The 57,248-nt window shown below is 72.6% G+C and carries 56 protein-coding genes and 2 pseudogenes (1 of these 58 running past the window's edge); 49 read left to right on the top strand and 9 right to left on the bottom strand.

Features of this window, described 5'->3' with window-relative positions; all coding sequences use genetic code 11:
- The 23 genes and pseudogenes from ftsL to C7C45_RS13885 form a co-directional block, all read left to right on the top strand.
- Positions 1-356 carry the 3' portion of a cell division protein FtsL gene (gene ftsL / locus C7C45_RS13995; protein ID WP_110564086.1) on the top strand. It extends 250 nt beyond the left edge of the window, so the window shows 356 of its 606 coding nt (coding positions 251-606); its start codon lies beyond the left edge, outside the window; it ends in the stop codon at positions 354-356.
- Positions 357-359: 3 nt separating this feature from the next.
- Complete coding sequence (locus C7C45_RS13990) at positions 360-2,558, top strand: penicillin-binding transpeptidase domain-containing protein (RefSeq protein WP_110564085.1); 2,199 nt, start codon at positions 360-362, stop codon at positions 2,556-2,558.
- Positions 2,559-2,649: 91 nt separating this feature from the next.
- Positions 2,650-4,173, top strand: coding sequence for a UDP-N-acetylmuramoyl-L-alanyl-D-glutamate--2,6-diaminopimelate ligase (locus C7C45_RS13985; RefSeq protein WP_110564084.1), 1,524 nt, complete (start codon positions 2,650-2,652; stop codon positions 4,171-4,173).
- The gene (locus C7C45_RS13980) at positions 4,170-5,567 is read left to right on the top strand and encodes a UDP-N-acetylmuramoyl-tripeptide--D-alanyl-D-alanine ligase (RefSeq protein WP_110564083.1); all 1,398 of its coding nucleotides are present in this window, start codon (positions 4,170-4,172) and stop codon (positions 5,565-5,567) included. Before C7C45_RS13985 ends, C7C45_RS13980 begins: the two co-directional genes overlap by 4 nt.
- Positions 5,564-6,688, top strand: coding sequence for a phospho-N-acetylmuramoyl-pentapeptide-transferase (gene mraY, locus C7C45_RS13975; RefSeq protein WP_110564082.1), 1,125 nt, complete (start codon positions 5,564-5,566; stop codon positions 6,686-6,688). The genes C7C45_RS13980 and mraY overlap by 4 nt, the downstream gene beginning before the upstream one ends.
- A 328-nt stretch (positions 6,689-7,016) precedes the next feature.
- Entirely contained in the window at positions 7,017-8,444 is a 1,428-nt protein-coding gene (locus tag C7C45_RS13970) for an FtsW/RodA/SpoVE family cell cycle protein (RefSeq protein WP_110564189.1), read from the top strand.
- A complete protein-coding gene (murG, locus tag C7C45_RS13965) occupies positions 8,444-9,550 on the top strand; it encodes an undecaprenyldiphospho-muramoylpentapeptide beta-N-acetylglucosaminyltransferase (protein WP_110564081.1) in 1,107 nt (368 codons plus the stop codon). The genes C7C45_RS13970 and murG overlap by 1 nt, the downstream gene beginning before the upstream one ends.
- A complete protein-coding gene (murC, locus tag C7C45_RS13960; RefSeq protein ID WP_110564080.1) occupies positions 9,547-11,112 on the top strand; it encodes a UDP-N-acetylmuramate--L-alanine ligase in 1,566 nt (521 codons plus the stop codon). Before murG ends, murC begins: the two co-directional genes overlap by 4 nt.
- Positions 11,109-11,927 carry a cell division protein FtsQ/DivIB gene (locus C7C45_RS13955; RefSeq protein ID WP_110564079.1) on the top strand — a complete coding sequence of 273 codons (819 nt, stop codon included), beginning with the start codon at positions 11,109-11,111 and terminating at the stop codon, positions 11,925-11,927. The genes murC and C7C45_RS13955 overlap by 4 nt, the downstream gene beginning before the upstream one ends.
- A gap of 245 nt (positions 11,928-12,172) precedes the next feature.
- Positions 12,173-13,288: a cell division protein FtsZ gene (ftsZ, locus tag C7C45_RS13950; RefSeq protein WP_110564078.1), complete on the top strand. Its 1,116-nt coding sequence runs from the start codon at positions 12,173-12,175 to the stop codon at positions 13,286-13,288.
- Positions 13,289-13,297: 9 nt separating this feature from the next.
- Positions 13,298-14,041, top strand: a complete 744-nt coding sequence (locus C7C45_RS13945; protein ID WP_110564077.1) for a YggS family pyridoxal phosphate-dependent enzyme — start codon at positions 13,298-13,300, stop codon at positions 14,039-14,041.
- Positions 14,042-14,232: 191 nt separating this feature from the next.
- Positions 14,233-14,925 (top strand): cell division protein SepF, encoded by a 693-nt coding sequence (locus C7C45_RS13940; protein WP_110564076.1) that lies wholly within the window; start codon positions 14,233-14,235, stop codon positions 14,923-14,925.
- Between the two features lie 30 nt (positions 14,926-14,955).
- A complete protein-coding gene (locus tag C7C45_RS13935; RefSeq protein ID WP_030334503.1) occupies positions 14,956-15,261 on the top strand; it encodes a YggT family protein in 306 nt (101 codons plus the stop codon).
- A gap of 44 nt (positions 15,262-15,305) precedes the next feature.
- Positions 15,306-16,109 (top strand): DivIVA domain-containing protein, encoded by an 804-nt coding sequence (locus C7C45_RS13930; protein WP_110564188.1) that lies wholly within the window; start codon positions 15,306-15,308, stop codon positions 16,107-16,109.
- A 116-nt stretch (positions 16,110-16,225) separates the two neighbouring features.
- A pseudogene (locus tag C7C45_RS35845) lies at positions 16,226-16,558 on the top strand (hypothetical protein); the annotation flags it as partial.
- A 481-nt stretch (positions 16,559-17,039) separates the two neighbouring features.
- Positions 17,040-17,339, top strand: coding sequence for a DUF167 domain-containing protein (locus tag C7C45_RS13920; RefSeq protein ID WP_110564074.1), 300 nt, complete (start codon positions 17,040-17,042; stop codon positions 17,337-17,339).
- Between the two features lie 45 nt (positions 17,340-17,384).
- Positions 17,385-18,884, top strand: coding sequence for a potassium/proton antiporter (locus tag C7C45_RS13915; RefSeq protein ID WP_110564073.1), 1,500 nt, complete (start codon positions 17,385-17,387; stop codon positions 18,882-18,884).
- Positions 18,885-19,113: 229 nt separating this feature from the next.
- Positions 19,114-19,533, top strand: a complete 420-nt coding sequence (locus C7C45_RS13910; protein WP_110564072.1) for a TraR/DksA family transcriptional regulator — start codon at positions 19,114-19,116, stop codon at positions 19,531-19,533.
- 65 nt (positions 19,534-19,598) lie between these two features.
- A complete protein-coding gene (lspA, locus tag C7C45_RS13905; protein WP_110564071.1) occupies positions 19,599-20,213 on the top strand; it encodes a signal peptidase II in 615 nt (204 codons plus the stop codon).
- Positions 20,210-21,154 (top strand): RluA family pseudouridine synthase, encoded by a 945-nt coding sequence (locus C7C45_RS13900; RefSeq protein WP_110564070.1) that lies wholly within the window; start codon positions 20,210-20,212, stop codon positions 21,152-21,154. The genes lspA and C7C45_RS13900 overlap by 4 nt, the downstream gene beginning before the upstream one ends.
- A gap of 42 nt (positions 21,155-21,196) precedes the next feature.
- Positions 21,197-22,225 (top strand): hypothetical protein, encoded by a 1,029-nt coding sequence (locus tag C7C45_RS13895; RefSeq protein ID WP_110564069.1) that lies wholly within the window; start codon positions 21,197-21,199, stop codon positions 22,223-22,225.
- Between the two features lie 74 nt (positions 22,226-22,299).
- The gene (locus C7C45_RS13890) at positions 22,300-24,084 is read left to right on the top strand and encodes a MinD/ParA family ATP-binding protein (RefSeq protein ID WP_244200377.1); all 1,785 of its coding nucleotides are present in this window, start codon (positions 22,300-22,302) and stop codon (positions 24,082-24,084) included.
- Positions 24,085-24,140: 56 nt separating this feature from the next.
- A complete protein-coding gene (locus C7C45_RS13885) occupies positions 24,141-25,022 on the top strand; it encodes a DUF2567 domain-containing protein (protein ID WP_110564067.1) in 882 nt (293 codons plus the stop codon).
- Here C7C45_RS13885 and C7C45_RS13880 read toward each other — a convergent pair.
- Complete coding sequence (locus C7C45_RS13880) at positions 24,937-25,641, bottom strand: LON peptidase substrate-binding domain-containing protein (RefSeq protein WP_110564066.1); 705 nt, start codon at positions 25,639-25,641, stop codon at positions 24,937-24,939. The genes C7C45_RS13885 and C7C45_RS13880 overlap by 86 nt on opposite strands.
- A gap of 106 nt (positions 25,642-25,747) precedes the next feature.
- On the opposite strand from C7C45_RS13880, the gene hisD reads away from it, so the two are divergent.
- From hisD to hisF, 12 genes are all read left to right on the top strand, one after another.
- Positions 25,748-27,070 (top strand): histidinol dehydrogenase, encoded by a 1,323-nt coding sequence (gene hisD, locus C7C45_RS13875; protein WP_110564065.1) that lies wholly within the window; start codon positions 25,748-25,750, stop codon positions 27,068-27,070.
- A 76-nt stretch (positions 27,071-27,146) separates the two neighbouring features.
- Positions 27,147-28,220, top strand: a complete 1,074-nt coding sequence (locus tag C7C45_RS13870; RefSeq protein WP_110564064.1) for a histidinol-phosphate transaminase — start codon at positions 27,147-27,149, stop codon at positions 28,218-28,220.
- Positions 28,217-28,828, top strand: coding sequence for an imidazoleglycerol-phosphate dehydratase HisB (hisB, locus tag C7C45_RS13865; RefSeq protein ID WP_110564063.1), 612 nt, complete (start codon positions 28,217-28,219; stop codon positions 28,826-28,828). Before C7C45_RS13870 ends, hisB begins: the two co-directional genes overlap by 4 nt.
- A gap of 58 nt (positions 28,829-28,886) precedes the next feature.
- The gene (locus tag C7C45_RS34060; protein WP_167454720.1) at positions 28,887-29,060 is read left to right on the top strand and encodes a hypothetical protein; all 174 of its coding nucleotides are present in this window, start codon (positions 28,887-28,889) and stop codon (positions 29,058-29,060) included.
- A gap of 55 nt (positions 29,061-29,115) precedes the next feature.
- Entirely contained in the window at positions 29,116-29,748 is a 633-nt protein-coding gene (hisH, locus tag C7C45_RS13860) for an imidazole glycerol phosphate synthase subunit HisH (RefSeq protein ID WP_110564062.1), read from the top strand.
- Between the two features lie 36 nt (positions 29,749-29,784).
- The gene (locus C7C45_RS13855) at positions 29,785-30,108 is read left to right on the top strand and encodes a hypothetical protein (protein WP_110564061.1); all 324 of its coding nucleotides are present in this window, start codon (positions 29,785-29,787) and stop codon (positions 30,106-30,108) included.
- Between the two features lie 14 nt (positions 30,109-30,122).
- Positions 30,123-30,848, top strand: a complete 726-nt coding sequence (gene priA, locus C7C45_RS13850) for a bifunctional 1-(5-phosphoribosyl)-5-((5-phosphoribosylamino)methylideneamino)imidazole-4-carboxamide isomerase/phosphoribosylanthranilate isomerase PriA (protein WP_110564060.1) — start codon at positions 30,123-30,125, stop codon at positions 30,846-30,848.
- Positions 30,845-31,234, top strand: a complete 390-nt coding sequence (locus tag C7C45_RS13845; RefSeq protein ID WP_110564059.1) for a Rid family hydrolase — start codon at positions 30,845-30,847, stop codon at positions 31,232-31,234. The genes priA and C7C45_RS13845 overlap by 4 nt, the downstream gene beginning before the upstream one ends.
- Before the next feature lie 84 nt (positions 31,235-31,318).
- On the top strand, positions 31,319-31,765 hold the full coding sequence (locus C7C45_RS13840; protein ID WP_110564187.1) for a MarR family winged helix-turn-helix transcriptional regulator: 447 nt from the start codon (positions 31,319-31,321) through the stop codon (positions 31,763-31,765).
- 5 nt (positions 31,766-31,770) lie between these two features.
- A complete protein-coding gene (locus C7C45_RS13835; protein WP_110564186.1) occupies positions 31,771-32,202 on the top strand; it encodes an organic hydroperoxide resistance protein in 432 nt (143 codons plus the stop codon).
- A 50-nt stretch (positions 32,203-32,252) separates the two neighbouring features.
- Positions 32,253-33,251 (top strand): NADP-dependent oxidoreductase, encoded by a 999-nt coding sequence (locus C7C45_RS13830; protein WP_110564058.1) that lies wholly within the window; start codon positions 32,253-32,255, stop codon positions 33,249-33,251.
- A gap of 98 nt (positions 33,252-33,349) precedes the next feature.
- Positions 33,350-34,117 carry an imidazole glycerol phosphate synthase subunit HisF gene (gene hisF, locus C7C45_RS13825; protein WP_110564057.1) on the top strand — a complete coding sequence of 256 codons (768 nt, stop codon included), beginning with the start codon at positions 33,350-33,352 and terminating at the stop codon, positions 34,115-34,117.
- A 5-nt stretch (positions 34,118-34,122) separates the two neighbouring features.
- On the opposite strand, the gene C7C45_RS13820 is transcribed toward hisF, so the two are convergent.
- Together C7C45_RS13820 and yczE are read right to left on the bottom strand one after the other, a co-directional pair.
- Entirely contained in the window at positions 34,123-34,584 is a 462-nt protein-coding gene (locus C7C45_RS13820; protein ID WP_110564056.1) for a hypothetical protein, read from the bottom strand.
- A 129-nt stretch (positions 34,585-34,713) separates the two neighbouring features.
- Entirely contained in the window at positions 34,714-35,412 is a 699-nt protein-coding gene (gene yczE / locus C7C45_RS13815; RefSeq protein WP_110564055.1) for a membrane protein YczE, read from the bottom strand.
- 59 nt (positions 35,413-35,471) lie between these two features.
- On the opposite strand from yczE, the gene yczR reads away from it, so the two are divergent.
- Complete coding sequence (gene yczR / locus C7C45_RS13810) at positions 35,472-36,929, top strand: MocR-like transcription factor YczR (protein ID WP_110564054.1); 1,458 nt, start codon at positions 35,472-35,474, stop codon at positions 36,927-36,929.
- 95 nt (positions 36,930-37,024) lie between these two features.
- A complete protein-coding gene (locus tag C7C45_RS13805; protein ID WP_208641164.1) occupies positions 37,025-38,314 on the top strand; it encodes a low temperature requirement protein A in 1,290 nt (429 codons plus the stop codon).
- Between the two features lie 84 nt (positions 38,315-38,398).
- Here the strand turns inward: C7C45_RS13805 and C7C45_RS13800 are convergent, their stop codons facing one another.
- From C7C45_RS13800 to C7C45_RS13790, 3 genes are all read right to left on the bottom strand, one after another.
- Positions 38,399-40,225 (bottom strand): AMP-dependent synthetase/ligase, encoded by a 1,827-nt coding sequence (locus C7C45_RS13800; RefSeq protein ID WP_110564052.1) that lies wholly within the window; start codon positions 40,223-40,225, stop codon positions 38,399-38,401.
- Between the two features lie 138 nt (positions 40,226-40,363).
- Positions 40,364-41,314 carry a terpene synthase family protein gene (locus C7C45_RS13795; protein WP_110564051.1) on the bottom strand — a complete coding sequence of 317 codons (951 nt, stop codon included), beginning with the start codon at positions 41,312-41,314 and terminating at the stop codon, positions 40,364-40,366.
- A gap of 125 nt (positions 41,315-41,439) precedes the next feature.
- Positions 41,440-42,069 carry a TIGR03085 family metal-binding protein gene (locus tag C7C45_RS13790; RefSeq protein WP_110564185.1) on the bottom strand — a complete coding sequence of 210 codons (630 nt, stop codon included), beginning with the start codon at positions 42,067-42,069 and terminating at the stop codon, positions 41,440-41,442.
- Between the two features lie 173 nt (positions 42,070-42,242).
- Here C7C45_RS13790 and C7C45_RS13785 point away from each other — a divergent pair, with 173 nt between their 5' ends.
- The 3 genes from C7C45_RS13785 (at position 42,243) to C7C45_RS13775 (ending at position 46,850) form a co-directional block, all read left to right on the top strand.
- Positions 42,243-44,129 (top strand): ABC transporter ATP-binding protein, encoded by a 1,887-nt coding sequence (locus tag C7C45_RS13785; RefSeq protein ID WP_110564050.1) that lies wholly within the window; start codon positions 42,243-42,245, stop codon positions 44,127-44,129.
- A gap of 76 nt (positions 44,130-44,205) precedes the next feature.
- On the top strand, positions 44,206-46,002 hold the full coding sequence (locus C7C45_RS13780; protein ID WP_244200376.1) for an ABC transporter ATP-binding protein: 1,797 nt from the start codon (positions 44,206-44,208) through the stop codon (positions 46,000-46,002).
- A 98-nt stretch (positions 46,003-46,100) separates the two neighbouring features.
- Positions 46,101-46,850 (top strand): DUF2470 domain-containing protein, encoded by a 750-nt coding sequence (locus C7C45_RS13775; protein WP_110564048.1) that lies wholly within the window; start codon positions 46,101-46,103, stop codon positions 46,848-46,850.
- A 136-nt stretch (positions 46,851-46,986) separates the two neighbouring features.
- On the opposite strand, the gene C7C45_RS13770 is transcribed toward C7C45_RS13775, so the two are convergent.
- Entirely contained in the window at positions 46,987-47,742 is a 756-nt protein-coding gene (locus C7C45_RS13770; RefSeq protein ID WP_110564047.1) for an ABC transporter permease, read from the bottom strand.
- Positions 47,739-48,482, bottom strand: a complete 744-nt coding sequence (locus C7C45_RS13765) for an ABC transporter ATP-binding protein (protein WP_110564046.1) — start codon at positions 48,480-48,482, stop codon at positions 47,739-47,741. Before C7C45_RS13765 ends, C7C45_RS13770 begins: the two co-directional genes overlap by 4 nt.
- 111 nt (positions 48,483-48,593) lie before the next feature.
- Between C7C45_RS13765 and C7C45_RS13760 the strand changes: the two genes are divergently transcribed.
- The 6 genes and pseudogenes from C7C45_RS13760 to C7C45_RS13740 all read left to right on the top strand — a co-directional run bounded on the left by C7C45_RS13760 (position 48,594) and on the right by C7C45_RS13740 (position 53,486).
- On the top strand, positions 48,594-48,980 hold the full coding sequence (locus tag C7C45_RS13760; RefSeq protein ID WP_110564045.1) for a MerR family transcriptional regulator: 387 nt from the start codon (positions 48,594-48,596) through the stop codon (positions 48,978-48,980).
- A complete protein-coding gene (locus tag C7C45_RS13755) occupies positions 48,980-49,984 on the top strand; it encodes an aldo/keto reductase (protein ID WP_110564044.1) in 1,005 nt (334 codons plus the stop codon). Before C7C45_RS13760 ends, C7C45_RS13755 begins: the two co-directional genes overlap by 1 nt.
- A 69-nt stretch (positions 49,985-50,053) precedes the next feature.
- A pseudogene (locus C7C45_RS35695) lies at positions 50,054-50,734 on the top strand (phosphoribosyl-AMP cyclohydrolase); the annotation flags it as partial.
- A gap of 186 nt (positions 50,735-50,920) precedes the next feature.
- Complete coding sequence (gene hisI / locus C7C45_RS34985; protein ID WP_110564184.1) at positions 50,921-51,355, top strand: phosphoribosyl-AMP cyclohydrolase; 435 nt, start codon at positions 50,921-50,923, stop codon at positions 51,353-51,355.
- Positions 51,352-52,905, top strand: coding sequence for an anthranilate synthase component I (locus tag C7C45_RS13745; protein ID WP_110564043.1), 1,554 nt, complete (start codon positions 51,352-51,354; stop codon positions 52,903-52,905). Before hisI ends, C7C45_RS13745 begins: the two co-directional genes overlap by 4 nt.
- A complete protein-coding gene (locus tag C7C45_RS13740) occupies positions 52,887-53,486 on the top strand; it encodes a Trp biosynthesis-associated membrane protein (RefSeq protein ID WP_110564042.1) in 600 nt (199 codons plus the stop codon). The genes C7C45_RS13745 and C7C45_RS13740 overlap by 19 nt, the downstream gene beginning before the upstream one ends.
- A gap of 28 nt (positions 53,487-53,514) precedes the next feature.
- On the opposite strand, the gene C7C45_RS13735 is transcribed toward C7C45_RS13740, so the two are convergent.
- Entirely contained in the window at positions 53,515-53,784 is a 270-nt protein-coding gene (locus C7C45_RS13735) for a hypothetical protein (protein ID WP_110564183.1), read from the bottom strand.
- Positions 53,785-54,271: 487 nt separating this feature from the next.
- Here C7C45_RS13735 and trpC point away from each other — a divergent pair, with 487 nt between their 5' ends.
- The 3 genes from trpC to trpA are packed head-to-tail and all read left to right on the top strand — an operon-like array spanning position 54,272 to position 57,157.
- Positions 54,272-55,075 carry an indole-3-glycerol phosphate synthase TrpC gene (trpC, locus tag C7C45_RS13730; protein ID WP_172862221.1) on the top strand — a complete coding sequence of 268 codons (804 nt, stop codon included), beginning with the start codon at positions 54,272-54,274 and terminating at the stop codon, positions 55,073-55,075.
- A 38-nt stretch (positions 55,076-55,113) separates the two neighbouring features.
- The gene (gene trpB, locus C7C45_RS13725; RefSeq protein ID WP_110564040.1) at positions 55,114-56,352 is read left to right on the top strand and encodes a tryptophan synthase subunit beta; all 1,239 of its coding nucleotides are present in this window, start codon (positions 55,114-55,116) and stop codon (positions 56,350-56,352) included.
- A 1-nt stretch (position 56,353) separates the two neighbouring features.
- Complete coding sequence (gene trpA, locus C7C45_RS13720) at positions 56,354-57,157, top strand: tryptophan synthase subunit alpha (RefSeq protein WP_110564039.1); 804 nt, start codon at positions 56,354-56,356, stop codon at positions 57,155-57,157.
- Positions 57,158-57,248 lie beyond the last annotated feature (91 nt).

Raw genomic sequence — 57,248 nt, 5'->3', positions numbered from 1 at the left:
TGGCGCCGCCGCCGCCGGTGTCGGTGCCGCGCGCGCCGTTCGCGGCGCTGATCGTGGTGCTGGTGGTCGGTGGGGTGCTGGGCATCCTGGCGATCAACACCAAGATCAATGAGAACGCGTTCCGGCAGGAGCGGCTGCAGCAGCAGCAGGCCCGGCTGGACCTGGAGAAGCAGCAGTTGGACAAGCAGATCGCCGAGTACGAGGCGCCGGGCAACCTGACCGCCGAGGCGCGGCGGCTGGGTCTGGTGGACGCCGGCGAGCCGGGCTACGTCCGGCTGCCGGACGGCAAGACCATCGGGGTGCCGCAGCCGGCGAGCGGCCAGCCGTCGGTGACCAGCCAAGGTGCGGGAGGCTGACCGGTGGCACCAAGGTCGGACGAGCCGCGCCGGGACCCGAAAGGGGCCCGGCGCGGTTCTTCGCGTGAGGTAGGCCCCACCGATGGCGAGCCGCGCACCGGCGAGCCGGGCATCGGGGGCATCTCCGGCGCTCGGGCGTACACGCCGAGGGGCCGGACCGTCCGTGAGGAGCGTGGCACCCCGCCCCGCAGCGTGGGCGCCGAGCAGCGACGTACGCCGCGCAGCACCCGGTCCGGCGATCCGTTCCGGCCGGCGTTGCAGGTGCTCGACGGCGGTCGGGCCGCCGCCCGGTCCGGCCGGCGCGACGCCCCGGCCGCCGGACGGGGCGGCGTGGTGCGCACCGTCGCGCCGCGTACCCCCCGTGGCCCGGGTCACGAGGAGCCGCCGCCGCGCCGCCGGACCACGCCGCGGCGTGCCGACCGCCCGGCGGCCCGCCGGCCGTCCCGCAAGCCGCCGCGCCCGCCGAAGCTGGCCGACTCGCGGCTGCGGCTGCGGCTGGGCACCGCGCTCGCCCTGACACTGTTCGCCACCATCGGAATCCGGCTGATCTTCCTCCAGGCGGTCGACACCCCGGCGTACGCCGGCGGCGGCACCGCCGCCCGCACCCGCACGGTCGAGCTGCCCGCGCCACGGGGGGCGATCTACGACAGCACCGGCGCCCCGTTGGTCCGCAGCGTCGAGGCGCGCTACGTGTTCGCCGACCCCACCGAGGTCGAGGACCAGGCCAGCACCGCCAAGGCGCTCTCACCGCTGCTCGCCATCCCGGCGTCGAAGCTCGCCGAGCTGCTCAAGCCCCGCAAGCTGGAGGACGGCAAGGAGTCCCGATTCGTGTACCTGGCCCGGGGGGTGGAGATCTCGGCCGCCAAGCAGGTGCAGGCGCTGGAGCTGCCCGGGATCGGGGTGCACCGCGACGAACGCCGCGACGTGCCCGGCGGTGACCTGGCGGCCAACCTGATCGGCTTCACCAGCCAGGACATGGTCGGGCTGGAAGGGCTGGAGGCCCGCTACGACGACGTGCTCGCCGGACAGGACGGCAAGCGGGTGTACGAGGCCGGCCGTCGTGACCTCGACGCGGCGATTCCGGGTGGCTACAGCCGGACCACGCCCGCCAAACCGGGCAGCTCGCTGTGCCTCACCATCGATCGTGACCTGCAGTTCCGGACGCAGCAGATCCTCAGCGAGGGCATGGCCAAGCTGCGCGGCGGCACCGGCGCGGCCGTGATCATGGAGATCCCCTCCGGCGCGGTCCTGGCCCAGGCCAGCAATCCCACCTACAGCGCGGCGAAGCCGACGGACAGCACCCCGGTCGCCCGGGAGGACGCGGCGACCAGCTTCGTCGTCGACCCCGGCTCGGTGCACAAGGCGATCACCTACGGCGCGGCCCTGCAGGAGGGGGTGATCACCCCGGACACCACGCTGCCCATCGCCAACAGCATCAAGATGGGTGACACCTGGTTCTCCGACACGCATCAGGCCAACGGCAAACGGATGAGCATCCCCGGGATGCTCGCCTACTCGTCGAACGTCGGCACCATCACGATCGCCGAGAAGCTCGGCAAGGACCGGTTGATCGACTACCAGAAGCGGTTCGGGCTGGGCAAGCCGACCGGCGAGGGGATGCCGGGGGAGGCCAGCGGGCGACTGCTGCCGGCCGACGAGTGGAGCGAATCGTCGCACGGGTCGGTGCCGATCGGGCACAGCGTCGACGCCACGCCGCTGCAGATGGCCGCCGCGTACGCCACCATCGCCAACAACGGCACGTACGTGCAGCCGCACCTCATCAAGGAGGTGATCGGCCCGGACGGCAAACGCACGCCCGCGCCGGCTCCGATCACCCGGTCGGTGCTCAGCCCGCAGAACGCGGCAGCCCTGCGCACCATGCTGGAGGCGGTCACCACGGTCGACCACGCGACCGGCGTGACCGCCGCGGTCCCGGGCTACCGGGTCGCCGGCAAGACCGGCACCGGCTCGCGGGTGGTCAACGGCAAGATAGACACCGACAAGGTGTCCTCCTTCATCGGCATGGCTCCCGCCGAGAACCCCCGGTACGTGATCGCGGTCTTCGCGTACGCGCCCGGCGGTGGGGGCGCGGTGGTCGCCAACACGGCGTTCCGCGACATGATGCAGTTCACTCTGCGTCACTATCGCGTGCCGCCGTCCACCGGCGGTTCCGCACCCAAGTTCGTGGTCTATCCGCGCTGAGCAGCGACGGCGGGACATCATCGGTGAGTGCCGACGAACTACCGGGGCGGCTGTACGGCCGGAACCGGACGACCGGGTAGGGTCTGACGCCGTGCCCGGCAATCCACGTCCACGTACCGTGACCGGAGTCCGGCTCGGTGATCTCGCCGTCCGACTCGCCGTCGACCTCCCGGCGGACGCCGCCACGGTGGTCGTCACCGGGGCCACCCACGCCAGCCGGGAGGTCCACCCCGGCGACCTCTACGCGGCGCTGCCCGGTGCCCGTCGGCACGGCGCGGAGTTCGCCGCCGACGCCGCCGAGGCGGGCGCCGTGGCCCTGCTGACCGACCCGGCGGGCGCGCAGCTCGCAGCGGGGAGCGGCCTGCCCGTCCTGGTGGTGCCCGACCCGCGTGCCGTGCTCGGCGAGCTGGCCTCGGCCGTCTACGGCGACCCGACCGAAGGTCTCACCGTGATCGGGGTGACCGGCACCGCCGGCAAGACCTCCACGGCGTACCTGGTCGAGTCCGGGTTGCGGGCCGCCGGGCACACCACCGGCCTGATCGGCACGGTGGAGACACGGCTCGGTGATCTGGTGATCGACAGCGTGCGTACCACCCCCGAGGCGACCGACCTGCACGCCATGTTGGCCACCGCCCGCGAGCGTGGCGTCACCGCCGTGGTCATGGAGGTCTCCAGCCACGCCCTGGCGATGGGCCGGGTGGGCGGTGTGCGGTTCGCCGTCGGGGGTTACACCAACTTCGGCTCCGACCACCTGGACTTCCACGCCGACCGCGACGACTATTTCGCCGCGAAGGCCCAGCTCTTCGACGGGCGCTGCGCGGTCGAGGTGCTCAACGACGACGACCCGGCGTTGAAGCCGCTGCACAAGCCGGCGACGGTCACCTACTCGGCCGCCGGCGACCAGGGCGCGACCTGGTGGGCCGACGGCGTGGGTGGCGAGGGGTACGCCCAGCGGTTCACCGCGCACGGCCCGAACGGTGTGGTGCTGTCCGCCGGGGTGGCGCTGCCCGGCCGGCACAACGTGGCCAACGCGCTGCTGGCCATCGCCGCGCTGGTCGGCGCCGGGGTCGACCCGGCGATCGCGGCCGACGGCGTGGCCGCCTGCGGTGGCGTCCCCGGCCGGCTGGAACTTGTCGACTCGGTCGGGCCGGTGCGCGGAGTCGTCGACTACGCGCACAAGTCGGACGCGATCGTGGCCGCGCTGGCCGCGCTGCGCGAGCTGAGCGTCGGCCGGTTGATCTGTGTGATCGGTGCCGGCGGAGACCGGGACCGGGGTAAGCGCCCGGTGATGGGCGCGGCCGCTGCGGAGGGAGCCGACGTGGTGCTGGTGACCGACGACAACCCGCGTACCGAGGACCCGGCGGAGATCCGCGCCGAGGTGCTCGCCGGGGCGTACGGGGCCGCGACGGCAGCCCGGATCATCGAGGTGGCGGGCCGGCGTGCCGCGATCGACGAGGCGGTGCGGCTGGCCGAGCCGGGCGACGTGATCGCGCTGCTCGGCAAGGGGCACGAGCGGGGCCAGGAGGTGGCGGGCGAGGTGTTTCCGTTCGACGACAACGTCGAGCTGGCCGACGCGCTGCGGGCCCGCTTCTCCGACCCGGCGGGTCAGCGGTGATCGCGCTGAGCCTGGCCGAGGTGGCCACGGCGGTCGACGGGCGGTTGGTGGGCGCCGACCCGGCCGCCACCGTCACCGGCTCGGTGGAGTTCGACTCGCGCAAGGTGGGGCCGGGTTCGCTCTTCGTGGCCTTCCCGGGGGAGAAGGTCGACGGGCACGACTACGCGGCGACGGCGATCCAGGCCGGGGCGGTGGCGGTGCTCGGCACCCGCGAGGTGCCCGGGGTGCCGATGGTGCTCGTCGACGACGCCCTGACCGCGATGGGTCGGCTGGCCCGCGCGGCGGTGGACCGGCTGCCCGGGCTGACCGTGATCGGCATCACCGGCTCGTCCGGCAAGACCACCACGAAGGACCTGATCGGGCAGCTCACCACCCGGCTCGGGGCGACGGTGGCGCCGCCCGGCTCGTTCAACAACGAGTTGGGGCACCCGTACACCGCTCTGCAGGCCGGGCCGGACACCCGTTACCTGGTGATGGAGAAGGGCTCGCGTGGGATCGGGCACGTCCGGTACCTCTGCGAGCTGGTGCCGCCCCGGATCTCCGTGGTGCTCAACGTCGGCACGTCCCACATCGGCGAGTTCGGCTCGCAGGACAACATCGCCCTGGCCAAGGGCGAGCTGGTCGAGGCCCTGCCGTCGGACGGGCTGGCGGTGCTGAACGCCGACGACCCACGGGTGGACGCGATGGCGAGCCGCACCGAGGCCCGGGTGGTCCGGTACGGCGAGGCCCCGGACGCCGACGTGCGGGCCGAGGACGTCACGCTGGACGAGCGGGGGCACCCGTCGTACACCCTGGTCACCCCGGAGGGGCGCGCGTCGGTGCGGCTCGCGCTGACCGGCCGGCACCAGGTCGGGAACACGCTCGCCGCGGCGGCGGTGGCCCGGGAGCTGGGGATGCCGCTGGCCGAGTTGGCCACGGCCCTCGGCGAGCTGGGGCTGGTGTCGATCCGTCGGATGGACGTCTTCGACCGTCCGGACGGGGTGACCGTCATCGACGACTCGTACAACGCCAATCCGGCCTCGATGGCGGTAGCGGTGCGGGCGCTGGCGAGCATCGGTCAGGGACGGCGTACCGTCGCGGTGCTCGGATACATGGCCGAGCTGGGCCCGTTCGAGTACGACGGCCACGCCGAAGTCGGCCAACTCGCGGCCGAGCTGGGCGTCGACCGGCTGCTCGTGGTGGGTGAGCCGGCCGCGCCGATCCACGAAGGCGCGACAGCGGTAGCGAACTGGGGAGGAGAGTCGGTGCTGCTCACCGATCAGGCGGCGGCCGTCGAGGTGCTGCGGAGCGAACTACGACCGGGTGACGTCGTCCTGGTCAAGGGCTCCCGGTATCGGACCTGGGAGGTGGCCGACGCCCTGCGCGTCGACGCCGACGGGGAGTCCACCCGATGAGGGCGGTCATCGTCGCCGTCGGGGTGGCCTTCATCGTGTCGCTGTTCTGCACCCCGATCGCGATCAAGGTGTTCACCCGGCTCAAGGCCGGTCAGCCGATCCGGACCGACGGCCCGGCCATGCACCAGGGCAAGAAGGGCACGCCGACGATGGGCGGCGTGGTCTTCATCCTGGCCACGGTGATCGCGTACGTGGCCGGACACCTCGCGCTGACCACCCTTCCGGACCTGCAGATCGCCCAGGTCGAGCCGACCATCACCGCGCTGGTGCTGCTGGGACTGATGGTCTTCTCCGGCGCGGTCGGCTTCCTCGACGACTTCCTCAAGGTGCGCAAGCGCAACAGCGCCGGTCTGAACAAGCGCGGCAAGCTGCTCGGTCAGATCCTGGTCGGCGCGGTCTTCGGCGTGGTCGCCCTGTACTTCCCGAGCACGATGACCGACGCGACGGGCAGGGCGACCAACACCGAGACGGTGGGCAGCACCACGCTGAGCTTCATCCGGGACATCGACGCCCTGGAGGTCAGCAAGGTCGGCGCGGTGATCATCTTCATCTTCGTGGTGATGGCTGCGACGAACGGGGTCAACCTCACCGACGGCCTGGACGGTCTGGCCACCGGCGCCTCGGTGATGGTGCTCGCCGCGTACGCGCTGATCGCGTTCTGGCAGTACCGGCACTGGTGCGCCGACCCGAGCTACACGCAGCCGTACTGCTATTCCGTCCGGGATCCGTTGGAGATCGCGCTGATAGCCGGTGCGGCGGCCGGGGCCTGTGTGGGCTTCCTCTGGTGGAACACGTCCCCGGCGCGGATCTTCATGGGCGACACCGGGGCGCTGGGGCTGGGCGGCCTGATCGCCGGCATGGCGATGTCCACCCGCACCATCCTGCTGCTGCCGATCATCGGTGGGCTCTTCGTGATCATCACGATGTCCGTGGTGATCCAGATCATCTCCTTCAAGACCACCGGTAAACGGGTGTTCCGAATGTCGCCCCTGCAGCACCACTTCGAGTTGGCCGGCTGGAGCGAGGTCAACATCGTGGTGCGCTTCTGGATCATCGCCGGCATCGGCGTGGCCATCGCGCTGGGCCTGTTCTACAGCGAGTTCCTCGCCAACATGACCTGACCCCCACTCTCCCGCGATCTTGCACTTTCGGCTGCCGGAATGTTCTGCGGCGCGGCTTCTGTCCGGGCAGTCAGTGCAAGATCGCGGGAGGGTGGAGGCTCGACACGCCCGGGGTGGCGTTGTGGGCGCGCCGGGCGCGGCTAGCGGTGATGATGTCGGGGTGGGGGAGGATCCAGGCACCGACGACAGGACAGCCGGTCGACCGCGACGGTCACCGGGCGCGGCGCGTACCGCGGAGGCCAGCGCGCCACCGGACGACGTGCGCGGCCCGGAGCCCGGCGCGGCACCGCGGGAGGCCGAACCGGCGCCCACCGTGCCGCTGCGCGGGATGGACGCGGCCAGCGGGCTCGCCGCGCTGCGCGGCCTCCTGGACCGGCCGCTGGCCTCCTACTACCTGCTGCTGTCCTGCGCCGGCCTGCTGCTGCTGATCGGGCTGACCATGGTCTTCTCGGCCACCAGCGTGAAGGACTACGCCGAGGACGGCAACGCCTCGGCCTCGGTGACCAAGCAGGCCATCTTCGCGGTGATCGGCATCGTGGTGTTCTGGGCCTGTCAGCGGCTGCCCGCCAGCACCTACCGATCGCTGGGCCGGCCGCTGCTGTTCACCTCGATCGCGCTCCTGCTGGTGCTCAACCTGCTGCTCGCCTACGCCCGGCTGACCGACCAGGATTCCGCCCGGATCGGCCCGATCGAGGCACGACTGCTCTGGCTGTTCATCGGCGGCATCCAGGTGCAGCCCTCCGAGCTGGCCAAGTTCGCGCTGGTGCTGTGGGGCGCGCACGTGATCGCCCGCAAGGGCGCCGCGCTGGGCTGGTGGCGGGAGCTGGCCACCCCGCTCTTTCCGGTGATGGGCCTGCTCTTCGTCCTGGTCGGTTACAACGACGTGGGCACCATGCTCTGTCTGCTGGCCCTGGTGGTCGGCCTGCTCTGGGCCGCCGGTGTACGGATGCGGGTCTTCGGCGCCCTGACGGTGGTCGGACTGCTCGGCGTCGGCCTGCTCATCGCGGTGGCCTCGCTGGGTGCCGGTTCCGGCGAGAAGGGCGCGGACAACTACCGCCTGGCGCGACTGACGCTCTTTCTCAACGCGCCGCCGCCGGACAAGTGCGGGGACCCGTGCTACCAGGTCTACCAGGGTCGGCTGGCCATCGAGCACGGCGGCTGGTTCGGTGTCGGGCTGGGCAAGGGCAGCCTGAAATGGGACTGGCTGCCCGAGGCGCACAACGACTTCATCTTCGCGATCATCGCCGAGGAGTTGGGCGTGATCGGGTGTGTCGTCATCCTCAGCCTGTTCGCCGTGCTCGCGTACACCGGGTTGCGGATCGCCCGGCGGGTCGACGACCCGTTCCGTCGGCTCGCCGCCGCCGCCGTGACCACCTGGCTGGTCAGCCAGGCCGTGATCAACATCGGTGGGGTGGTCGGGCTGCTGCCGATCACCGGCCTGCCGCTGCCGTTCATCTCCGACGGTGGAAGTGCCCTGGTGGTGACGTTGGCCGGGATCGGGATGCTGGCATCCTTCGCCCGTGCCGAACCCGATGCGGCCAGAGCACTGCATGCCCGTCCGCCGGCCCGGTGGGTCCGACTACTCTGGGCCCCGTTGCCGCCGCTTCCCGGCCGGCGCCGCCGACCGGCGACGCCGCCCGCCGGCCGAGGGTCCGTGCCCCGGTCCCGCGAGCGGCGCCACGACGACCAGGCCGCGCCGCGCGGGGTCCGACAGGACCGGAGCCGCGGGGGTACGGCGAGCGAGAGGAGACGCTGATGGGTCCGCTGCGTTCGGTGGTGCTCGCGGGAGGTGGCACCGGGGGGCACGTCTACCCGTTGCTCGCCTTCGCTGACTGCCTTCGCCGACACGACCCGGGCGTCCGGATCACCTGCCTCGGCACACCACGCGGTATGGAGAACGACCTGATCCCGCCGCACGGCTACGAGCTGCGGCAGATCCCGGCGTACCAGCTGCCCCGGTCGGTCAACATGAACCTGGTCCGTACCCCCGGCCGGATGTGGACCGCGGCGCGCGCCGCGGGCAAGGTGATCGACGAGGTGAAGGCCGATGTGGTCGTCGGCTTCGGCGGGTACGTCTCGGTGCCGGCCTACCTCGCCGCGTGGCGCCGGGAGCTGCCCATGGTGATCCACGAGGTGAACGTGCCGCCGGGCGTGGCCAACCGGCTGGGCATGAAGTTCACCAAGAACATCGCCGTCGGTTTTCCGCACCAGCCGAGCCAGGCCGAGTCGCTGCGCGACGCCACCATCGTCGGGGTGCCGCTGCGCCGCACCATCGCCGGACTGGACCGGTACGCGCTGCGCAACGCCGCCCGCGCCCACTTCGGGCTCCGCCCCGACCTGCCGGTGCTCTTCGTCTCCGGCGGTTCGTCGGGCGCCCGCTCGATCAACCTGGCGGTCTCCGGGGCGGCCAAGGAGTTGGCCCGCAACGGTGTGCAGGTGCTGCACGTGATGGGCGCCCGCAACGAGCCGGTGCCGATCCCCACCGACCTGCCGGTGCCGTACGTGACGCTGCCGTACCTGTCCGAGATGGAGCTGGGCTACGCCGCCGCCGACCTGATGCTGGCCCGGGGCGGGGCGATGACGGTCGCCGAGGTGGCCGCGATCGGGCTGCCCACGATCTACGTGCCGTACCCGCACAGCAACCAGGAGCAGAGGCGCAACGCGCTGCCCGTGGTCGAGGCCGGGGGCGGGCTGCTCGTCGACGACGCGGAGATCACTCCGGACTGGTTGGAGCGCACCGTCATTCCGCTCATCCGGGACCCGCAGCGGTTGTACGCGATGGGCGCCGCCGCGGCGGCGTACGGGCGGCGCGACGGTGACGAGGCGCTGCGTTCCTTCGTCATCGCGGCGGTGGCCCGATGACCGCGCAGTTCACCCCGGCGGGCACGCTCACCGCCGAGGACCTGGGCGCCGTCCACCTGATCGGAGTGGGTGGGGTGGGCATGCTCGGTGTGGCCCGGCTGCTGCTCACCCGCGGCATCCGGGTCTCCGGCAGCGACCTGCGTGAGTGGCCGTCGCTGGCGGGCCTGCGGGCGCTCGGCGGCACCATCCACCTCAGCCACGAGGTGACCAACCTCGACGGGGTGGACACCGTCGTCTACTCGTCGGCCATTCCACAGGATCACCTGGAGTTGGTCGAGGCCCGTCGGCGCGGGCTGCGGGTGCTGCACCGCTCGGAGGCGCTCGCCGCGGCGATGACCGGCCGCCGGGCGGTGGCGGTCGCCGGCACGCACGGCAAGACCACCACCACCTCGATGGTGACGATGGTGCTCCAACAGGCCGGTGTGGACCCGTCCTTCGTGATCGGCGGAGAGATCTCCGAGGTCGGTTCGGGCGCCCACCACGGCACCGGCGAGCACTTCGTGGTCGAGGCGGACGAGAGCGACCGCTCGTTCCTCATCTACCGCCCGTACGTCTCGATCATCACGAACGTCGAGGCGGACCACCTGAACACCTACGGCGACTACGCGACGCTGGAGGCGGCGTTCGTCGAGTTCGCCCGCCTCACCGACCCGGACGGGTTCATCATCACCTGCGCCGACGACCCGGGCGGTCGGCGGTTGGCCGAGAGCCTGCGGGCCGAGGGGCGGCGGGTGTACACCTACGGCGAGGCGGCCGACGCGGACCTGCGGTTGACCGAGATCGTCTCCTCCGCACGTGGGGTGCGCTACCTGGCCGCGATCGACGGCCGCTCGTTGGGCGAGTTCCGGCTGCCGGTGCCGGGGCGGCACATGGGGCTGAACAGCGCCGCCGCGGTGCTGGCCGCGTACCTGCTGGAGCTGCCGCTGGAGGCGGCGGAGGCCGCGCTGGCGGTCTTTCCGGGCGTGCGACGGCGCTTCGAGCGCAAGGGCGTCGCGGACGGCGTGCTGGTCTACGACGAGTACGCCTACCACCCGACCTCGATGACGTTGGCGATGCAGACGCTGCGCGAGGTGGCCGGGGATGGGCGGCTGATCGTCGTCTTCCAGCCGTACCGGCTGTACCGCACCCGCGACAACCAGACGGAGATCGCCGCGGCATTGGCCCTCGCCGACGAGTTGGTGCTGTTGGAGGTCTTCGGGCCGGGCGAGTTGCGCCAGCCCGGCGAGGGGTCGGCCGCGCTGATCGCGGCGGTGGCACTGCCCGCCGACCAGAAGGTCTTCGTCGACTCGTGGGAGGCGGCACCGGTCGAGGTGGCCCGCCGGGCCCGCGCGGGCGACGTGGTGGTCACCATGGGCGCCCCGCCGATCTCGCTGATGGGCGACGAACTGCTGGCCGCCCTGGGTGAGCGGACCGCCGGCCCCGTACCGACCGCGACCGTCGACCCGGTGGCCACCGCCCCGGCGATCGGTGAGCCGGTGGCGGGTGGGGCCACGGCCGGCGGCGACGGAGCGGCCCTCGGTGGCACCGCCGCACCCGGCGGCACGGCGTCCACGGCCGGATGAGTCCCGGCCCGGCCCGAGGGCGGACCAGCGCCGCCGACGGTGGCGCACCACGTCGCGGTCCGGTTCGGCGTTGGCAGTTGGTCCGGGCGGGCAGCGACGCGGTACCGCCGTCGACCCGCCGGTTCATGGCTCGTGCCCGGCAGCGTCGCATGCGTGCGGCGCTGCCCTGGGCGGTGGCCGCGGGTGTGCTCGCGCTGGCCGGGTTGGTCGCCTGGACGCTGCTCGGCACCGGGCTGTTCGGGGTGCGGGAGGTGCGTGTGGAGGGTGCCGGCCTGGTCACCCCGGTGCAGGTGCACGACGCGGTCGGGGTGCCGGACGGGGTGCCGCTGGCCCGGGTGGACCTGGCCGCCGCCGCCCGGCGGGTCGGTGCGCTGCCGGCGGTGGAGCGGGCCACGGTGTCCCGGGACTGGCCCGGCGCGCTGGTGGTGCGGGTGACCGAGCGGACCCCGGTGGCGGCGGTGCCGCAGGGGGAAGCGTTCGCCCTGATCGACCGGAACGGGGTGGCGTTCCGGACGGTGGACCGACGCCCCGCCGAGCTGCCGCAGGTGACGGTGGCTCACCCGGCCACCAACGACCCGGGCACCCGGGCCGCGCTGGAGGTCCTCGTGGCGCTGACCCCGGAGCTGCGTGCGCAGCTCGTGGACGTGAGTGTGGAGGGGTTGGCCCGGATCAGCCTGCGGTTGCGGGGGGACCGGACGGTGGTCTGGGGCGACGCGACCCGGGGGCCGGACAAGGCCCGGGTGGCCACCGCGCTGCTGGACGAGGACGCCGCCCGGATCGACGTGAGCGCGCCGGACGTGGTGACCTTTCGCTGACCGGGGAGCGCACGCGAAGGTGACTCGTCGCGCTCGGGTCGGCGACACGCCGGTGGGGTCCTTGGCTCATCGCGCGGTGGCGCTTACGTTGCCCCGAAGAGGATCAGTGGTTGACATAACTGTAAGCCTCTAGTAGAGGGTGAGGGTTCACCTCTGAGCCTCGCTGGTGACAGCTGTCGTCGGCCGCTGGTCTGGCCACGCCGTACCCGGTCGGCCGAAGCCAATCTCGAAGGAAAGGACCGGAGATGACACCTCCGCACAACTACCTGGCGGTCATCAAGGTCGTCGGCATCGGGGGCGGCGGCGTCAACGCCGTCAACCGGATGATCGAGGTTGGGCTCAAGGGCGTCGAGTTCATCGCGATCAACACCGATGCCCAGGCGCTGCTGATGAGTGACGCCGACGTCAAGCTCGACGTCGGCCGTGAGCTGACCCGCGGCCTGGGTGCCGGCGCCAACCCCGACGTCGGCAAGAACGCCGCCGAGGACCACCGCGACGAGATCGAGGAGGTGCTCAAGGGCGCCGACATGGTCTTCGTGACGTGCGGTGAGGGCGGCGGCACCGGCACCGGTGGCGCACCGGTGGTGGCCAACATCGCCCGCAAGCTCGGCGCGCTGACCATCGGCGTGGTGACCCGGCCGTTCTCCTTCGAGGGCAAGCGCCGCCAGGTGCAGGCCGAGACGGGGATAGACGAACTCCGCAACCAGTGCGACACGCTGATCGTGATCCCGAACGACCGGCTGCTGGCCCTGGGCGACCGCAACATCAGCATGATGGACGCGTTCCGCACGGCCGACCAGGTGCTGCTCTCCGGTGTGCAGGGCATCACCGACCTGATCACCACCCCGGGTCTGATCAACCTGGACTTCGCCGACGTCAAGAGCGTGATGAGCGGCGCCGGCAGCGCGTTGATGGGCATCGGCAGCGCCCGCGGGGAGAACCGCGCGGTCGAGGCGGCCGAGGCGGCCATCTCCAGCCCGCTGCTGGAGCAGAGCATGGACGGCGCGCGTGGCGTGCTGCTCTCCATCGCCGGCGGGTCCGACCTGGGCCTGTTCGAGATCAACGACGCGGCCCAACTGGTCACCGACGCGGCCCACCCGGATGCCAACATCATCTTCGGCGCGGTCATCGACGACGCGCTCGGTGACGAGGTGCGGGTGACGGTCATCGCGGCGGGCTTCGACGGCGGCACTCCGGCGTACAAGGCGGCTGAGCCGACCCGCAAGACCAACACCAACCAGCCGGCGCCGCAGAGCACGCCGGTGCCGGCACCGGCCACCAACCCGGCGCCGGCCCAGTCGCCGCGTCGCGTGCTCTTCGACGACGTGGACGTCCCCGATTTCCTCAAGAACGGGTCCTGAGCACCGCCGATGACCGACAGTTCAGCCACGGCACGACCGGACCGGCGTGCCGAACTCGCGGCCGGCCTGGCCCACATCCGGACCCGGATCGCCGACGCCTGCGCGGAGGTCGGCCGGGACCGCGCCGAGGTCACGATGATCGCGGTGACGAAGACCTACCCGGCCAGCGACGTGTTGGCGCTGGCCGGGCTCGGGGTGACCGACATGGGGGAGAACCGCGACCAGGAGGCAGCCGGTAAGGCCGCCGAGGTCGCTGCGGCCGGGGTGCGTCCCCGTTGGCACTTCATCGGTCAGTTGCAGCGCAACAAGGCCCGCTCGGTGGTGCGCTACGCGGACGCGGTGCACTCCGTCGACAGTGTCCGGCTGGCCCGGGCGTTGGCCTCCGCGACCGCCGACCGGGAGTCACCACTGGACGCCATGGTCCAGGTGAGCCTGGACGGCGACGCGGCCCGGGGCGGAGCGCTGCCCGGTTCGGCCGATCCGGGCGCCGGGCTGGAACCGGTGGCCGAGGCCGTGGCCGAGGCGCCAGGGCTGCGTCTGACCGGTCTGATGGCGGTGGCTCCGCTGGGTTGGGAGCCGGACCGGGCCTTCGCCCGACTCGCGGAGGTTGCCGGTGCGTTTCGGGCGATCCATCCGGGAGCTACCGGGCTGTCCGCGGGAATGAGCGGAGATTTCGAAATCGCGATCCGATACGGCGCGACACATGTCCGCGTCGGCAGCGCGTTGCTCGGAATGCGTCCCACGCTGCGGTAGCCTGACCGCGAGACATGCAAATTACATCAGTGTTGTTTCAGGGGCGGCATCTCCTAGTCGGGGGTCGTGGCACGCGACGCGAATCGCGTGCCGGGGGGATTGCCGTTCCGGTCCGATGGGCATGGTTGTCCACTCGCGACGGGCGACATGGCACGGGGGCGCGTGCCGCACGGCGGACGGAAGGGCGCGGGATGGGTGCACTGCGCAAGGCGGGGGTCTGGCTCGGTCTGGTCGAAGAGGACGACGAGCGGGCCTACGACGACGGTGGCTACGACAAGGGTGGCTACCGCGACTCGCGTTACCGGCAGAGCCGGTACGCCGAGGAGTTCGCCGACGAAGATGAGGACGACACCGAGGAGCCGCCGGCTCCCCGGCCGCGCGCCAGTGAGCGGGGTCGACTCTCCGAGCGGACGAGCGGGCGGCTGGGCGAGTCCGAGCGTGGTGACGGCGAGCGTCCGGAGCGGGCCGAGCGGTCCAGCGTGCGATCGATCACCCGGTCGTCGGCTGGTGAGACCTCCGGCGCGCTGACCTACCACACCCGTGACAACCTGGCCCTCGCGCCGCAGGTCACGTCGCGTGAGCGGGCGCTGCCCGAGGAGGAGCAGCGTTACCAGATCACCACGCTGCACCCGACCACCTACCGGGAGGCGCGCACCATCGGCGAGCACTTCCGCGACGGCGTCCCAGTGATCATCAATCTCACCGAAATGGATGAGGCCGATGCCCGCCGTCTGGTGGACTTCGCCGCCGGTCTGGCGTTCGGCCTGCGCGGTACGATCGAGCGCGTGACCAATCGGGTGTTCCTGCTCTCACCGGCCAATGTCCAGGTCACCGCTGAGGACAAGGCCAAGATCGCTGAGGGCGGCTTTTTCAGTTTGAGTTGACCCCGCCCGACCCGAGGGACGTCGCTGACCGTGTTGTCGATCTTACTGCAAGTGTTGTACCTGATCCTTTATGTCTTCCTGCTTCTGCTTCTGTCCCGGTTCGTGTTGAGCGCCGTCCTGCAGTACGGCCGGCGCTGGCAACCGGGGCGTGGCGCATCGGCAGGATTGGAATCCGTGTGGAGCGTCACTGATCCCCCTCTCAACGCGTTGAGGCGTGTGATCCCTCCGCTGCGAATTGGTACCGTGAGCATCGACCTGGCCTCCCTTGTGCTCCTGGTTATCCTGTTCGTGCTGATGGAGTTCGTGTTAGGGCCGTCGATCAGGGCATCTGCCTGATGACCGACGCGCTTTCGCGGCCGCAACTGACCCGAGGAGTTTCGATGCCGCTGACCCCGGCCGACGTCCACAACGTCGCCTTCAAAAAGCCGCCGATCGGCAAGCGGGGGTATGACGAGGAGGAGGTCGACGCCTTCCTGGACGAGGTCGAGCGCGAGCTCGCCCGTCTCATCGAGGAGAACAACGAGCTGCGCGCCCAGGTGGAGCGCGGCGGCCGTGGCGGCGCCCCCGCAGGCCCCGGCGGCGACGCCCGACTCGCGGCGGAGCTCAACGACGTCAAGGCCCAACTGGACCGGGTGCAGCGCGACAAGTCGGCGGCCGAGCAGGCTGCCCGCGCGATGCAGGCCGAGCTGGAGCAGGTCCGCGCGACCGGCGGTCCCGCGGTCACCGGTGACGGCGAGCAGCAGGCCCTGCGCGTGCTGATGATGGCCCAGCGCACCGCCGACGACCACGTGTCCGACGCCCGCCGCGAGGCCGACCAGCTGCTGTCCGAGGCCCGCGGTAAGGCCGAGGAGGTGACCCGCGAGGCTCGCGCGAAGGCCGACGCCCTCGAGCGGGACGCCCGCCAGCGGCACCAGGAGGCCATGGGCGGCCTGGACGCCAAGCGCACGGCTCTGCAGAAGCACATCGAGGAGCTCAAGCAGTTCGAGCGCGAGTACCGCACCCGGCTCAAGGCGTACCTGGAGAGCCAGCTGCGTGACCTCGACGGTCGCGGCCAGGGCCTCGAGGCCGAGATGACCCGCTCCGAGGCGAGCCGGGTCGCCGGCGGCAACGGGCTCGCCGCTGCGGGCCTCGCCGGTTCGTACGGCGGCGGCGGGCGTTCCGGCGCCCTCGAATCCGGACGCTGAGCACCGGCCGGCGATCGCTGTCCGCCAATGGTGACGGTCGCCGGCCCAGCCTGGACGGTACGACGCGGCGGGGGTGAGCCGTGATAGTCGCAAGTCTGTTGCTCATCCTCGTCGCGGTGGTGCTACTGGTGCTCGGCCTGGCCGGTGGCTCCAGTTTCATGCTGATCATCTCCATCGCGGCCAGTCTGCTGGCCGCCGTGGCGTTGGTGGTGGGCGCCCGCCAGGCAGCCACCAACCGCGCTACGGCGGGTCCCGGCCGGACCGGCCGGCGGCACCCCGACGCGCCCCGCGTGGCCAACCAGGCCCCGCCGGATGTCGCGTACGGGCCGCCGCTGGTCGAGCCGGAAGTGCCGGTCCAGCACGTGCCCACGACGGTTGGCACCGGCGGCACCGGGTGGCGGCAACCACCCGTGTCGCCGGTCGACCGTGCGGCACCCGTCGACGATCCGCCCGTGTTCGACCCGGGCGTCGACGATCCGCCCGTCTTCGACCCGGGCGTCGACGAGTCGCCGCCGTTCGATCCGCGGGTCGATGATGCGCCGCCGTTCGACCAGGGGGCGCCTTTCGTGACTCCGGCCGACGACGCGTCCTCTCCCGTCAGCCCGGCTTCTCCCGTCAGCCCGGCTTCGCCGCCTGCGGCGTCGACCGACGACGCCCCGCACCGGGGTGCCCCGCCAATCGACGAGCCGGCCGAGCAGTTGGTCACCCCCGCCGAGGCGGCCCGGGTGGCGCGACTCCCCGCTGCCGTCCAGGTGGTGGACGGTCGTCCTCGCTACCACCTCGCCAACTGCCCGCATCTCGTTGGCCGGGTGCCCGAGGAGTTGCCGGTCGCCGAGGCCGCCGAGCTCGGTTTCACTCCGTGCGCGCACTGTGCGCCAGCCACCGCCCTGCTCGCCGACGCCCGGCCGATCTGAAGCGGCACCGGCGCCCATGCAGGACACGCTCACCGTGGCGGTGCGGGTGAAACCCGGCGCGTCCCGGGACCGGGTGGGTGGCCGCTTCGACGGTCCGCATGGGCCCGCCCTCGTGATCGCGGTGCACGACCCGGCCGTCGACGGCCGGGCGACCGAGGCCGCTCGCCGTGCCCTCGCGGCTGCCCTGGGCGTCCGTCCGGCGGCGGTGTCGCTGCGCACCGGCGCGGCCAGCCGGGACAAGCTCTTCCTCGTCGATCGGCCCAGCCCGGAGCTGTCCGAGCTGCTGCGCCGACTGCGCGACGGATCCGCCGGGTGAGGAACGCCCAGGCCAGGCGACCGTGACGCCCGGGTTGGAGCAACCGTGACGCCCGGATTGGATATCGCGCTGCTGCTCGGTGCGGCCGTGCTGCTGGTCGCCGTCGGCGCGGTGCGGCTCTCCACCCGGCTCGGGGTGCCCAGCCTCCTCGTCTACCTGGCGCTGGGCGTGGCGATCGGCGAGGCCGGGCTCGGTATCCGCTTCGACGACGTCGAGTTGACCCGGACCCTCGGCTTCTGCGCGCTGATCGTGATCATCGCGGAGGGTGGCCTGACCGCCCGGTGGACCACGCTGCGCCCGGTGCTCGGGCTGGCCTCCGCGCTCTCCACGGTCGGCGTGGTGGTGAGCATCGTGGTGGTCGGTGTCGCCGTGCACCTGTTGCTGGGGCTGGACTGGCGGTTGGCGCTGCTCTACGGCGCGGTGCTCTCGTCCACCGACGCGGCGGCCGTCTTCGCCACCCTGCGCCGGCTGCGGCTGCCGCCCCGGCTGGTGGCGACGCTGGAGGCCGAGTCGGGCATGAACGACGCCCCGGTGGTGCTGCTGGTGGTGCTGCTGTCCCACCAGGGCTGGTCGCATCCGTGGTGGTACGAGGTCGCGCTGGTCTGTTACGAGTTGGGCGTCGGTGCGGCGGTGGGCGTGGCTGCGGGGGTCGCCGGCACCTGGGCGCTCCGCCGGGCCGCGTTGCCCTCGGCCGGGCTCTACCCGATCGCCGCGGTGGGCATCACCGTTCTCGCCTACGCCGCGGGGGCGTCGCTGCACGCCTCGGGGTTCCTCGCCGTCTACGTGGCCGGGGTACTGCTGGGCAACGCCCGGTTGTCACACCGGCAGGCGATCCTCGGCTTCGCGGACGGACTGGCCTGGCTCGCCCAGATCGGGCTGTTCGTGCTGCTCGGGTTGCTGGTCTCGCCGGGCCGGCTGGACGCGGCGGTGCTGCCCGCGGTGGTCGCGGGGCTGGCTCTGGTGCTGCTGGCCCGGCCGCTGTCGGTGGCCGTCTCGGCGCTGCCGTTCCGGGTCGGCCTCCGCGAACAGGCGTTCCTGTCCTGGGCCGGGCTGCGTGGGGCGGTGCCGATCGTGCTGGCCACCATTCCGCTCTCCGAACGGGTGCCCGGCGCAGAGCGCCTCTTCGATGTGGTCTTCGTGCTGGTGGTGATCTTCACGCTGGTGCAGACCAGCACGCTGGGGCCGTTCGCCCGCCGGTTGCGGGTGACCGCGCCGGCCGAGGCCACCGAGATCCATGTGGAGACCGCGCCGCTGGAGCGGATGCGGGCGGACCTGCTCCAGTTGGAGGTGCCGCCGGGCTCGCGGTTGGCGGGGGTGCACGTCGACGAGTTGCGGCTTCCACTGGGCGCGTCGGTAACCCTGGTGCTGCGCGACGGGGTGGGTTTCGTGCCCGGACCGAACACCCGGCTGAAGACCGGAGACAGTCTGCTGATCGTGGCGACCGCCGGGGTGCGGGACGCCGCTGAACGGCGGCTGCGGGCGGTCAGCCGGCGAGGTCGGCTGGCCCGATGGTTTGGTGAGTACGGGGATGAGGCAGTCAGTTGATCTGCTAGCGTTCCTTTTGCCCCAGTTAGGCAGGGCTAGGGGCGGTTGAGCGGTGCGACGGTGCGGCACGTTGTCGGACGCCTGTACGTTCCGTATTCTTGCCAACCTCCGGAGTGCGCGGCCATCGACGCCGTGCGCCCCTTTTCGTACTTATGGGGGGACGCCCTGGTTGGCGCCCCCCTGACCAGGTGCCGCGGACCACGCGGCTCCCCGGCCGAGGGAGCGACCTATGGCGAAGCCAGCCGACACCAGGACCGCCGGGCGCAAGCCGGCGCCCAAGGCCACCCGCAGCACGGCGGAGACCGAGAAGATCCGGGCGGCGCTGGCGGCGCGACGGGATGAGCTTCGCGCCGAGTACGATCAGACGCTGAGTGAGATCACCGAGCTGCAGCGCGATCGGCTGACCGACTCGGCCGGGGACGACCAGGCCGACACGGGCACCAAGACGCTCGAGCGGGAGCAGGAGATCTCTCTCGCCAACAGCATCCTGGAACGGATCACACAGGTCGAGCGCGCTCTGGAGCGTCTCGACGAGGGTGGTTACGGCTGGTGCGAGCGGTGCGGCAACCCGATCCCGGTCGAGCGCCTCGCCGCCTTCCCGTCGGCCACCCAGTGTGTGACGTGCAAGCAGCTGGAGGAGCGGCGCTGAGGTCCGTTCCCCGGCGGCGATGAGACGGTGAGCGATCACCGCCGAGACACCTCGATGGGGAGCGCATGACCGCAGCACCGTCCGCCGAACCCGGCCGCACCGACCCGGGTGGCGGCACACGCCGGCCTCGGGCCGTGGCGATTCTGGCCGGAGTCGCCCTGGTGGCCCTGCTGGCCGACCTGGTCACCAAGCACCTCGCGCTGGCCGCGCTGACCGACCGGGGGCCGGTCCGGCTGCTCGGCGGGTTCGTCTACCTGAGTCTGACCCGTAACAGCGGTGCCGCCTGGAGCATCGGCGCGGACCACACCTGGGTCTTCCCGCTGATCACCATCGGTGTGGTCGGCTGGATCGTCTGGATGGCCCTGCGACTGCGCTCGCTGCCGTGGGCGATCTCCCTCGGCCTGGTGTTGGGCGGGGCGCTCGGCAACCTCGTCGACCGGATCTTCCGGGCGCCCGCACCCCTCCACGGGCATGTGGTCGACATGATCAGCCTCTTCGACCCGTACGGCCAGGTCTGGCCGGTGTTCAACCTGGCCGACAGCTCGCTGGTCTGCGGTGTGCTGCTGGCCGTGCTGTTGGAGCTGACCGGCCGCCAGCGGGACGGCCGGCGAGCCGGACGCGACAGCGACCCGGCCGAGGCGGACGCCGCGCAGGGCGCCGACCAGCGGGAGCGGGCATGACCTCCGCGTTCGCCGCTGGCGGCGATCACCGTTCCCTCCCGGTGCCGGACGGCCTCGACGGCATGCGACTGGACCAGGCGGTGGCCCGTCTGTTCGGGCTCTCCCGCACCGCCGCCGCAGCCCTGGTCGATGCCGGGGACGCCCTGGTCGACGGCACCGCGCGGCCCAACTCGCACAAGGTCAAGGCCGGCTCCTGGCTGGACGTCACCTTGCCCGCCCCGGTCGCGCCGCCGACCATCGTGCCGCAGGCGGTGCCCGGTCTGCGGGTGGTCTACGCCGACGACGACATCGTGGTGGTCGACAAGCCGGTGGGCGTGGCCGCGCATCCCAGCCCCGGGTGGACCGGGCCGACGGTGATCGGCGCCCTCGCCGCGATCGGGCACCGCATCTCCACCAGCGGTGCCGCCGAGCGGCAGGGCGTGGTGCACCGGCTCGACGTGGGCACCACCGGCATCATGGCGGTGGCCAAGAGCGAACACGCGTACACGGCGTTGAAGCGGGCCTTCAAGTACCGCGAGGTGGACAAGGGCTACCACGCGGTGGTGCAGGGTCACCTGGACCCGCTGCGCGGCACGGTCGACGCGCCGATCGACCGGCACCCCACCCACGACTACCGCTGGGCGGTGGTGTCCGGCGGCAAGCCGAGCATCACCCACTACGACACCCTTGAGGCGTTCCCGGCGGCCAGCCTTGTCGACGTCCGCCTGGAGACCGGCCGGACACACCAGATCCGGGTGCACTTTTCCACCATGCGGCACCCGTGCGTGGGTGACCTCACCTACGGTGCCGATCCCACCCTGTCGGCCCGTCTCGGCCTGGCCCGGCAGTGGTTGCACGCTCGCGAACTGAGCTTCCTGCACCCCCGAACAGGCGACGAGGTCCGCTTCGTCAGCGACTACCCTGACGACCTGGAACGTGCGCTCCAGATCTTGCGGGACTGAGCGGCGACCGCCCGACACCGATCCGACGAGGGGATCCTGCCCGTGCGCGCCGGCAACCTGCTGCGGCAGCTGGACCAGCGGCTGCTGCCGCCGCTGACCCGGGCCGTGGCCCGGCTGGGCGACCGGTCGGCGCGGTCCGGGGTGCTCACCTGGGCAGCCGTGCTCTCCGCGGCGGCGGTGCTGGGCACCGCCGTCTGGGCCGTCGACGAGACTCCGGTCGGCGACCGGACGGTGGGCGAGGTGACCCGGGTCGGCGTCGCCGACGGCGACTCCGTGCCCGGCTACCTGCGGTCCGCCGCCGCCGACCTGGCCGCGCTGCCCGCCTCGGCCCTGGCCGCCGAGGACGGGACCTACGCGCTGGTCACACTGGACGCCTACCTGCCGCCGCAGCGGCTGGCGACGGTGCTCGGCGACGTTCCGGTCTCGACCGTCTTCGGGCGGGTCCCGCTGCCCGGGCGGCAGACCGAGATCGTCAAGATCCCCGCATTGCGGGTGCCGGACGACGTGGTCGCCGGAATGGACCAGGTGGCGGCCCGCAAGGAGACCGAAGCCGCCGACTACCGGGCCAGAGCCGCCGCGGTCGACGGTGCGGGTGTGGGCGAGCGGGAGTTGCGTGCCCGCTACGCCACCGGCGCCGACGTGGCGGCCGCCGAGGCGGCGGCGTACCGCACCGGTTGCGCCTGCGTCTACGCGGCGGTGGTACGCGCGACGCCGGTGGTGCTGCGCGGCGTCGCGGCCCGGCCGGACGTGCGGGCGGTCGACCCGGCCCCCGAGGTGTACCGGCTGGACCGTACGGTCTTCACGCCGCCGTTGCCCGAGCAGCACGACGTGGTACGCCCGCCGGCCGACACCGAGCCGAGCATTGAGCCCGCCGGGGGCGGGCGGTCGACGCCGACACCGGGCACAGTGGCGCCCTCGGCGTCGATGGGCGAATCGTCGGAACCCGCACCGGTCGTGACGATTCCGTCACCCGAACCTTCGGCACCGGAACCGACCGAGTCGGTGCCGCCGAGCGTCACCACCTCGCCGGACGCCACCGCCACCGAGCCGCCGACGCCCACGTCGTCGTGATCTGCGTCGGCTGGTGTGCGTTCTGAGGTGTGGTCCGAATAGGGTTTGGTTCGTAGCCTGTCAGACGGAGATCGATGGCGCTGGGAGGGCGGGCCGTGGAGGGCAGTGAGACCGGCTGGGGCCGGCCGGCCGAACCAGCGCCGCGGTGGCGCGCGTTGCTGGACCGTGCCCGGCTGGGCGGTCGCGGCGCGGAGCCGGCCGAGCCGGACCGGCACGCCGACGAGGTGCCGCCGGACCCGCTGCCGCGACGCGCGGCCCCCAACGGGTACGCCGGGCGGGCACCCGCCGTCGGACATCCGGCCGAGCTGCCGTACGGCGCGGAGCCCGCTTACCGGGCCGAGGCGACCTACCGCGTCGACCCCGCCTATCGGGCGGAGCCGGGGTACCGGGCCGAGCCGGACTACCGCTCGGAGCCGGCCTACCGGACTGAGCCGGGTTATCGGGCTGAGCCGGACTTCCGCGCTGAGCCGGGTTATCGGGCTGAGCCGGACTTCCGCGCCGAGCCGGGTTATCGGGCTGAGCCGGACTTCCGCGCCGAGCCCGGTTACCGGGCTGAGCCCGGCTACCGGGCTGACTCGGGTTATCGGGCTGAGCCGAGTTATCGGGCTGAGCCCGGCTATCGCGCCGAGCCGGAATACCGCGCTGAGCCGGGCTACCGCGCTGAGCCGAACTTTCGCGCTGAGCCGGGTTATCGCGCTGAGCCGGGTTACCAACTGGAGCCGACGTACCGGGCCGAGCCCGAGCCGCCGGCGCGCGGCTCCGAGCCGGTCCAGTCGCGCTACGCGTTGTTGGACAACGGCTACCGGCAGGGCGACCCGGCGGTGGAGTCGCGGTACGCCCTGCTGGAGACCGGGTACCAACCCGAGACCGGCTACCCGGCACCCCCTCCGGTCGCACCACCGCCCCCGGCGGTCGCGCCGCCACCCGCCCCGGCGGTCGCACCCCCACCTGCCCCGGCGGTCGCGTCGCCACCCGCCCCGGCGGTCGGTTCGGCGATCGCCGAACGCGCCTATCCGACCCGTGTCGAGTGGCGCTCGCAGGGCGTCGACCCGGAGCAGGAACGGGCCAACGGGGTGCTCCGGCGGGACCTGGGCACGCCCCGGGTGCTCGCCTTCGCCAACCCCAAGGGTGGGGTGCACAAGACCACCGCCACCGTGCTCGCCGCGGCCACGATCGGCAGCGTGCGCGAGCAGGGCGTGCTGGCCTGGGACGACAACGAGCTGCGCGGCACCCTCGGACTGCGCGCCGGCAGCGCCCGGCACGCCCGGACGATCCGGCACCTGATCACCGACCTCGCCCAGATCGAGATCCTCGAGGGCTCGACCTTGCTGGGTCGGCTCGACGACTACCTGCGGCACGCCTCCGACGGCTCGTACGACGTGCTGGCCGGCGAGGAGAGCCCGCGTTTCGCCCAGCGACTGGACCAGTTCACCGTCCGACGGGTGCTGGAGCTGCTGCGGCGCACCCACGACGTGGTCTGCGTGGACACCGGCAACAACGTGGAGAGCCCCAACTGGCGCACGGTGATGCAGGCCGCGGACCAGCTGGTGGTGACCACCGTGCCCCGTGAGGACGCGGCGTTCAGCGCCGACTGGATGCTCGACCTGCTGCACGAGGAGGGCATGGGCGAGTTGGCGGACAACGCGATCACCCTCATCTCCTGCCCGACCCCGGGTCGCTCGACCCTGCAGGACGACCTGGAGCGGCACTTCGCCACCCGTACCCGTGGCGTGGCCGTGGTGCCGTACGACCCGGCGCTGGAGACCGGCTCGTCGATCGAGTACCACCAGCTCCAGCCGGAGACCCGGGAGGCGTGGTTGCGTGCGGCGGCGATGATGGTGGAGCCGTTCGCCCGGTGAGCTGGTCTGCCGCCACCGGCACCCCGGCCCGGCGCCGGGCCTGAGAGGATCATCGGGTGAGCCCGGACAACCCCGACCGTGAGCGGCCCGTCGACGAGCCCGACCGATCCGCACCGCCCCGAGCATCGGGCGCGACATCGCCGGCCGCTGAGCAGCCGCCGCCCGGCGAGCAGCCGCCCGGCGAGCAGCCGCAAGCGGCTGAGCAACCGCCGCGCGGCGAGGAGCCGGTCGAGGGCCCGGCTGACGTCGCCCCTTCGGCGGCGTACCAGAGCTCGCTGGAGCTGAACTTCGACGAGCCGCGCCGTCCGCTGCGGGCCGTGGCGACGGTGCTGGGTGCGGTGCTCGCGCTCGCCGTCCTGGGGGTGCCGTTCGGGCTGCTCTGGGCCGCGCTCGCGCCGGACACTCCGGTGCTCAAGACCGTCGAGGGGGCGATCTACGCCGAGCCGCAACCGGAGCAGCCGATCGCCGCGGACGGGTGGTTCAGCCTGCTCGGGCTCGCCTTCGGGCTGCTGGTGGCGCTCGCCGTGTGGGTCGTGCTGCGGCGGCGGCGCGGTCCCGTCGGGCTGCTCGCCGCGGTGCTCGGCGCGTTGGTCGCCGCGCCGGTGGCCTGGCAGGTGGGGCGGCGGGTCGGCCTGGCCACCTTCGACCGGCTGCTGGACACCGCCCCGGCCGGACAGGCCTTCACCAAACCCGCCGACCTGCGGGCCGGTGGGGTCGACTGGCTGCTCGGTGTGCTGCCGGTGCCGCACGGCAACCTGCTGTTGCCGGCGTTCGGCGCGGCGATCATGTACACCCTGCTGGCTGGCTGGTCGCGGTGGCCCGGGCTGCGCCCGGAGCCCGACCCGGCGGGGCTCAGTTGGGTGTCGGCGGGGACGCCAGCTCCGCCAGCGGCACCGGAACCGCCCGCACCTGACGCAGCAGAGCCGCCTCGCGGTTGAGCAGCCGCAGCTCGGCGCGGAGCCGGGCTGCGGTGTCGTCGATCGCCAGCAGCCGCTGCCGGTCGTCGACGGTGAGCGCCGCGGTCGCCGCGACCAGGTGGGAGAGCACGGTCGGGTCCTCCGGCAGTTGCTCGGAGATCTCCTCCGGGTCGGAGCGGATCAGGCCGAGGTACTGCCGGAACACCGCGATCACCCGGGCGGCCAGCAGCTCGGCCACCTCGTCCGGCCCGGCCGGCTCGGGCAGCCACTCGACGTCGGCGGTCAGATAGGGCGCGGCGCTGTCGTCGACCTCGGCGATCCGGAAACGGCGTCGGCCCACGGTGACGATGTCGAAGCCGCCATCGGCCAGCTCGGTCACCTGGCGCAGCTCGGCGGTGCAGCCCACCTCGTGCAGGGTGACCGCGCCGGCGCTCGGCATCGCGCGGGCGCCGGGGCCGGCGGGCGCGACCTCCCAGCCGGCCTGGATGGCCACCACGCCGAACTCACGCGGAGCACCCTCGGGCAGGTCGACCAGGTGCCGGACCAGCGCCCGGTAGCGCTCCTCGAAGATGTGCAACGGCAGCACCAACCCCGGAAAGAGCACCGTTGCGAGTGGGAAAACCGGCAGCCGTGCGGTCACATGGTCGAGCCTAACCAATCTCGCCCCCGAGGGCGTGGCCCGGCTCACCGTCTCGGCGGACGGGCGGCTCGGACGTGCTGCGGGCCGGCCGCCTAGACTCGCAAGGGTGCTGAATCGGATCGACCTGCGCGACGGTCTCGGTGACCCGCGCCGCCTGCTGCCCCGTGCCCAGCTCGACGTGTCGGTCGCCGTCGAGCGAATCCGGCCGCTGGTGGAGGCGGTTCGCGAGCATGGGTACCCGGCGATCCGGGAGGCCAGCGAGCGGTTCGACGGCATCTCCCCGGAGATCCTGCGGGTGCCGGTCGAGGCGATCACCGAGGCCGAGGGGGTGCTCGACCCGGCGGTGCGTGCCGCGCTGCTGGAGTCGATCACCCGGGCCCGTCGGGTGCACGCGGACCAGCGGCGCACCGACCACACCACGCAGGTGGTGCCCGGTGGCACCGTGACCGAGCGGTGGTTGCCGGTCGACCGGGTCGGCCTCTACGTGCCCGGCGGCCTGGCGATGTACCCGTCGACCGTGGTGATGAACGTCGTGCCCGCCCAGGCGGCCGGGGTGCGCTCGCTGGTGGTGGTCAGCCCGCCGCAGAAGGACAACGGTGGCCTGCCCGACGCCCGGGTGCTCGCCGCGTGCGCGCTGCTCGGCGTCGACGAGGTGTACGCCGTGGGTGGGGCCCAGGCGGTGGCGATGCTGGCCTACGGTGCGGCCGTCGACCCGACGGGCGAGCTGCGGTGCGACCCGGTCGACCTGGTCACCGGCCCCGGCAACATCTGGGTGACCGCCGCCAAGCGACTGCTGCGCGGTGTGGTCGGCATCGACGCCGAGGCCGGGCCGACCGAGATCGCCATCCTGGCCGACGACACGGCCGACCCGGCGCACGTCGCCGCCGACCTGATCAGTCAGGCCGAGCACGACCCGCTCGCCGCGAGCGTGCTGGTCACCCCGTCGCTGGCGCTTGTCGAGTCGGTCGAGGCGGAGTTGGCCCGGCAGGTGCCGGCGACCAAGCACACCGAGCGGGTCACCACGGCGTTGACCGGCGAGCAGAGCGGCGTGGTCCTGGTCGACGATCTTGAGGCGGGGCTGCGGGTGGTCGACGCGTACGCGGCCGAGCACCTGGAGATCCAGACGGTCGACGCCCGGGAGTGGGCGCTGCGGGTACGCAACGCCGGGGCGATCTTCGTGGGCGCCTGGTCGCCGGTGTCCCTGGGTGACTACTGCGCCGGGTCCAACCACGTGCTGCCCACCGGTGGCTGCGCCCGGCACTCGTCCGGCCTGTCCGTGCAGTCGTTCCTGCGCGGTGTGCACCTGATCGAGTACACCGAGGCGGCACTGCGCGACGTGGCCCCACACGTGGTCACCCTGGCCAACGTGGAGGACCTGCCCGGGCACGGCCAGGCGGTCCAGGCCCGCTTCCCGGGAGGGGCGGCATGAGCGAGCGCAGCGAGCGAATCAGCTGGCTCAGACCACCGATGCGTCACGCCGCCTCGTCGCGAAGCGGGGAGGCGGCGTGACCAACCTGGACGATCTGCCGATCCGCGACGACCTGCGCGGGCTGTCGCCGTACGGGGCGCCGCAGCTGGACGTGCCGGTGCGGCTCAACACCAACGAGAATTCCCACCCGGTGCCGGAGCCGGTCGTCGAGGCGATCGGCAAGGCGCTCGCGGCGGAGCTGCGGGAGCTGAACCGCTACCCGGACCGGGACGCGCTGGCGCTCCGCGCCGACCTGGCCGAATATCTCGGGCACGGGCTCACCGTCGAGCAGGTGTGGGCGGCCAACGGCTCCAACGAGATCCAGCAGCAGTTGCTGCAGGCGTTCGGCGGGCCGGGGCGCAGCGCGCTCGGTTTCGTTCCGGCGTACTCGATGCACCCGCTGCTGGCCCTCGGCAGCGGCACCCGGTGGGTGCCCGCGCGGCGCGGCGTCGACTTCGGGTTGACCGTCGAGGAGGCGGTCGCCCAGGTCCGCGAGCACCAACCCGACGTGGTCTTCCTCTGCTCGCCGAACAACCCCACCGGCACCGCACTGGATCCGGCGGTGATCGCCGCGGTGCTCGACGCCGCGCCCGGCATGGTGGTCGTCGACGAGGCGTACGCCGAGTTCGCCCGACCCGGGACGATCAGCGCGCTCGCGGTGCTGCCCGGCCACCCGCGCCTGGTGGTCACCCGGACGATGAGCAAGGCCTTCGGCTTCGCCGGCGGGCGGCTGGGTTACCTGGCCGCCGACCCGGCGGTGGTGCAGGCGGTGCAGCTCGTCCGACTGCCGTATCATCTCTCCGCGCTGACCCAGGCCGCCGCACGCGCGGCGGTGACCCACCGCGACGCTCTCCTCGGCACGGTCAGCGCGATCATGGCGCAGCGGGACCGGATCGTGGCGACGCTGCGCGAGCGTGGGTTGCGGGTCGCCGACAGCGACGCCAATTTCGTGCTCTTCGAGGTGGGCGGCGACCAGACCACCGTCTGGCAGGCGCTGCTGGCGCAGGGGGTGCTGGTCCGCGACGTCGGCCTGCCCGGCTGGCTGCGCGTGACCGCCGGCACGTCCGCCGAGACCGACGCCTTCCTTTCTGCAATGGAGACAGTGCGATGAGCCGGACCGCCCGGGTGGAGCGGATCACCAAGGAGACCAAGGTTCTCGTCGAGATCGATCTCGACGGTACCGGCACCGCCGAGATCAGCACCGGCGTCGGCTTCTACGACCACATGCTGCACCAGATCGCCCGGCACGGCGGCTACGACCTGACCGTGCGCACCGTGGGTGACCTGGAGATCGACGCGCACCACACCATCGAGGACACCGCGCTCGCCCTGGGCACCGCGTTCGACCAGGCGCTGGGCGACAAGGCCGGCATCCGGCGGTACGGTTCGGCGACCGTACCGATGGACGAGGTGCTGGTCCGGGCTGCGGTGGACCTGTCCGGTCGGCCGTACGTGGTGCACGACGAGCCGGTGCTGGCCCCGTACATCGGGCCGGTCTACGCGACCAGCATGACCCGGCACATCTGGGAGTCCTTCGGTCAGGCGGCCCGGGTCACCCTGCACGTCGACGTGCTGCGGGCGGCCCGGCCGGGCGGTCACCCGGACGCGCACCACGTGGTGGAGGCGCAGTTCAAGGCGGTCTCCAGGGCGTTGCGCGAGGCCACCGCGATCGACCCGCGTTCCGCCGGTGCGATTCCGAGCACGAAGGGCGCGCTCTGATGAGCGCGAGTAGCGCAGCGCGGTGGAGCCCCGTGGTCGCGAATGAGAGGTGGCTCTGATGGGTGCCGCGTTGCCGACGTTGCTGCTGATCCTGGCCGGGGTGCTGGTGGGCGGCGCCTGGTCGCTGTACCGCCAGGGCGCGTCGAAGGGCGCGATCGTCATCACCGCGCTGCTCGCGGTGCTCGCCACGGTCGGCGGAGTGCTCTGGTTGCTGCCGGGGGAGAACGCGTGAGCGCGAGGCTGCGGCGCGGCGGAGCCCTGCGGTCGCGAACGGAAGGCGGCGTCAGGTGAGCGCCGTCGTGGTGCTCGACTATGGCTCGGGAAACCTGCGCTCGGCCGAGCGGGCACTGGCCGCCGCCGGTGCGGACGTACGGGTGACCGACGACCTGGCCGCCGCTGCCGCGGCCGATGGTCTGGTGGTGCCGGGGGTGGGCGCGTATGCCGCGTGCATGGCCGGGATCGAGGCGCTCGGCGCGGGTCCGGTGATCGCCGAGCGGGTGGCCGCCGGGCGGCCGGTGCTCGGCATCTGCGTGGGTATGCAGGTGCTCTTCGAGCACGGTGACGAGCACGGCGTGGTGACCAAGGGGCTCGGGTTGCTGCCCGGCGGGGTGACCCGACTGGCCGCCACCCGGTTGCCGCACATGGGCTGGAACACCGTCCGGGCACCCCGGGAGTCGGTGCTCTTCGCCGGGCTGCCGGAGCAGAGCCGGTTCTACTTCGTCCACTCGTACGCGATGGGCGACCCGGCGGGGCTGGCCGCTGCCGGCGTGGCGGTGACCACCGCCCACCACGACACGGATTTCGTCGCCGCGGTGGAGCGTGGTTCGCTCTCGGCGGCGCAGTTCCACCCGGAGAAGTCCGCCGACACCGGTGCCGCGCTGCTGCGCAACTGGCTCGCGACTCTGCCCAGCGGTGACTGAGCGCCGTCGCCCGGTGCCCGGCAAAGGGGTGCCGCGGTGAGCCGGGAACGTGCCCACCGGCGGGCCGAGCGGGAGGCTGAGCAGGCCCGGGAGCGGGCGGTCCGGCAGCGTCAGGTGGCTCGCCGGCAGCGTCGCCGCGCGGTGGTCCGCCGGTTGACTCCGCGGGTCCGGCGGGGCCGTTCCGGGCGGCTGGCCCGGCACACCCGGGGTGAGCGGGCCGCCATCGTGCTGCTGACCGGTGCGGCACTGATTGTGATCTGGACGTTCGTCGACAACCTGGCGTTGCGTATCGCGCTGATTGTGCTGTTGCTGCTCGTACTGCCGGCGATCGTCGTGATCGCCCTGGACCGTCGTACCTGATCGAGGAGAAGACGTTGAGCCTCACCCTGTTACCCGCCGTGGATGTCGCCGACGGCCGGGCCGTCCGGCTCGTGCAGGGCGCCGTCGGAAGCGAGAGCATCTACGGTGACCCGTTGGACTCCGCGCTGGCCTGGCAGCAGGACGGCGCCGAGTGGATTCACCTGGTCGACCTGGACGCGGCGTTCGGTCGGGGCACGAACGCGCACCTGCTCGCCGAGGTGGTGCGCCAGTTGGACGTGAAGGTGGAGTTGTCCGGCGGCATCCGTGACGACGAGTCGCTGCGCGCGGCGCTGGGGACCGGGGCGGCCCGGGTGAACATCGGCACCGCGGCCCTGGAGGACCCGGTCTGGTGTGACCGGGTGGTCGGGGAGTACGGCGACCGGGTCGCGATCGGGTTGGACGTGCGGGGGCACACCCTCTCGGCGCGTGGCTGGACCCGTGACGGCGGCGACCTGTACGAGGTGCTGGAGCGGCTCGACAAGGCGGGCGCGAGTCGGTATGTGGTCACCGACATCACCAAGGACGGCACGATGCGCGGGCCGAACCTGGACCTGCTGCGCGAGGTGTGTGCCCGCACCGACCGACCGGTGATCGCCTCCGGTGGCGTGTCCACCCTGGACGACCTGCGGGCGTTGGCCACCCTGGAGTCGGAAGGCGTGGAGGGTGTCATCGCCGGCAAGGCGCTCTACGCGGGTGCCTTCACGGTGGCCGAGGCGCTGCGCACCCTCGCAGCGGCGTGACGACCACCCGGCTCGGCTCGGGTGGTCCGTGGGAGCAGCGGTACGGCTACTCCCGGGTGGTGCGGGCCGGTGAACGGGCCTGGACGGCTGGTTGCACGGCGACGGTCGACGGTCGGGTGGTGCATGTCGGTGACGCCGCCGCGCAGACCGCGCAGGCGTTGCGGATCGCGTTGGCCGCGCTCGCCGAGGTGGGTGCGGAGCTGGGCGACGTGGTCCGGACCAGGATGTACGTGACCGACCGGCTGCACGCCGACGAGGTGGGTCGGGCGCACAACGCGGTCTTCGGCGCGGTCCGGCCGGCGGCGACGCTGGTGGTGGTGGCCGGTCTGCTGGACCCGGAGCACCTGGTCGAGGTGGAGTTGGAGGCGTACCTCGGCGATCGCTGAGGTACGTCCGGCGGGGACGGTCGTCCGGGCCGGACCACGGCCCGATAAGTTGTGCACAACTTAATTTTGGGCTACGGTTCAGCGGTGACCGATGACCTGGTGCTGCGCCGGCAGGTGTGCTTCGCGCTCTACGCCGCGTCGCGCGCACTGACCGACGTCTACCGGCCGATCCTCGACGAGTTCGGGCTGACCTACCCGCAGTACCTGGTGCTGCTGGTGCTCTGGGAACGCCCCGACGACGCCCCCACGGTGTCCGAGTTGGGCGCCGAGCTGCGGCTGGACTCCGGCACGCTCTCCCCGCTGCTCAAGCGGCTGGAGGGGGCGGGCCTGGTGGTCCGGCGGCGGTCGGCCCGCGACGAGCGGCGGGTCGAGGTGGGCCTCACCGAACAGGGCCGGGCGCTGCGGCAGCAGGTGGACGAGGTCCCGCTGCAGATCGCCCGGGCCACCGGACTCGGCATCACCGAGCTGGTCGCGTTGCGCGACACCCTCACCCGGGTCACCGACACCATCCACCGACAGAAGGAGCAGTGACCATCATGCAGGTCCTCTACACCGCGTCCGCGACCGCCAGCGGCGACGGCCGCGACGGCCACGTCGAGACCTCCGACGGCACGTTCACCCTCGACCTGGCCGTGCCGAAGGAGATGGGCGGCGCCGGCGGCGCGGCGAACCCCGAGCAGCTCTTCGCCGCCGGCTACGCGGCCTGCTTCCACGGCGCGCTGCGGCTGGTGGCCCGTCGGGCCAAGGCCGACGTGACCGCCTCGGTCGTCGGCGCCGAGGTGGGCATCGGCGGAGACGGCAACGGCGGGTTCGGGCTCACCGTGCGACTCGTGGTCGACCTGCCCGCCGTGCCGCGCGAGGCAGCCGAGCAGCTCGTCGAGCAGGCCCACCAGGTCTGCCCGTACTCGAACGCCACCCGCGGCAACATCGACGTCACGCTGACCGTCCGCGAGACCCTGCCCGCCTGACGTCACCAAGCCAGTCAGGCCCCGACCGCAGACGAGAGGACGACCACCCCGTGACCAGCAACCGCGAGATCCACCTGGCCAGCCGCCCTGTGGGCTGGCCCACCGAGGACACCTTCCGGCTCGTCGAGACCGACGTCCCGACGCCCGGACCGGGCCAGATCGTGGTCCGCAACCAGTACATGTCCGTCGACCCGTACATGCGTGGACGGATGAATGACGTCAAGTCGTACGTTGCACCGTACGCGCTCGACGCACCCCTCGACGGGGGCGCGATCGGCGAGGTGGTGGCCAGCGAGGCGGCGGACATCGCCGTCGGCGCCACCGTCCAGCACGGGCTGGGCTGGCGGGAGTTCGCGCTGCTCGACGCCACCGCCGCCCGCCCGGTCGACCCGAGCATCGCTCCGGTCAGCGCGTACCTGAGCGTGCTCGGCATGACCGGGATGACCGCGTACGCCGGGCTGCTGGACGTGGCCGCGATGAAGCCCGGCGAGACGGTCTTCGTCTCCGCCGCGGCCGGCGCGGTGGGCAGCCTGGTCGGCCAGATCGCCAAGCTCAAGGGTGCCGGCCGGGTGGTCGGCAGCGCTGGCTCGCCGGCCAAGGTCGAGCGGCTGCGGGCGCTGGGCTTCGACGCCGCCTTCGACTACCACGACGGGCCGGTCCGCGAGTCGCTGCGGGCAGCCGCCCCGGACGGCGTCGATGTCTACTTCGACAACGTCGGCGGCGATCACCTGGAGGCGGCGATCTCGGCCATGAAGCTGCACGGCCGGGTCGCCATCTGCGGCATGATCGGGCAGTACAACGCCACCGAGCCGCCGGCGGCCCCGCGCAACCTGGCGCTGGTCATCGGCAAGCGGCTCACCCTGCGCGGCTTCCTGGTCAACGACCACAACGACGTGCGGGCGGCGTTCGTGCGCGACGTCGCGGGCTGGCTGGCCGACGGCACGCTGTCCTACGACGAGACGATCGTGGACGGCATCGAGAACGCCCCGGCGGCGTTCCTGGGCCTGCTGCGCGGTGACAACCTCGGCAAGATGCTCGTCCGGGTCTGAGGAAGGGCCCCTTCGACGCGGCACCGCACCAACGGCACCGACGGTGGCCGGCCCGACGGGTCGGCCACCGTCGCCGTACGGAGGGATAGGCTGGTGGCATGACGGTGGCGGTGCGGGTGATCCCCTGTCTCGACGTGGACGCCGGGCGGGTGGTCAAGGGGGTCAACTTCCTCGACCTGCGCGACGCAGGTGACCCCGTGGAACTGGCCGCCGCGTACGACCGGGCCGGGGCGGACGAGCTGACCTTCCTCGACGTCACCGCGTCCTCGAGTGACCGCGGCACCATGCTCGACGTGGTACGCCGCACCGCCGAGTCGGTGTTCATCCCACTGACCGTCGGTGGCGGGGTCCGGCAGGTCGCCGACGTGGACACGCTGCTGCGTGCCGGGGCGGACAAGGTCGGCGTGAACACCGCGGCGATTGCCCGGCCGGAGCTGATCGCGGAGATCGCCGACCGGTTCGGCCGGCAGGTGCTCGTGCTCTCCCTGGACGTACGTCGGGCGCCCGACGGCGGCACGCCCAGCGGTTTCGAGGTCACCACGCACGGCGGTCGGCGCGGCACCGGGATCGACGCGGTCCAGTGGGCACGCCGGGGCGCCGAGTTGGGCGCGGGGGAGATCCTGCTCAACTCGATGGACGCCGACGGCACCAAGGCGGGCTTCGACCTGGAGCTGATCGCCGCGGTGCGAGCGGTCGTGGACGTGCCGGTGGTGGCCAGCGGTGGCGCTGGCGAGGTGGCCCACTTCCCGCCCGCGATCGGCGCGGGCGCGGACGCGGTGCTCGCCGCCAGTGTCTTCCACTTCGGCGAGCTGACCGTGGCCGAGGTCAAGGACGCGCTGCGGCACAGCGGCCACCCGGTGCGCTGACCCGGTCAGTGCCCTCCGGCCTGCCCCTCCGGTGACCGGCGGGGCGTGGGGATCGAGCGGACAGCGTACTCCTGGACGGCCGCCGCGTGGTCGGCCTCGTCCAGGATCCAGTCGGCGCTGCCGGGCGCGTGCCGGCGGGCCAGCACGCCCTGCACGGTGTCTACCATCGTCGCCACACCCGCGCGGGGGCGGGTACGCCAGAGCTGCTCACCCTCGGCGGTGATCCGAAACCAGCCGTCGGCGACGCTGACCAGCCCGGCGCCGACCAGCCGCTGGACCGCGGCCTCCACCTCGTGCCGCTGCGGGATCGTGTGGTTGAGGTGATCGGCGGTGGAGAGCACGTCGGTCAGGCGGACGCCCTCCGGCCGCCGACTTGTCGCCGACCGACGGTGCCGCCCTGCCCCGCTCGCGATCACCAGCGAGACGAAGATCCAGGCGTCCGTCCAGCGCCAACCGTTCTCCCCCATGCAGAGATGATGACGGCGCGCGTCGCGGAAGGGAACACCCACCCTCCCATCCGGCATCTTGTACCACCACGGCGTACCGGTCCGCAGACGGTCGGTGAGGGTTCAGCCGGCGGGAGCGGGCGATGCGGTTCAGCCGGCGGGAGCGGGCGGTACGGGCTCAGCCGGCGGGAGCGGGCGGTGCGCGGTGCCCGGACCGGCGGTGGCCGACGCGGGTGTGGCGCCGTCGGGCACGGCGAACAGCGGGATGAAGAGCTGGGCCAACGGGCCGATGGCCAGCGCGTAGGCGACGGTGCCCACACCGACCGTGCCGCCGAGCAGCCAGCCGAGCGCCAGCACGGTGACCTCGATGACGGTGCGTACCAGCCGGACCGACCGGCCCGGTCGGCGGGCCACGTAACCGGTCATCAGCCCGTCCCGGGGGCCGGGGCCCAACTGGGCGCCGAGATAGAGGCCGGTGGCGGCGCCGTTGGCGACGATCCCGATGACCAGCAGCGCGATCCGGACGCCGAGCGGGCCACCGGCGGGCAACAGGGCCAGTGTGGCGTCCACGACCAGGCCAATCACCACGACGTTGCTGACCGTGCCGAGGCCCGGCCGCTGCCGTAGCGGGATCCAGAGCAGCAGCACCAGCGCGCCGACGGCGATGGTGACGGTGCCGAAGGAGAGCGTGGTCAGTTCGGACAGCCCCTGGTGGAACACGTCCCATGGGTCGAGGCCAAGGTCCGAGCGAACCATGAGGGCCATGCTGACGCCGTAGAGGGTGAGGCCGAGGTAGAGCTGGGTCAGTCGTCGAACCGGCCGATGCCGCAGATTGCCAATCAGTGCCATGCATGCCACTCTAGGTGCCAATCTTCGTGGAGGAAGAAGCCAATATTCGAGGAGTGGCCATGACTGGTCAGGTGCGTGGCGTCCAATTGGCCCGTCTGCTCGGGCAGTGGCACGCCCTGCCGGGTCGCCGCCGCAGCCCCGACTACGTCGCCCTGGCCAGCACGGTGCGCGGCTTGCTCGCCGACGGTCGGCTACCGCTGGGCGTCCGCCTTCCCGCCGAACGAGAGTTGGCCGAGGCGCTGCGGATCAGCCGGACCACGGTGACCGCCGCGTACCGGCACCTGCGCGAGACCGGGCACCTGGCCAGCCGCCGAGGCGCCGGCAGCTGGACGATGCTGCCCGGCAACCACCGGGTCGCCAGCACCGGTCTGTGGACCCCGCTGGACGACCGGGAGATGCTCGACCTCGGCGTCGCCGCGCTGGCCGCCCCGCCGCAACTCCTGACAGCCGCCCGTGCGGCCGCCGAGGACCTGCCCCGCTACCTGGGCGGGGCTGGCTACCACCCGACCGGCATCATCGAGCTGCGCGAGGCGGTGGCTCAGGCGTACACCGCCCGGGGGTTGCCCACCTCAGCCGACCAGATCATGGTCACCAGCGGCACCCAGCACGCACTGGACCTGGTGCTGCGACTCGCCCTGGCCCCCGGCGGCAACGTCCTGGTCGAGTCCCCGACCTACCCCAACGCGCTCGCCGCGCTGGCCGGCCGGCGAGCCCGCATCACCACCCACGGCCTGGCCACCGACGGCGGCGGCTGGGAGCCCGACCTGCTGCTGGCAAGCCTCCGGCAGACCCGGCCCAAGCTGGCCTACCTGATCCCCGAGTTCCAGAACCCGACCGGGCACCTGATGCCCGCCGCGCTCCGCGAGCGCGTGGTGGCCGCCGCCCACGCGGTCGGCACTGACCTGATCATCGACGAGTCCTTCGTGGACCTCGCGTTGGACGGCACCGAGCTGCCACCCCCGGTGGCTGTCTACGACCGACACAGCCGGGTGATCAGCATCGGCGGGATGAGCAAGCCGTACTGGGGCGGCCTGCGGATCGGCTGGGTGCGCGCCTCCGCGCCGCAGGTGCAGCGGCTGGCCGCCGTCCGGGTCGGGGTGGACATGGCCAGCCCGGTGCTGGACCAACTGGTCGCGGTGCACCTGCTCGCCGACGCCGACGCCATCGTCGCCGACCGACGAGTGCAGTTGGCCGCCCAGCGCGGCGCGCTGCTCGGCGCGCTGGCGCACCGGCTGCCGGACTGGCGGGTCACCGTGCCACGCGGTGGCGTGACGCTCTGGGCCGAGTTGGACGGGCCGGTCTCCAGCGCGCTGGCCCGGGCCAGCGAGGAGGTCGGCGTACGACTGGCACCCGGCCCCCGGTTCGGCCTGGACGGCACCCTGGAGCGTTTCCTGCGGCTGCCGTTCACCCTGCCCGCCGCGGACCTGGTGGAGGCCGTCGGGCGGATCGCGGCGGTCCGCTACGACCTGGACCGGGCCGGCCCGCAGCGGTGGCGGGAGCCTTCCGTCATCGCCTGAGGCCCCACTGCGCCGAGCGGGCGTCTCGGATGGATCGGCGGCGCGCTGCCGCAACGGGCGCCACCGGCTCGCGCCGGCCTGCCAGACTGTCGGCCGTGACCGATGGCGACAGAACGCGGCGTGCGTCGCGGATGCGGGTGATGACCGAGGGCTCCACAGTGACCCCGCTGGAGCTCTTCTTCGATCTGGTTTTCGTCTACGCGCTCACCCAGGTGACGGCGCTGATGGCCGACGACCTCACCGCCGGTGGCCTGCTGCGGGGGCTGCTCCTACTGGCCGTGCTCTGGTGGTGCTGGTGCTGCTACGCCTGGCTGGGCAACACCGTCCGGGTCGACGAGGGCCTGTTACGGGTGGTGCTCTTCGCCGTGATGGCCACCATGTTCGTGGTCGCGGTGACCATCCCGGAGGCTTTCGACGACCTGCCCGGCGGGCTCTCCGGCCCGGTGGTCTTCGCCGCCTGCTACCTGGTCGTCCGGGTGCTGCACCTGGTCCTCTACTTCTTCGCCGCGCGCGGCGACGCCGGACTGCGCCGGCAACTGCTGCGCGCCGCGCTGCCGATGCTCGCGGGCGCACTGCTGCTCTTCTCCGCGGCTCTGGTGCCGCAGCGGCTGACCGACTCGCCGCAGCAGGTCGGCACGATCCGTACGGTGCTGTGGGTGCTCGCGCTGGCCGTCGACTATGGCGGGATCATGGCGATCGGGGCGCGCGGATGGCGCATCTTCTCCGCGGCGCACTGGGCCGAACGCCATGGCCTGATCATCATCATCGCGCTCGGCGAGTCGTTGGTGGCCATCGGCGTGGGGGCCACCGCGCTGCCCATCTCCTGGCCGATCATCATCGCGTCGGCGCTGGCCATCACGGTCACCGCCGCGCTCTGGTGGGCGTACTTCGACGTGGTGTCGATCGCTGCCGAGCGGGTGCTCCACCGGGCCGAGGGCGTCGCCCGCGCCGCGCTCGGCCGCGACTCCTACACCTATCTGCACCTGCCGATGGTGGCCGGCATCATCCTGCTCGCCCTCGGCTTCAAGAAGGTGCTGGGGTACGTGGGGGACAGCACCCACCACAAGCTGGGCGACCCGCTGCACGGGTGGGGTCTGCTGGCCCTCTACGGTGGAGTGATCCTCTACCTGCTCGGGCACCTCTGTTTCCGGCTGCGCAGCATGAGCTCGGTCAACTGGCCCCGGGCGGCGACGGTGCTGCTGCTGATCGCGCTGTTGCCGGTGGCCGACCGGCTGCCGGCCCTGGCCGCGCTGGGCGTGCTGGCGGTGGTCTGTGTCGCCATGGTGGTCGCCGAGGTGCGGCTGTTCGGTGCTGCCCGGCGCGAGCTGCGCGACGCTTTCCTCGCCGAGCACGGCGCCGGCCCTGCCCCGGCCGGCGGCCGCTGACTCCGTTCGTGCCGCGCACGCAGGCGCCGACGGCCCCGAATGGTGGTGGGTGCGGGGCCGCCGGCAGCCGACTCCGGGGCTGGCTCAGAGCTCGGCGAGGGTGCCGGCGTACATCTTGTCGATCTCGGCCGCGAAGTTGCTCTCCACACCACGCCGCTTGATCTTCAACGACGGGGTGATCTCGCCGTCCTCGATCGTCAGGTCGCGCGGCAGGATGGCCACCTTCTTGATCGTCTCCCAGCGGTTGAGCTTCGCGTTGAGCTGGGCGACGTACTCCTCGACCATCGTCTGAGCCTCCGGCGAGGTGACGATCTCGGTGTAGCTGCGACCCTCCAACGGGCCGCCGGCGACCCAGCCCCGGGCCGCGTCCGGGTCCAACGTGACGAGCATCGTGCAGAAGTTGCGGGCCTGACCGACGACGACCGCCTGCGAGGTGTACGGACAGATGGCCTTGAACATTCCCTCGATGTGCGACGGCGCGATGTATTTGCCGCCCGAGGTCTTGACCAGGTCCTTCTTGCGGTCCGTGATCCGGAGGTAGCCCTGCTCGTCGAGGGTGCCGATGTCACCGGTACGGAAGAAGCCCTCCTCGGTGAACGCGGCGGCGGTCTCCTCCGGCAGGTTGTGGTAGCCGCGCATCACCGGCCGACCACGCACCAGGATCTCGCCGTCGGTGTCGATCCGGCACTCCAGGTCGCCCATGGCTCGACCCACCGTGCCGATCCGCAGCCCCGCCGGCGGGTTGACGAAGTTGCCGGCGCTGGTCTCGGTCAGGCCGTAGCCCTCGGAGATCGGCAGGTTCGCCGCGGCGAAGAAGGTGGCGATCTCCGGGCTGAGCGGCGCGGCACCGGACACCAGCACCCGCATCCGGCCGCCCAGGCGGGCCTGGAGCTTGCTGAAAACCAGTTTCTCGGCCAGCCCGTAGCGCAGCTTCAGCCCTGCCGGCACCGGCTTGCCCGCCTGCTCCAGGGACACCTTCTCCGTGCCGACGCCAACGGCCCAGGCGAAGATCTTCGCCTTCGCGCCGCCGGCGCCCTGCGCGGTGGTCACCGCCCGGTTGTAGACCTTCTCGAACACGCGCGGGGCGCCGCACATCAGCGTCGGACGGATCACCGACAGCAGGTCGACCAGCTTCTCCACCCGCCCGTCGACGTAGGTGGGCAGCCCGACGTGGATGGCGCCGCAGAGCAGCGTCTTGCCGAACGAGTGGGCCAGCGGCAGCCACAGGTACTGCAGGTCGTCGTCGCGCAGCAGCCCGACGTCCGCCTGCGCCACGGCCTCCCAGCACCAGCCGCCGTGCAGCAGCTCGACGCCCTTGGGTCGGCCGGTGGTGCCGGAGGTGTAGATCAGGGTGGCCAGGTGGTCGGGGCCGATGCCGGCCACGAGCATGTCGATCAGATCGGGTTCGGCGGCCAGCGCGCGGGTGCCCCGCGCCTCCAGCTCGGCGAGCGTCAGCTGTGGGATCGCGGCGGTGGGGTCGACGGCGCCGTCGATGAGCACCACGTGGGTCAGTGCGGGCAGGTCCGCGCCGCCGATCTTCGCCGCCTGGGCCGGGTTCTCCGCGAACAGCACCTTCGACCCGGAGTCAGCGATGATGTACGTCGCGTCCGCCGGCTCGGTGGTCGGGTAGACGGTGGTGGTCGCCCCGCCGGCGCACATGATGCCGAGGTCGGCGATCACCCAGTCCAGCCGGGTGTTGGCGAGGATCGCTACCGGGTCCTCCTGGCCGATGCCCAGGCCGTGCAGGCCGGCGGCGACCGCCTTGGCGCGTTGGCCGACCTGATCCCAGGTCAGCCAGACCGGCCCCGAGTCGTCGGGGGCCGGGGACGCAAACGCAGACCGGTCGGGGGTGGCCGCCACACGCTTGAGGAACATGTCCGGGATGGAACGGTACGGTACATCGAGAGCCATCGCTGTAGCCGCCTTCGGGGGTGGTGGCGTGACGGTCGTCACGTCATGGTGGTTACCGAAGAGTATTGCCTGGCGCGGTGCGTCGGCTAGCCCCGGTGATCGTCCGGCCGCCCGCACCCACCGGCCGGTACGGCCGAATCAGGCGTACCGGGCAGCCACCAGTGACCAGTCGTAGGTGGCCCGGACCCAGTTCCGCCGTGTGGCCAGCGCGTGGCGTAGTCCGTCGTCCCCACCGGCCAGCAGCGCTTCCTCCGCATCGAGGTACGCCGCCAGCCCTTGGTTGAACCGGTGCGCCGCGGCCCGCAGCGCCGCCGACTCGTCCGCGCCGCTGTTGCGCGCGATCACCGTCACCAGGTTGTGCGCGTCCGGGTCCACCTCGCTCTCCTTGCCGTAGGAGAAGAGGTCGTTGCACCAGCAGACCAGATCCACCGCCAGCAGATCCAGGGCGATCAACCTTGGATCGGCGTGCTGGGCCGACCCGGGTGGTCGCGGCGACGCCAGGTCGGTCAGGGTGAGGCACGGGCGTACGCCGCCGGTGTGCCGGCGCATCTGCACGTACTCCGCGACCGCGGGGACCCGCCGACGCTCCCGGTTGGTCGCCTCCCAGAGCAGTGCCAGCAGGTACGCCTGCACCTGGCTGGCGAACCGCAGCAGCTGTTCCGGTCGGCCGTGGGCCCGGGTCCGGCGGCACAGGTCGTGCAGCGCGGCGCCGAGCGGGCCGGCATCGGCGCCCGGTGGACGGTCCGGCTCGCCGCACCGGTCCAGCACGTCGAGCAGGCTCCCGATGGTCGTTGCCAGCCGGGCTGGGTCCGCGCCGAGATCGTCCTCGTCGCAGGCGTCGTCCATCACGAAGAGCCAGGAGATCAGGTCGGTGAGCAGCCGCAGGCCGTCCTCCGGCCCGTCCGGGCAGGCCCGTCCGGCCAGGCCGGCGGCATCCGCCTGCCGTAGTCGATGAACCCGGTGGCCGGAATCGATCAGGCCGAAGGTGCGAGCCCAGTCGACGCTCTCGCTCGCTACTCGATCCGTGGCCTTGTGGCGCCCCGCCGGAAACGGTGGCTCCCGGAGTGCCGAAATCGCGAAACTTCGCACAATAGCCCCCACTCGCGCCACCCGGCGCGGAGCGGCGCGGTGAAGCGTACGGGAGAAGATATCAGCGAATGTCGCTGGGTGTGGGGTGCGCCACAGTGAGACTGTGACCGTTTAAGCACAGAGGGTTACATTCCCAGGCTGGTGGCGCGCAGCCGACGCGCGGTCTCCGTCGGACCGTCCAGTTGGACCCGGGCCACCCGCTGCCGGCCGGAGAGGAACAGGGCCAGCTCGGCTGGGGGGCCGACCAGCCGCAGCGGTTCGCCGCCACGACCGACGGATATCTCGCCGTGACCGGGCGCCTGCACGTAGAGGTCCGCCGGAAAGCGGCGCAGCGCGAGCCGAGCCAGCGGGGCGGCACGCTTCCAGAGTGCGCTCTGCAGCCCGGCGGGCAGCTCGCGCGGTTGCCACCCGGCGCCCGCCCGCCGCACGTCCTCATGGTGGATGAAGAACTCCATCGTGTTGGCCAACTCGTCGGTCACCGGGTTGCTGACCGGGCTCCACAGCGGCGGCCGTCGCACCTGTGCCACCAGCTCCGGGTAGGGCCGCGCGGCGAGTTCGCGACGGACCCGCTCGGCGTAACCGCGCAGCGGCGGCAACACGATCCCGCCGGCCGCGTCCGGGCGGCGCTCCCGCAGCACCAGGTGCGCGGCGAGATCACGGGTCACCCAGCCCTCGTTGATCGTCGGAGCGTCCGGCCCGAGGGCCAGCAGGAGATCGGCCAGCGCCTCGCGCTCGGCTCGGGCGTACCGCGGCATGGCCCGATCGTAGGCCCGGTCACCCGTCGGCGCGCGGCGCCAGCCGCCGGGCCGGCGCCCGCCGCTCGTCGCCGTCCGGTACGTGATGGTCGACATATCCCGTCCGGGTCGGCACCGCTGGCCCCGACCGGTAAGGATGAGGGAGACAATTGTGGCTTACGGCGGGGGAAAGTGTGGCGAGCAAGACAAGTCGGGACGTGCTCAGCCGAGGGCTGGGAGTCCTGCGGCAGGCAATCCGCGAGCAGCCACGGATCTTCGCGGTCGCGGTCGTCGGCAGCGTGCTCTTCGGCGGGATGATCATCGTCAGCGCGCGGGTCGTTGGGACGGTCGTCGGTGAGGTGGCGCTGCCGGCCATCTCCCGCCGAGAGGTGGGCACCGGGACGCTCGCGCTGGCCGCGGCCGCGCTGTTCGGGATCAGCGTGCTACGGGTGGCAGGCATCATCGGCCGCCGCCTCGGGGCGGGCTACATGCAGTACCGCCTCCAGGCCTCCTACCGCCGCCGGGTCACCCGCCGCTATCTGGAGCTGCCGCTGTCCTGGCACCACCGCAACTCCACCGGCACCCTGTTGTCCAACGCCAACTCCGACGTCGAGGCGGCCTGGTACCCCATCGCGCCGTTGCCCTTCGCGGTCGGCACGCTGGTGATGTTGGTCGGCGCGATCGTCTCGCTCTTCGCCACCGACTGGGCGCTCGCCCTGGTCGGTCTCGCGGTCTTTCCGGCGTTGTTCGCGCTCAACGTGGTCTACTCCCGCCGGATGGCGCCCCGGCAGGCCCGGGCGCAGCGCCTGCGCGCCGAGGTCAGCGGGATCGCCCACGAGAGCTTCGACGGCGCCCTGGTGGTCAAGACGATGGGCCGCGAGGCTCAGGAGACCGCCCGGTTCGCGGGCCGGGCCGGCGAGCTACGCGACTCGTTGATCGCGGTCGGCCGGCTGCGCGGCGTCTTCGACCCGCTGCTGGAGACGCTGCCCAGCATCGGCACCCTCGCGGTGCTGGTGGTCGGGGCGTTCCGGCTGCGCCAGGGCGCGATCAGCGTGACCGAGCTGGTCAGCGTGGCCTTCCTCTTCACCGTGCTGGCCTTTCCGGTGCGGGCCATCGGTTGGGTCCTGGCCGAGCTGCCGCGCAGCGTCGCGGGCTGGGACCGGGTCCGCCGGGTGCTCGACGCCACCGGCGAGATGCCGTACGGGCAACGCGTCCTCGACTCGGCCGGCACGCTTGGCCCGGCCACCCTCACCTTCAGCGACGTGCACTTCTCCTACCCACCCGCCGAGGCCCACCAGCCCGGCGCGCAGGTGCTCGGTGAGGTCGGCTTCACCGTGCCGGCCGGCCGGACGGTGGCACTGGTCGGGCCCACCGGCGCCGGCAAGTCGACAATCGCCTCGCTGGCGGTCCGGCTCGTCGACCCGGACTCCGGCACCGTCTGCCTGGACGGGGTGGACGTGCGCGAGCTGACCGCCGCGTCGCTGGCCGGCACGGTGGCGCTGGTCGCCCAGGTGCCCTTCGTCTTCGACGACACGGTCCGCGCCAACATCTCCCTCGACCGCCCGGGTATCGACGACGAGGCCGTCTGGGCGGCGCTGCGGCTGGCCGAGGCGGACGGGTTCGTCGCCGCGCTGCCCGACGGTCTGGACACCATGGTCGGTGAGCGGGGCACCTCGCTCTCCGGTGGGCAACGGCAGCGGCTCACCCTGGCCCGCGCGCTGGCGGGCCGGCCGCGCCTGCTGGTGCTCGACGACGCGACCAGCGCGGTCGACCCGCGGGTCGAGGCCGCCATCCTGGCCGGGTTGCGGTCGTCGACCGCCGAGCCGGGGGTGCCGGCCGCGTCGATCCTGGTGGTGGCGTACCGCCGGGCCACCATCGCGCTCGCCGACGAGGTCATCTACGTGGAGCAGGGGCGGGTGGTCGCCCGGGGCACGCACAGCGAGTTGCTGGCAACCGTGCCCGGCTACGTCGACCTGGTCACCGCGTACGAGCAGGCTGAGGTCGAGCGCGCGCAGGAGAGCCCGTACGGCGATGAGGTCGCGCCGCTGCCGTCCGGCCTGGAAATCGAGGTGGACCGGTGAGCGCGAGGAGTGCAGCGAAGCGGAGCCCCGCAGTCGCGAACGAAAGGCCAGCGCGGTGAGCGCGAGGAGTGCAGCGTTGAGTACGTCTGTGACCAGTGAGAAGACGTCTGAGACCGCTGAGAAGCAGGAGACGACCTGGCAGACCCTGCGCCGGGGTCTGGCGCTCTCGCCGGAGCTTCGGACGGGGCTGGCTGGCACCCTGCTCCTGGCGTTGGTCTACATGGTCGGTCGGGTGGCCGTGCCGGTCGCCGTGCAGCAGGGCATCGACCGGGGCATCGTCGGTGGCCTGAATCTGGATGTGGTCTGGTCGGTGGTGGCGATCACCGCACTGATCCTGACGATCACGACGATCTGCGGCTACCTGATGATGCGCCGGCTGTTCACGGTCAGCGAGACGGCGCTGGCCAATGTGCGGACGCGGGCGTTCCGGCACGTGCACGACCTGTCCATGTTGCACCAGCAGTCGGAGCGGCGTGGCTCGCTGGTCTCGCGGGTGACCAGCGACGTCGACCAGATCACCCAGTTCCTCCAGTGGGGCGGGGTGATCCTGCTGGTCAACCTCGGTCAGCTGGTGGTCACCACCGCCGTCATGCTCGCGTACTCCTGGCAGTTGACCCTCGTGGTGTTGGTCGCGTTCCTCCCGGCGGTGTTCGTCATCCGGCAGTTGCAGCGCCGTCTCGGCACGGCGTACGCGACGGTGCGCCAGCGCACCGGCACGCTGCTCGGCACGATCGGCGAGAGCGTGGTGGGCGCGCCGGTGATCCGGGCCTACGGGATCGCGGGGCGCACCGCGCGGCGGCTGGACGAGGCCATCGACGCGCAGCGTGTGGCGCAGCAGCGGGCGATCCGGATCAGCATCGTGGGCAGTTCGGTCGGCGAGTTGGCCGCCGGGCTGGCCCTGGCCGGTGTGGTGGTGCTCGGGGTGACACTGGGGGTGGACGGCACGCTGTCGATCGGTCAGCTGACCGCGTTCCTCTTCCTGGTGACGCTCTTCATCCAGCCGGTGCAGATCGCCACCGAGGTGCTCAACGAGGCGCAGAACGCGATCGCCGGTTGGCGTCGGGTGCTGGATGTGTTGGACGTGGCCCCCGACGTGGCCGACCCGGGGGAGCAGGGGCGCAAGCTGCCGGGCGGGCCGTTGGACGTCCGGTTCGCCGGTGTGCGGTTCGCCTACCCGGGTGGCCCGCCGGTGTTGCACGACATCGACCTGGAGATCCCCGCGAAGAGCCGGGTGGCGGTGGTCGGTGAGACCGGCAGCGGCAAGACCACCTTCGCGAAGCTGCTGACCCGTCTGATGGACCCGTCGGCCGGGGCGGTGCTGCTGTCCGGGGTGCCGCTGGCGGAGGTCCGGTTCGACTCGCTGCGGTCCCGGGTGGTGATGGTGCCGCAGGACGGGTTCCTCTTCGACGCGACGGTGGGGGACAACGTCCGGTTCGCCCGGCCGGAGCTGACCGACGAGCAGTTGAGCGCGGCCTTCACCGAGCTGGGCCTGTCGGACTGGCTGGAGGGTCTGCCGGCGGGTCTGGACACCCCCGTCGGCGAGCGCGGCGAGGCGCTCAGTGTGGGCGAGCGGCAGCTCGTCGCGCTGGCGCGGGCGTACGTGGCCGACCCGGACCTGCTGGTGCTGGACGAGGCGACCAGCGCGGTGGACCCGGCGACCGAGGTGCGGTTGCAACGCACCCTGGACGCGGTCACCAGGGGTCGGACCACCCTCGCGATCGCACACCGGCTCTCCACGGCGCAGGCCGCCGACGAGGTGATCGTGGTGGACCGGGGTCGGGTGGTGCAGCGCGGTCCGCACGACGAGCTGGTCCGCGATGCCGACTCGGTCTACGGCCTGCTCTACGCCTCCTGGCTGGAGCAGACACGGTGACGCGGTGGCGTTCCGGATGCGTGGGTGTGGTGGACGCCGCCGGTCAGGTGCTCTAGGCTCCGGGTTAGGTAAGCCTAACCTTTGAAGGAGTCGCGCCCATGCGGCCCAACCCCGCCGAGATCGTTCGTACCCTCGTCGCCGGCCGCCTGCCCGGCCTGGTCCACCTGGCGCACCGGCCGGGCCCGCACCACGCCCGGCACGTGACCGACCCGGACGGGCGGGTGCTGCTGCTGGTGCCGGTAGCCAGCCACCTGGCCGCCGCACTGCAGCCGGTCACCGGGGGCAACGACGTCGCGGTGGTGCTCGACGTGCTCGACCTGCCACCCGCCGCCGGAGCGCCCGGCCTGGGCCGAGCCTGGGTCTCCGGCTGGGCGGGTGAACTACACGGCGACGAGGCCCGCCGCGCGGCGGTCGACTTCGCCGCCGTGGAGCCGACCGGCGACCTGCTCGACCTGGGCACCCGGTTCCGGCTGTTCCGCTTCGACGTGGTCGAGGTCCGCTGGGAGCGGGCCGGCGTCGTGCACCGGGTCGACCCGGGGGAGTACGCCGAGGCGGAGCCGGACCCGGTGCACCCGGTCGAGGCGCGTCTGCTCGCCGACCTCGCCGAGCGTGACGGCGCCGAGGTGGCCGCGTACCTGCGCCGGCAGCTCGGGTTGACCGAGCAGGCCCCCGACGGGCCGCCCCGGGTGGTGCGCATCGACCGCTACGGGCTGGTGGTGGCGCTCGGCCGACCCGGCGCCCGACGTCGGATCAGGCTGGCCTTCCCCGGCCCGATCGCCGACCCGGCCGAACTGCCGCGACTGCTACCGCCGCTGCGACTCCCGGCCGACGCCCGCCCGCAGCGCTGACCGCTCGCCGCCCACTCGCGGCTTGATCGACCGCGGCGCTGACCGCCGCCGCCCACTCGCGGCTTGATCGACTCCGTATCGCCGAGCTGGGGGTATCCCGTACGACGGATACCCCCAGATCGGCGACCTGGAGTCGTCAGCCGCTGCGGCGGCGCAGGGTCGCCGCCGCGAGCACCAGCGCCACCACCACCGCGCCGAGCACCACCGCCACGTCGCGCCACATCCTGCCGGTCGGCTCGGCGTGGGTGCCGACCTCCTGCAACGCCTCGATGGCGTACGACAGGGGGAAGGCGTCACTGAGCGCCTGGAGCCAACCGGCCATCTGGTCACGGGCCACGAACAGCCCGCAGAGCAGCAGTTGGGGGACCACCACGACCGGCAGGAACTGCACCGCCTGGAACTCGGTGCGGGCGAAGGCGCTGCAGAGCAGCCCGAGGGCGACGCCGAGCACGGCGTCGATGACGGCGATCCCGATCACCAGCCCGAAGCTGCCGGCGGTGTCCAGATCGAAGACCCAGTACGCCACGGCGGCGGCGACCGTGGCCTGTACGGCGGCGGCCAGCCCGAACGCGATGCCGTACCCGAAGAGCAGGTCGAGCTTGCCCAGTGGCGTGGTGAGCAGCCGCTCCAGGGTGCCGGAGGTGCGTTCCCGGAGCATGGCGATGCTGGTCACCAGAAACATGATCACGAAGGGGAAGATGCCCAGCATCACCAGTGCGATCCGGTCGAACGTCGTCGGCTGCCCGGGTGGGGTCGGCTGGTCGACGTACATGAAATAGACAAGGGTGAGCAGGGCGGCCGGCACCACCACGAGCAACGCGATGGTCCGTCGGTCGTGTCGGAGTTGGCGCAAAATGCGGCCGGTGGTGGCCATCAGGATCCGCGGCTTCACGACCCCTCCGGTCCGGTCGTCGCGCGACGCGTCTCGCTCGCCCGGATCAGGCGCAGGAAGGCCTCGTCGAGGTCGTCCACACCGGCGGCGGCGCGGATCGCGGCCGGGCTGTCGTCGGCGATCAACCGCCCCTGTCGGATCAGCAGCAGCCGGTCGCAGCGGGCCGCCTCGTCCATGACGTGGCTGGACACCAGCAGGGTGGTGCCGGCGGCGGCCATCGCGTGGAAGCGGGCCCACAGGTCGGCCCGCAGCACCGGGTCCTGACCGACGGTCGGCTCGTCGAGGATGACCAACTCCGGCTCCCCGACCAGGGCACAGGCCAGCGAGGCCCGACTGCGTTGACCGCCGGAGAGGGTCGCGACCAGTTGGCCGGCGGCCTCGGCCAGCCCGACATCGCTGATCGCCCGGTCGGCCTCGACCCGCCCCCGCCCGTACAGGGCCGCGAAGTAGCGGGCATTTTCCCGGACCGTCAGGTCGGCGTAGACACTCGGCGCCTGGGTCAGGTAGCCCACCCGGTGCCGCAGCGCCGGGGTGCCCGCCGGTTGACCGAGCACGGTGACCGTCCCGTCGCTGATCACCTGCACCCCGACCACCGCGCGCATGAACGTGGTCTTGCCGCTGCCGCTGGGGCCGAGCAGCCCCGTGACCGTGCCGCGCGGGACACGGCAGCTGATGCCGTCCAGCACCCGCCGCCCGCCCCGGTCGACGTCCAGGTCGCGGACGGCTATCGCGTGGTCCATCGCGCACCTCCCCAAGAAAAGTCATCAACTGTTGGACTCAACGCTCGACGAGATACCCGTGTGCACGCAACGGTTGACTTCGAGCGCACTCGAACTGGAAGTCTGGGAAGCGTGAACGTCAGCACCAAAGAGATGACCCTTACCGTCGGTGAGGCCGCCGAACGCGTCGGCCTCACCACCTACACGCTGCGCTGGTACGAGCAGGAAGGGCTGGTCGCGCCGGTCGGCCGGGACGCCGTCGGGCGTCGGCGGTACACCGCCGGAGACGTCAACTGGCTGCTCCTGCTCACCAGGCTGCGCCGCACCGGGATGCCGGTGCGCGACATGCGTCACTACACCGAGCTGGCCCGACAGGGCGACCGCACCATCGGTGCCCGGCGGGCGCTGTTGGAGGCGCACCGAGTCCGGGTGCTGAGCCGGATGGCCGAGTTGGAGGAGGACCTCAGCGTGCTCAACTACAAGATCGACACCTATCGTCGCGCCGAGGAGGAGAACTGATGATCCGTCGTCGGATGGGCACCACCGGGCCGGACGTCTCAGCGATCGGGCTGGGCTGTATGGGGATGAGCTTCGCCTACGGCAGTGGCGACGACGCCGAGTCGACCCGCACCCTGCACCGCGCCCTCGACCTGGGCGTCAACCACCTGGACACCGCCGACATGTACGGTCGCGGCGCCAACGAGGAACTGCTCGGGCCGGTGGTGCGGGCCCGACGTGACGAGGTCTTCCTGGCCACGAAGTTCGGCAACCGGATGACCGGCGAGGCCTTCGGTGGCACCGGCACCCCCGGCGCGTACGTGGACAGCAGCGCCGCCTGGGCCCTTGACGCGTGCGACGCGTCGCTGCGCCGGCTCGGCGTGGACACCATCGACCTCTACTACCTGCACCGTCGGAATCCCGACACCCCGATCGAGGAGACCGTCGGGGCGATGGCCGAGCTGGTTCGTGCCGGCAAGGTGCGGTTGATCGGCCTGTCCGAGGTCAGCCCGGCGACCCTGCGCGCCGCGCACGCGGTGCACCCGATCACCGCCGTGCAGTTGGAGTACTCGTTGTTCAGCCGCGACGTCGAGGGCGAGATGCTGGCCACCTGTCGGGAGCTGGGGGTGGCGCTGGTGGCGTACTCGCCGGTCGGCCGTGGGCTGCTCACCGGGGCGATCACGAGCCGCGAACAGTTGGCGGCCGACGACTGGCGCCGGGGCGCGCCGCGCTTCGCCGAGGACAACCTGGACGCCAACCTGGCGTTGGTCGACCAGGTGCGGGCGGTCGCCGCCGAACTGGGTGCCAGCCCGGCGCAGGTCGCGCTGGCCTGGCTGCTCGCCCAGGGCGAGGACATCCTGCCGATCCCGGGCACCAAGCGGGTGCGCTGGCTGGAGGAGAACGCCGCCGCCGTCGACCTGAAGCTCAGCGCGGAACAACTGGCCCGGCTCAGCGCTGCGCTGCCGCCCGGCGCGGCAGCCGGCGAAAGGTATCCCGCGGCAGCAATGAGAATGGTCGGGCAGTAGCCTCCGGACCGGACACCAGGTCCGGCAACGGGCATTGCGCGCTGATCGGACGTACGGCACGATGGCTCGGTGGGTCACGCTCCGTTACCGAATAGCGGTTTTCTTGAGGATTGGGCCGCGCGGTTGCGGCAGACCGTCGAGCGGCCGGTCGTCGGCATCCTGCTGCGCGGAAGTCACGCCCGCCGCGCGGCCACCGCGCACAGCGACGTCGACCTCGACGTGCTGGTCGGTGGCGCCCCGTACGCCGCGCGGCGGGCGTACCTGGCCGAATCCGCAGGTCGGGTCACCCACGTCTCGGTGGCCGCCCGCGACGTCCGCTCCTGGGTGCACCGACTCGGCGAACCGGCCGACTGGGCGTTCGGGCTGCCGGTCACCGCGCCGGCGCGGTTGCTCTGGGCCGACCCGCACTGGCGGCCCCGGATCGACCTGCCGGTGCTCTGCCAGCCCGCCGAGCCACCCCGCCTCGAGGAGCTGATCGCCACGCTGGGTAAGGCCGCATCCGCCCGGGCCGCCAGCGACCGCCTCGGGGTTCGGCTCGCCGTGGCCGACCTGGCTCGACTCTGCCCGTCGGTGCTGCGTCCGGCCAACCCGTCGGTGCGGGTCCACTCCCGCCGGGCGGCCTTCGCGGCGGCCCTGGAACTGCCGGTGGCCCCACCCGGCTACCGGGCGGACATGCTGCTCTGCCTCGGGCTGCGTCCGGGGTCCACCGGCCAACTCTGGGCCGCCGCCGTACGGCTGGTCGCCGGCACCCTGCCGTTGATCCGGCCGTACGCCGAGGAGATCGCGGAGGCGGCCGGCGCGGACCTGGCCGCCGCCCTGGTGGACGGCCGGCTGGATCGCTACGTGGCCCAGCTGGCACGGCCCGCCGGGCTCGCACCGCAGCCGCGGCGGGAGTGGTCGCCGGTGCCCGCGCCGCGTGCGGGACAATTGGTCACTGTGCCCGTACCTGACTCGCCGGTGACCGGCGGCCCCAGCGCCCCGAGCGACCCGGTGGCGCCCGTCCCGGCCCGCCCGTCCCGGCTCGACCCGGCCATCGCGGCCCAGTTGCGCCGCACCGCCGACGGTCTGGTCGCCGCCGTGGTCCGCGCGCACGACTCCGGCGAGGTGCTGATGGTCGCCTGGATGGACGACGAGGCGCTGCACCGCACCCTCACCACCGGCCGAGCCACCTACTGGTCGCGCAGCCGCCGCGAATACTGGGTCAAGGGCGCCACCTCCGGGCACCACCAGTACGTCCGCTCGGTCGCGCTGGACTGCGACGGGGACGCGCTGCTGGTGAGCGTGGACCAGGTCGGGGCCGCCTGCCACACCGGGCACCGGACCTGCTTCTTCACCGACCTGCCCGTCACCGCTCCGGAGGCACGCCCATGACCGACGGCACCGTCAGCCCCGACCTGGCCACCTTCACCGAGCTGGCCGCCGGCTGGCGGGTGGTGCCGGTCACCCGGCGGCTGCTGGCCGACGCGGAGACCCCGGTCGGGGTCTACCGGAAGCTGGCCGGTGGGCCGGGCACGTTCCTGCTGGAATCGGCCGAGCAGGGCGTCGGCTCGGCCGGCATGGCCTGGTCGCGGTACTCGTTCATCGGCGTACGCAGCAGCGCCACCCTCGTCGAGCGTGACGGCGTGGCGACCTGGCTGGGCCAGCCGCCGGCCGGGCTGCCCACCGAAGGTGACCCGGTGCGGGTGCTGCGCGAGACGGTGGCGGCGCTCGCCGGCCCGGTCGGGGACCCGTCGGACGGCCTGCCGCCGCTGACCGGGGGCATGGTCGGCTACCTGGGGTACGACCTGGTCCGCCGCTTCGAGCGGTTGCCCGAGCTGACCGAGGACGACCTGGGCGTGCCCGAGCTGGGCATGATGCTCGCCACCGACCTGGTGGTGCTCGACCACTACGACGGCTCGGCGATCCTGGTCGCCAACGCGGTGCTGCCGCCGCTGGACGCCCCGGACCGCGCTCCGCAGGTCGCCGCCGCGTACCACCACGCCGTGGGCCGGCTGGACGCGATGACCACCGCGCTGTCCCGGCCCATCCCGCCGATGATCTCCACCGTCGAGCGGCCGCCGGCCGGCGAGGTGCTCTGCCGTACGCCCGACGGCGGCTACCCGAAGGCGGTGGAGGCGGCCAAGGAGGCCATCCGGGCCGGCGAGTGCTTCCAGATCGTGCTGTCCCAGCGTTTCGAGCGGCCGACGCATGCCGACCCGCTGGACGTCTACCGGGTGCTGCGCACCAGCAACCCCAGCCCGTACATGTACCTGCTGCGCTTCGACGGGTTCGACATCGTCGGCTCCTCCCCGGAGGCGCACCTGAAGGTCACCGGTGGCGCGGACGGGCGGCGTCGGGCGTTGCTGCACCCGATCGCCGGTACCCGGCCGCGCGGCGGCACTCCCGCCGCCGACGCCACGCTCGCCGCGGAGCTGCTCGCCGACCCGAAGGAACGAGCCGAGCACGTGATGCTCGTCGACCTGGGCCGCAACGACCTGGGCCGGGTGTGTCAGCCCGGCAGCGTGGAGGTGCCCGAGTTCGCCACCATCGAGCGGTACAGCCACGTCATGCACATCGTCTCCACCGTCACCGGCACGCTGCGTGACGACCAGTCCGCGTTCGACGCGCTCGCCGCGACGTTCCCGGCCGGCACGCTGTCCGGCGCCCCGAAGGTGCGCGCCATGGAGATCATCGAGGAGTTGGAGCCGGTCCGCCGCGGCCTCTACGGCGGCACGGTCGGCTACTTCGGCTTCGGTGGTGACCTGGACATGGCGATCGCCATCCGGACCGCGCTGATCCGCGACGGCCGCGCCTACGTGCAGGCCGGGGCGGGGGTGGTCGCCGACTCCGACCCGGCCGCCGAGGACCAGGAGACGCGGAACAAGGCGGCGGCGGTGCTGGCGGCGATCGCGGCCGCCGAGACATTGCGGCCGGCCCGGTGACCGTGGGGGAGCGGTCCGCCGGGGGGCGGCGCGAGTTGACGTACGCCGTCCTGCTCTGCCTGGCCGGTGCGGGCCTGGCGCTGTGGGCGGCGACCCGGAACTGGTCGGTCGAGTTGACGCTACGTCCGGCGCCGCTGCCACCGGTGCGGGAGGCCCGCAGTGGTGCCGGGTTGCTGCCCTGGCTGCCGGCGCTGGCCCTGGTGACGTTGGCGGGCGGTGGCGCGGTGCTGGCTACCCGTGGTGGGTTGCGGCGGGCGCTCGGTGTGCTGCTCGGCGTGCTCGCGCTGGCCGTGGCGGCCGGTGGCGGTTACGGGCTGGTCGCCGACGTCGACGGCTCGGTGAGCCGGCAGTGGCCGGCGCTCTGCCTGCTCGGTGGTCTGCTGGCCGCTGCGGGCGGTTTCTGGACGGGGCTGCGCGGCGGCGGCTGGCCGGCGATGGGCGCACGGTACGAGCGGCCGGCGCGGACCGCTCCGGAGGCCGCGTCGGCCGGCCCGGAGGGGCCGCCAGCGCCGCTGGCCGGGCGGCGGACCACCGAGGCGTGGAACGCGCTGGATCGGGGTGAGGACCCGACGGCCGACTGACGCGAGGGCCGGTGTGGTCGACGGGGTGTCAGCCGACGGGCTGACGGTCTCGCTGCGGTCGGTGACTGGCGGCGCGGGCGGCGGTCAGCTCGGCCACCAGGCGGTTCAGCTCGGCGCGCTGGTCGGCGCGGGCCCGGTCGGCGCAGACCGCCTCCCAGGCGTTGCCGCGCGCGGTGCGTATCCGCGCCTCGCCCACCACGGCCCGCTCCAGGGAGTGCACCACCCCGGCGGCGAGCGACGCCACCGTCCGTGAGATGGTCGTCAGCCCGATGGCCGGTTGCGGCTCGGAAATGCTCATGGTCACCTCGCACGAGGAGTTGCGACGGTCGGGGCAGGCGCGTCATCGAGTCTGCCCGAGGACGATGCTGACTGGCCGACGTTTCGCCGTCGTGACCGCCCGGTCAACTGTCCCGCCTCGGGCATGACCAGGGGCCGTCCGTTCGGCCTTGAGCTTGGTCACAACATCGATCGACGCCGTTGTCGACGGGCGGCGCGGAGGAACTGGTGGCATGATCGATGGATCGGCCCGGTCTGACCGTGGCCGCCAGGCTCCGTTCCGCGTGGCAGCGGTCGATACGGGAGGTGGCGCTGCGTGACATGCCGTTCACGGCAAGTCGGGCATTATGCCGCAGCCCTTTTCGTGAGCAGCGCCATACCCCCGGCATCCGGCATCGGTCGGCTGCCCCTAGCATCGGCCCATGACGCCCGGAGAGGGGAGTCCGTTGGTGACTGCTGAGCATGCGCACGCGGAGGGGGACGAGGCCGGTCAGGCAGCGTCCGTAAGCGTGCTCGACGAGATTCTGGCTGGCGTACGTGAGGACGTCGCCCGACGCCAGGAGCAGGTTCCGCTGGAGCGGATCCGTGAACTGGCGGCGGCGGCGCCGCCACCGCTGGACGCGTACGCGGCGCTGCGCAAGCCCGGTGTGGCGGTGATCGCCGAGGTGAAGCGCTCGTCGCCGTCCAAGGGCCGGCTGGCCGAGATCGCCGATCCGGCCGACCTGGCGGTCGACTACGCGGCCGGTGGGGCGCGGGCGATCAGCGTGCTGACCGAGGGGCGCTGGTTCGGCGGCTCACTGGACGACCTGGCGGCCGTCCGGGCCGCGGTCACCGTGCCAGTGCTGCGCAAGGACTTCGTGGTCTCCAGCTACCAGGTGCACGAGGCGCGCGCGCACGGCGCCGACCTGGTCCTGCTGATCGTCGCCGCGCTCGAGCAGAACGTGCTGATGGGCCTGCTGGAGCGGATCGAGTCGCTGGGCATGACCGCGCTGGTCGAGGTGCACGACGAGGAGGAGGCCGACCGCGCTCTGGAGGCCGGCGCCCAGGTGATCGGGGTCAACGCCCGTGACCTGCGTACCCTGGAGGTCGACCGGTCGGTGTTCGAGCGGATCGCGCCCGGCCTGCCCAGCAGCGTCGTCAAGATCGCCGAGTCTGGCGTCCGCGGTCCGCACGACCTGATCCGGTACGCCTCCGCGGGTGCCGACGCGGTCCTCGTGGGCGAGGGCCTGGTCACGCAGAAGAGCCCCCGCGAGGCGGTTGCCGAGCTGGTCAACGCCGGTAACCACCCGGCAACGCCCCGGCCGGTGCGCTGACTCCGCGCCGGCGTGACGTCCCACCGAGAGGATTTCCGATGAGCGCCGACGCGCTGGCCCCGCTGGCTGGCCCGCAGCCCGACTCCGCCGGCCACTTCGGTCGTTTCGGCGGCCGGTTCGTTCCCGAGGCCCTGGTGGCCGCGCTGGACGAGCTCGACGGGGCGTGGCGTACGGCGATGGCGGATGAGTCCTTCCGGGCCGAGTTCGGTGCGCTGCTGCGCGACTATGCGGGCACGCCGTCGCTGCTCTACGAGGCCCGGCGGTTCTCCGCGAAGGTCGGTGCGCGGGTGCTGCTCAAGCGCGAGGACCTCAACCACACCGGCGCGCACAAGGTGCGCAACGTTCTCGGCCAGGCGCTGCTCACCAAGCGGATGGGCAAGACCCGGGTGATCGCGGAGACCGGGGCCGGCCAGCACGGCGTGGCCACCGCGACCGCCGCCGCCCTGTTCGACCTGGAGTGTGTGGTCTACATGGGCCAGGTCGACACCGAGCGGCAGGCGCTCAACGTCGCCCGGATGCGGATGCTCGGCGCCACTGTCGTTCCGGTCACCAACGGCTCGCGCACCCTCAAGGACGCGATGAACGAGGCGATGCGCGACTGGGTGGCCAACGTCGACGAGACGCACTACCTGATCGGCACGGCCGCCGGTCCGCACCCGTTCCCGGCGATGGTCCGCGACTTCGTGCGGGGCATCGGTGACGAGGCCCGTCAGCAGTGTCTCGACCTCACCGGCGCGCTGCCGGACGCGGTCACCGCCTGCGTCGGCGGCGGCTCCAACGCGCTGGGCATCTTCCACGCCTTCGTCGGCGATCAGGACGTGCGGTTGTACGGCTTCGAGGCCGGCGGCGAGGGTGTCGCGACCGGCCGGCACGCGGCGAGCATCACCGGCGGGTCCGCCGGGGTGCTGCACGGCACCCGCACGTACGTGCTGCAGGACGCCGACGGGCAGACCCTGGAGTCGCACTCGATCTCCGCCGGCCTGGACTACCCGGGCGTCGGGCCCGAGCACGCCTGGTTGCACGACACCGGCCGGGCGAGCTACCTGCCGGTCACCGACGACGAGGCGATGGCCGCGTTCGAGCTGCTCTGCCGCACCGAGGGGATCATCCCGGCGATCGAGAGCGCGCACGCGCTCGCCGGCACCGTCGCGTTGGCGCCGAAGCTCGCCGCCGAGCTGGGCCGGGAGCCGACCATCGTGGTCAACCTCTCCGGGCGGGGCGACAAGGACGTGCACACCGCCGGCGACTACTTCGGCATCCTCGACAAGGAGCAGTGAGATGAGCCGGATCGGGGTGGCCTTCGACAAGGCCCGCGCCGACGGACGGGCACTGCTGGTGGGCTGTATGCCGGCCGGTTTCCCGACCGTCGAGGGCAGCATCGCCGCGATGACCGCCATGGTCGAGGCGGGTGTCGACGTCATCGAGGTGGAGATCCCCTACTCGGACCCGGTGATGGACGGGCCGGTGATCCAGAAGGCCAGTGACATCGCGCTGGCCGGGGGCGTACGCACCAGGGACACGCTGCGCATCGTCGAGGCGGTGGCGGCCACCGGGGCTCCGGTGGTCACGATGACCTACTGGAACCCGGTCGAGCGTTACGGCGTGGACGTGTTCGCCCGTGACCTCGCCGCTGCCGGCGGCACCGGTCTGATCACCCCCGACCTCATTCCCGACGAGGCGGACGAGTGGCTGGCCGCCTCGGACGCACACGGCCTGGACCGCACGTTCCTGGTCTCGCCGTCGTCCACCGACGCGCGGCTGGCGATGACCGTGGAGCACTGCCGTGGCTTCGTCTACGCGACCGCCGTCATGGGGGTGACCGGCGCCCGGGCGCGTACCTCCGACGCCGCGCCGACGTTGGTCTCCCGGGTCCGGGCGGTCACCGACCTGCCCGTCGGTGTCGGTCTGGGCGTGGGCACGGGTGCGCAGGCCGGCACCGTCGCCGGGTACGCCGACGGGGTGATCGTCGGCAGCGCGCTGATCCGGTGCCTGCTCGACGCGCCCTCCGAGGCGGAGGGGCTGGCCGCGCTGCGTACCCTCAGCGCCGAACTTGCCGAGGGCGTCCGCAACCCCACCCGCTGAGCCCGGCTGCGCCGATCCCTCGGCGCTCGTGCTGGCCCGCCGGTCGGGCCGCGCGGCGCACGTCTGTCTGTTGAGCGGTATACCGGTGAGT

The sequence above is a fragment of the Micromonospora arborensis genome (assembly GCF_003205615.1).
Lineage (GTDB): Bacteria > Actinomycetota > Actinomycetes > Mycobacteriales > Micromonosporaceae > Micromonospora > Micromonospora arborensis.
Note: the sequence above shows the minus strand (reverse complement) of the source record. Positions and strands in the feature narration are given on the sequence as shown.

Coding starts and splice junctions, on each gene's coding strand:
- mraY (WP_110564082.1), top strand. CDS start 5,564: ATGAGGGCGGTCATCGTCGCCGTCGGGGTGGCCTTCATCGTGTCGCTG.
- C7C45_RS13970 (WP_110564189.1), top strand. CDS start 7,017: ATGGACGCGGCCAGCGGGCTCGCCGCGCTGCGCGGCCTCCTGGACCGG.
- murG (WP_110564081.1), top strand. CDS start 8,444: ATGGGTCCGCTGCGTTCGGTGGTGCTCGCGGGAGGTGGCACCGGGGGG.
- murC (WP_110564080.1), top strand. CDS start 9,547: ATGACCGCGCAGTTCACCCCGGCGGGCACGCTCACCGCCGAGGACCTG.
- C7C45_RS13955 (WP_110564079.1), top strand. CDS start 11,109: ATGAGTCCCGGCCCGGCCCGAGGGCGGACCAGCGCCGCCGACGGTGGC.
- ftsZ (WP_110564078.1), top strand. CDS start 12,173: ATGACACCTCCGCACAACTACCTGGCGGTCATCAAGGTCGTCGGCATC.
- C7C45_RS13945 (WP_110564077.1), top strand. CDS start 13,298: ATGACCGACAGTTCAGCCACGGCACGACCGGACCGGCGTGCCGAACTC.
- C7C45_RS13940 (WP_110564076.1), top strand. CDS start 14,233: ATGGGTGCACTGCGCAAGGCGGGGGTCTGGCTCGGTCTGGTCGAAGAG.
- C7C45_RS13930 (WP_110564188.1), top strand. CDS start 15,306: ATGCCGCTGACCCCGGCCGACGTCCACAACGTCGCCTTCAAAAAGCCG.
- C7C45_RS13920 (WP_110564074.1), top strand. CDS start 17,040: ATGCAGGACACGCTCACCGTGGCGGTGCGGGTGAAACCCGGCGCGTCC.
- C7C45_RS13910 (WP_110564072.1), top strand. CDS start 19,114: ATGGCGAAGCCAGCCGACACCAGGACCGCCGGGCGCAAGCCGGCGCCC.
- lspA (WP_110564071.1), top strand. CDS start 19,599: ATGACCGCAGCACCGTCCGCCGAACCCGGCCGCACCGACCCGGGTGGC.
- C7C45_RS13900 (WP_110564070.1), top strand. CDS start 20,210: ATGACCTCCGCGTTCGCCGCTGGCGGCGATCACCGTTCCCTCCCGGTG.
- C7C45_RS13890 (WP_244200377.1), top strand. CDS start 22,300: ATGGCGCTGGGAGGGCGGGCCGTGGAGGGCAGTGAGACCGGCTGGGGC.
- hisB (WP_110564063.1), top strand. CDS start 28,217: ATGAGCCGGACCGCCCGGGTGGAGCGGATCACCAAGGAGACCAAGGTT.
- C7C45_RS34060 (WP_167454720.1), top strand. CDS start 28,887: ATGGGTGCCGCGTTGCCGACGTTGCTGCTGATCCTGGCCGGGGTGCTG.
- C7C45_RS13835 (WP_110564186.1), top strand. CDS start 31,771: ATGCAGGTCCTCTACACCGCGTCCGCGACCGCCAGCGGCGACGGCCGC.
- hisF (WP_110564057.1), top strand. CDS start 33,350: ATGACGGTGGCGGTGCGGGTGATCCCCTGTCTCGACGTGGACGCCGGG.
- C7C45_RS13820 (WP_110564056.1), bottom strand. CDS start 34,584: ATGGGGGAGAACGGTTGGCGCTGGACGGACGCCTGGATCTTCGTCTCG.
- yczE (WP_110564055.1), bottom strand. CDS start 35,412: ATGGCACTGATTGGCAATCTGCGGCATCGGCCGGTTCGACGACTGACC.
- yczR (WP_110564054.1), top strand. CDS start 35,472: ATGACTGGTCAGGTGCGTGGCGTCCAATTGGCCCGTCTGCTCGGGCAG.
- C7C45_RS13800 (WP_110564052.1), bottom strand. CDS start 40,225: ATGGCTCTCGATGTACCGTACCGTTCCATCCCGGACATGTTCCTCAAG.
- C7C45_RS13790 (WP_110564185.1), bottom strand. CDS start 42,069: ATGCCGCGGTACGCCCGAGCCGAGCGCGAGGCGCTGGCCGATCTCCTG.
- C7C45_RS13775 (WP_110564048.1), top strand. CDS start 46,101: ATGCGGCCCAACCCCGCCGAGATCGTTCGTACCCTCGTCGCCGGCCGC.
- C7C45_RS13765 (WP_110564046.1), bottom strand. CDS start 48,482: ATGGACCACGCGATAGCCGTCCGCGACCTGGACGTCGACCGGGGCGGG.
- C7C45_RS13755 (WP_110564044.1), top strand. CDS start 48,980: ATGATCCGTCGTCGGATGGGCACCACCGGGCCGGACGTCTCAGCGATC.
- C7C45_RS13745 (WP_110564043.1), top strand. CDS start 51,352: ATGACCGACGGCACCGTCAGCCCCGACCTGGCCACCTTCACCGAGCTG.
- C7C45_RS13735 (WP_110564183.1), bottom strand. CDS start 53,784: ATGAGCATTTCCGAGCCGCAACCGGCCATCGGGCTGACGACCATCTCA.
- trpB (WP_110564040.1), top strand. CDS start 55,114: ATGAGCGCCGACGCGCTGGCCCCGCTGGCTGGCCCGCAGCCCGACTCC.
- trpA (WP_110564039.1), top strand. CDS start 56,354: ATGAGCCGGATCGGGGTGGCCTTCGACAAGGCCCGCGCCGACGGACGG.